The organism is Neptuniibacter pectenicola, from assembly GCF_001597735.1.
Classification (GTDB): Bacteria; Pseudomonadota; Gammaproteobacteria; order Pseudomonadales; family Balneatricaceae; genus Neptuniibacter; species Neptuniibacter pectenicola.
Window position 1 is genome coordinate 173,015 of the sequence record NZ_LUTS01000005.1, and the last position, 57,671, is coordinate 230,685.

The window sequence follows — 57,671 nt, forward strand, 5'->3', positions numbered from 1 at the left end:
AAATGCGCTATTAGAGGGGAACCCAGCGGGTAAAGGGCTGACGGTTGCGACCTTCCATAACCTAGGTCTGACAATTATTAAGCGTGAGCATAAACATCTAGGCTTTAAGCCGGGTTTTTCTATTTTTGATGATCAGGATACAAAAGCCCTTCTAAAAGATCTGATGCTGCAAAATAATGAAGAAAGCGATCAGGTCGATGTTGTGCGCAATCAGATCTCAAGTTGGAAAAATGAGATGCTGACCCCCGCGCAAGCGTTAGCGTCAGCGCAGTTACCACAAGATATTCTATGTGCGCGGGCCTATGACGAGTATGAACAACATTTACGTGCTTATAACGCAGTGGACTTCGATGACCTGATACTTGTACCTGTCCGTTTGTTTGAAGAGCAACCGCAAGTACTTGAACGCTGGCAGAATCGATTACGTTATTTGCTGGTGGATGAGTATCAAGACACTAACTTATCCCAGTACCGCTTAGTTAAGCTGCTTGTTGGCCATCGAGGCGCACTCACCGTTGTAGGTGATGACGATCAGTCTATCTATGCGTGGCGTGGTGCGCGCCCTGAAAACTTAGTGCAGCTAGAGAAAGACTACCCTAGTTTAAAAGTTGTTAAGTTAGAGCAGAACTACCGTTCGACCAGCCGTATTCTTAAAGCAGCGAATACGCTGATTGCCAATAATCCCCATGTGTATGAAAAAACACTCTGGAGCGATATGGGGCTGGGTGATCCGATCCGTGTGATCCATACACGTAACGAAGATGCGGAATGTGAGCGTATTGCGACTGAAACCTTAGACCTGCATCTGCGCAACAATATCCAGTTTAAAGATATGGCGGTGCTCTACCGGGGTAACTTCCAAGCCCGCTTGTTGGAGATGAAGCTACAGCACTACCAAGTGCCATACAAGCTAAACGGGGGCACCTCCTTTTTTGCACGGGCAGAGATCAAAGACTTAATGAGCTACCTAAAGGTGCTGGTTAATCCTGATGATGACAACGCGTTCTTGCGTATTATCAACCTCCCACGTCGCGAGATAGGCCCGAGCACACTGCAAAAGCTAGGGCAGTACTCCGTTGAACGCCAGATCAGTATGTTCAATGCCTGTGAAGAGTTAGGCTTAGAACAAGTGATGCCCGCAAACGCCTTAGAGCGGCTGCGCCGTTTTTGTAGTTGGATGCAGCATATCTATCGTCAATGTCACCAAGGTGATCCGATTGATGCGATTTATGAAATGATGCGAGATATCGATTACGAAGGCTGGATCGCACAAAACAGCTCCAGTGATGCCATGGCTGAAAAGCGGATGCAAAATGTGCATTTTTTGATGGATTCGCTCAAATCAACGATGGAACGCTTGCAGGAAGATGAGCCGGATGCGGGGATTCAAGAAGCGATAAACCGCTTAATCCTAATCGATATGCTGGATCGACAAGAGGAAGAGGACGATTCCAATCGTGTCCAACTGATGACCTTACATGCCTCTAAAGGACTTGAGTTTCCCCATGTGTTCCTGATGGGTATGGAAGAGGAACTGCTTCCCCACCGGAACAGTATAGAAACAGATAATATTGAAGAGGAGCGTCGTTTAGCTTACGTGGGTATTACCCGAGCAAAGCGTTGTTTAACGATTACCTTAGCGAAGCAGCGTAAACAGTATGGCGAAGTGTTGGATTGCCTACCAAGCCGCTTTTTGGATGAACTTCCCCCTGAAGACCTTGAGATCGAAGGAGCAGGGGAAAAATGTCCCGTGCAAAACCAGAAGCGGGGGCAAGCTACGCTTAATAGTTTGAAAAATATGTTCGACTAGGTCGCTGTAACACACAGATAAAAAAAGCCGCTAATAGCGGCTTTTTTTATATCAGAACGGCGCGTATTACTGAGCGCTGTCCATCATATGCTGAATCGCATCTTTTAGCTCATCATCAGAACAATCAGTACACAAACCACGTGGTGGCATCGCGTTTAAACCGTTGATTGCTGATGCAAGTAGGGCGTCAATACCTTTAGCGCCACGGTCAGCCCACTCAGATGTACCAAATTTTGGTGCACCCGCCGCGCCTGTCGCGTGACATGCTGCACATTTAGTGGAGTAAACTTGCTCGCCTGTACGAGCAGCAGCCGGAGCCGCTACAGCAGCTGCGCCACCACAGCTATCATCGCCTTCAATACAAACAGAACCTACTGCTTTAATGCGCTCTGCAACAGCTTCATCGTTAGATGTCGCCTGTACTGACGCACTTAATGCAATACCTAGACCTAGAGCAACCAATGCTGAAGTGATTTTTTTCACAGTCACGACCTCTCAATAAACCACAAATTAATATGCGCAGCGCGATCTGTCAGGATGCCTAGTTGCAACAAACGTTGCCCTGGGGCGGAAATTCAGACTCGACTGCTCAAAGTTTCACCGGCTGCGGATTATAACGGTAAATAATCACAACTGAAATGGGGCTTTGGCAGGAGAAAGGTTCAATCAGCTGATTTAGCGCAATTTTTTATAGTTAAAGTGCTATAAACCATAAATTTAAAAGTGGATTGATAAAAAAATAGATTTTATTAAACTAAAGGAGTACAAATACTTTAATACTAAGGTCTAGAAACAAATAGCGGTGTAATGAATGACCAGCAACGGAATGTATGAAAATTGTGTTTGCCGAACCTTGAAAGGTGAACCAATTCAAACAGCCAAGCTAACACTTTTAAGCTCTATCCCAAACCAACAAATCTACAGATGCTGTAACTGCCATGCTTTTTTAGCGTATATCGAAGACAAAAACCAGTGGGAGGTCATCATGCAAGGCGACCTCGAAGAAGAGCTAAAAAGTCTATATTGCCCCTCCTCTAATCAAACACAAGCAAATTGAACTTAAAAAGCCTTGGCGAATAAGCAGCGCATCGGTAGAATACGCCACGCAAACACTTCTTGAGTGCGCCTGTAGCTCAGCTGGATAGAGTAGCAGGTTCCGATCCTGTTGGTCGGGGGTTCGAATCCCTCCAGGCGCGCCACTTTTTTATATGTCTCCACATCTTTCAGTTTCCTCCTCACCGAAATTCAGTGCACCAAACTGGAGGGTGAGAATCCCCGATGGGTTCGAGCCGAGCGAAGCGAGACAACGGAGCTTGCGACGGCCCGCAGGGTGAGCGCAGCGAATAATCCCTACAGCGATGTGCCAAAAATAGCCATTTTGATCAATAATTGTACAGATTTAGGGGTGTTTTAAGGTGTCATATGGGAGGGGGTATTGTGATTTCTACAGGTGGAAATTAGACCCCCTATGGGGGAACTTTGGGAAAGGTAAAGGGGGATAAGGGCTCACAAATTTATAACCTAATAATTTCCGACTAACTCTAAAAGCGGTAACATATTGAATAGCCTCAACAAATCTAATGAAATAATATTCTTAACACAATAAACTCATTATGACTCAAATGGATTTAATGGTTATTCAACATGGCTCTAATGGAACGCTACGATCTGTATAGGTTTTTATCCATCTTTCTAAGATCGGATAAGGAAAGGCATATATTGATAGAACTTTATGCAGCAATTCAAATAGAGAACGGGGAGTTCAGGCCTAAATCCGAACAGCATTTAACTGAGCATCTTCGCGGCCTACTTGAGCACTTCTCAGATCATACAATTACTGAACTAATGCAGCTTTTTGCACAACAATTGCAAACCTTAAGCCATGATGAGTTTGTCGATTTAGTTCTTTTTAACAAGCTAACACAAATAGTAGATAAGCATAAAAGCATTGAAAACTGGAACAATCCGAAAAAGAGAAAACCCTCTAGATCGAGTCACCAATCGACGACTAATCCACGCACTGAAGCCTCAATATTAAAGCTCCTTTCTTCAGCTACCGAAGAACAACAATATGTTGCTTCACAATGTAATAGTAGTGACTTAATTGTGCTTCAAGGCTATGCAGGCTGCGGTAAAACCTCAGTATTAGAAATGATTTTCTACGGTGAACCAAACAAGAAACGGGAAACTTTATTCACCGCATTCAATAGGGATATTACTAACAACGTTAACTATAACAACCCTGAACTAGAAAGCCTGACATTCGATCAGCTGGGCTACAAGCTGGGTTTAAAGAAATCCCCTTGGACACGTGAATTCATTACAACGACAAGTATAAATTACCCTGAGTTGTCGGGAATACTAGGCGTTAAAGCGAATAGTGTATTATCTGGATATGAGAATATCTCAGGGCATAAGATCACCCGCCTTGTTTATTCAATCATTGACCAATTTAGTAACAGCTACTCAAACAGCTTTTCTGATAGTTTAATTCCTTCTGAAATAACGATTCCAGAAGCCAGGAAGCAGCTACTAGAGTATGCAACACACTTATGGTCAACAATGATTGCAACACCTGATTTCTTTCAGCATCCCATGATCAAACCGTCCTTCATCACTAAGCACTGGTCAATGGACGGAGGAAAAATACCTCACAGATATTCACGTTTATTTCTTGATGAAGCCCAAGATGTAAATGGTGCATTTACCCGCATAATTGAAAACACTAAAAACTTACAAATTATTACTGCTGGAGATCGGTATCAACAACTATATGGCTGGAGAGGTGCAGTTAATGCTATGGATAAGTTATCCGGTGATCGCCTTGCCGTGACTCACTCATTTAGGTACGGCCCATCCCTATCAGAGCTTTCAAATAATATTCTCAGTCTTATGAGCTCGTCTCCTAGCGAGCTAATCACATCTTATAATCCAAACGCAGATACAAAAATAATTCCATATACTGAGAATCATCCCGAATGCGATGTCGTCTTAGCGAGATCAAGGGCATCAATCTTCGAAATTGCTAGAACTTTAGCTAATGAAAATACAGCCTTTCACCTTAATTTAGATATCCCTGAATGGGCATGGTTACTAGAAAGCGCACTAGCATTATTTAATGACCAATTTTCTACAAACAAACATCGTTTAATATTGCCCCATGACAGCTGGTATCAACTAGAGAGCTGGGCTGAAACAGCAATGGACACCGATCTCCTTACATGCATCAAGATAGTGAAGAAATATGCCTCAACATTAAGTGAAGACCTGCACAAAATTCAGTCTAAAAATGTAGGTCCTAATTATGAAGGCTGCGTGATACTTTCAACAACTCATAAAATTAAAGGCAGAGATTGGGACAATGTAGCTTTAGCTGATGACTTTCTAAACATCATTGACAAAGAAGGGGCAACAACCAAACAAATTGACGATGAGCTATGCATCGTTTACGTTGCTTTAACCCGTGCTAAAAAAGCACTATACATTCCCCATAGACTACATGACTGGATATCTGACCAAGCATCAACAAAGCGGCCTGTATAATCACCAATAAAGATTAGACATGAGGCTTAAATGGCCAAAAAATCCCTACCTAAAGTTGAGGTCGCAACACACCTATATGGGCTAGGAGAGGTTGCTACCCAATCGACAAAAAAACAGCCCTAACGATAATTATCAAATGGTATAAAAAGAAAAAGGGCTAATATAAACCATTGATGAAGGTAGTGCAGATAACTGCCCCTTGTTTGATTAACGCTGCCCTCCATTATGTGTATGCCTAGCATCGCCTAGTTTGGTATGTAAATTTGAAACAAATTTAAAATTATTACGAATAACCTGAAACACACATCGAGACTGTATCCAACACAAATATATAAGGAGAGCTACAACTCCCCCTTTTATAAATGCGTAATACGTTTTGTAGAACGTCGTATCATGGATTAATGCCTTAATTAAAAAGACAAATAACGTAGTAATCATGACTATTGCCGACAATATAATTATATAAACCAAACCTTCGACTCGTTCAGCATCTTTTGTATTCGCAATATAACTTGCATCATCATTGACTATAGATGTAATTGCATTTGGATAAATAAAACCTAACCAAAGTCCAACTATAGTAAAAACAGCAGCCGAAACAGTTTGCAGCATACCAAGAACATCGCTAGCCGATGAAAAAGTTACAGTCTCGTAACACAAAGCTCCAATAGCAATACAAACACTTAGAGATATCAACTCTATAAAAAAACGAGGCAATAAAGCTGCAAAGGCTTCCCGAATGTCAGGGCTCATTTTTTAACATTCTCCAAAATCAATCATGCCGATTTAGTTTTATCATAATCGTCAGAGTCATCTACATGTTTGACTATTTGTGACAACAGCCTCTGGCGAACTGATTTTATCTTATTCAACACAAGTTCAGGGGAGTAATGGTCCTCACCCGATGAGTCATGAATAACCAGCTCCGTCTTAACTGTATATTCAGATAACCATGTTGTTCCACTGCCAGGGCCATCAATCTTAAACCCTATATTATTCCAAGAAGAATCCTCATCCCTAATTTCAAATAATCGATGTAATTCATCAATAGAAGGTGAGCCATCAACTATGACTTCAATCTTTTTCGGCAATTGGCTCGTATGAGAGTCACCAAAGAATGAAGGTAAATATGCACTACCAATTTTCAATAACGGAGTCCGAGTATCCTCAATAAATGATCTAGTAGTGTCTCGAATAACCGTATGGGTTATCTGGCCATGAATACCATCAAGATCCTCTTTAAGTGTATTAAATTTAAGTTCACGGGCTTTGAATTTGAATAAGCAATTGCATGACTCATCCCCTTCTTCAAAGGGAAAGGTAGTAACAGTACTTCTTATTGGGCGAGTAGAGTCTTTTGGGTTCTCTCTCAATATTTCACGCTGTTTCCGACGACCAAAAAGACTATTATTGTTCACGTGATCGCGAACATAAGAAGCTAAACGACCAGTATCCGCAGAAGAATGAGGGAAGCGAATAGAGGCAAATTTATTATGTTCAGGGATGAACCAGTAATAACATGGCTGCCCCCATATAATCTTATCACCATCATGTTCTGCCCCAGCTACTATAGTTTCATTTGCATCTGGCCCAACCTTTGTGCCTTCTTTGATCCCATGAATGCTGCCCGCATGGTCCCCAACAGCGCGATACACTACTATTACAGAATCTTTTGTTAAAGGATCAACAGCCATCCCACGACAATACGTTTTTGCCCTCAAGGGAGCCTTAACAGGGTCCCATGGAAGAGTCTGTTCAATCTTCTTACCGTTCAACCATGAACAAAGATCCTCAAGAACTTCAGTTAGGGTTCCAAACTTATGCTCAGGGTCCTTAGAATTTCTTTTTAAACGATAAAAACCACATTCTTCAATATCAAAAAATGTGACAAGGCCTCTGTCTTGATCCATAAACATTTATTATTCCGCCTAATTTTGGAAGATGCTGACTAGAGTCAGTAGATAGAGTATCGACAAAGAGGATAAGGCAACATCTTCCAATGATGTGGGGGTTGGTCGTTCCATCAATTCAAGTATTAATATAACAAGATGAGACTTAACCTCCAAGCGAACTAAGGGAAAAGTTTATCTGGCTAGTTATGGGCCCTGAGACATTCATGATGTTTTTTCAATTCTAATCAAGTTGAGCTAGAACCAAGCGATATGCCCTTTCCATGTTGGAAAAATGGTTTTTATCGCTATCTTTCCACACGTAAAAACTTCCTTCCCTTACCTCTTCTATTTTAAAAGAGTCGTGCCAAGGAGATTCTTGCTCAACAAATACTTTAGGCAAAGAGTAACCACAATCATTGAATTGATCTGCGGTGATATCAACAATAAAATCATCTAAGGCAAGCCATGCATGTGTCATTAGCTCTTCATCATCGCCTCCATCTCGCCCTCCCACGTACTCGAAGTCAAACCCATTTTCTTTTAGAAACTCAGCAAGTAGCTCAGAACTGTCGCCACAACATCCCGCAGGAAAACCGGATGTTTGATAGTCTGGATGCTTGTAGAGAGATATCTCATTTGGAAAGCTATTTTGAGGGACTCTTTCTAATGCTCGGCGAAATTGCCCTGCCAAATCATGCAATTTTAATAAATCCATATATTAAACCTACTGTAGTAAATTTTAAGATTCAGATATTAAAAGCAAGCGTGCTTACTTTATAAATACAAGAGGCAGCTAAACAAATTCATGCCCTATTTACTACTAAGTTTGCTACTAAGATATACTCAATCGATAGGATCTTCAGAGGTAAGCCCTTGATTTCATTAGTCACGGGTTAGATGGCTAGAACCCCGCCATCTCCACTATCGAAGTCTTCAGTTAATCCTACTATGCCTCTGGTGTAGTTGTTACGAACTCCTTAGGCAAATTAGCATATTCACAGTCATTACAGATTAAATCTCCCGTTTGTGCTCCCTTTATTTTTTCTTTCGATATGCTGGTAGAGTGACACTTAGGGCATGTGCGTTTTGAGTCAGTCATTCTTGCGTAACCTTTTAAATTAAATAGCGACACTGGATACCATGCCTCATAGTCGCATATTGTGAAAGGTTAGGGTTGTTTTGGTACACAAACGGTATCACAATTTAAGAAATGAGCTTGATTTTGATTTTGAAGTATCTTATATTTCAATGACTTAGATCCTGTTGGTCGGGGGTTCGAATCCCTCCAGGCGCGCCATTTTTTATATGTCTCCACATCTTTCAGTTTCCTCCTCACCAAAATTCAGTACACCAAACTGGAGGGTGAGAACCCCCGATGGGTTCGAGCCGAGCGAAGCGAGACAACGGAGCTTGCGACGGCCCGAAGGGTGAGCGCAGCGAATAATCCCTCCAGGCGCGCCACTTTTTTATATGTCTCCACATCTTTCAGTTTCCTCCTCACCAAAATTCAGTACACCAAACTGGAGGGTGAGAACCCCCGATGGGTTCGAGCCGAGCGAAGCGAGGCAACGGAGCTTGCGACGGCCCGCAGGGTGAGCACAGCGAATAATCCCTCTTTTTTCTTTATGTGTGTTCTTGTTGAGTTGTTGTTGGCTATCTATCCGAGCGCAACAGCGCCTACAAAATCCGTTTGCATGGCGTATTTGTCTGTTGGTCACAATGCAACATCCTATATTTGTCGAGCGGGGTATCACGTATTGGTGTCACAGAGGTCTGTAACAATGTAGATGTCTGTTCTATCTGCTATATTTTACTCAGTAGTGGAGGTTTATTAATTCAAGGAGCAGCTCATGCTGATAACATTTTCAACCGATGCATATAGCAGTATTACGATGTTTGGTGATGTAGGTCTTTCCATGCTAAAAATGATGGGACATAGCGCTACCGTACCTGGCGCAATTCTGGCCGAAGATGTGCCTGAAGCACTGAGCAAGTTATCCGCTGCAATTGATGCGGATAAAAACCAGTCACCCGTGATGGACGAGGATACTGAGGAGGCAGAAGTGAGCATTACCAATCGTGCGCTTCCGCTAATTGAGCTTCTTACTGCTGCTGCGAAGGAAAAATCAGACGTTATGTGGAAATAGTTACAGCACTGGATTACTTTAAGCCTTTAGTGAGGCTTAAGGGTGGAGGTGAAAACATCAACTAAGTATCGGCCTTTTTGCTCTCAGTGTTCGAGAAATAGATACCGCCCTCATTCTCACCTATATCCAAAACGACAAGGGGAAGTGGTAACCATACAGTTCCCCTTTGTTTTATCTGCTTTTCGATAATCTCTTATGCTTTGGCCACAACTTCAAATACCAAGCAATTAATATGACTGCACCCCATGCTTCAATAGCATACGAGGTAGAACATCATCTAAGTTCTGAACGTCCTTATCTTCAAGTTCGATTAACTTAAAGCCGTATTGTTTATAAATTTCCTGCTTCTGTGCTTTTCTGTGTAGATATTTTGAATCGTTTTCGTAGCCCCAGTACTCGATGTAGACCTTGCCTGTTGGGATGTAGAAGTCGCAGTAGACCTCCTCTTCAATAGGTAGTTTTCGCTCATAGGCATGAACTATTTCAGCCATATATAACCAATTATCTATTAGCATTTCTGCTTTGGAGCGAACGTAATGTCCATCGGTGGTACGAAGTTTTGCTTCAAATTTGTCACGGAAGTTTGAGTCATCACTCGTTTCTTGTTTTGCTTCTTCGGATGCCGCTTCACCTTGGACTTCGCTAATGGTGGTTTTTAGGGCTTTGTTTTTAGTGATGGATTGGGGCCAAACAACATAAGGGATACCTGAGCGGAAATTCTTCTTAATATTGCTCATTACTTAAAATTGTCTTGAATATTATGCTGACAATTTTCTTTGTGCGGTGCAGTTGTTATTTTTATCTGCCTTTGCCTCTATTTACATAGAGGCCCTTGAATTTACATGAATCGGTCATATTTAGTATTTTGCTGCACTGCACAAAAATGTAATGACTTTTTGTTGTTAATTGGTTATTTTATAAACAGGTCTAAAGGTCTTAGAGCGTGCTAGTAAGAAAACGCAACGAAGTTGACGTCCGATCAGCTACCGCTAAGCCCTTATAATAAGAACCAGAATGTAAGATTTAATTGAGATAGCAACATAGCAGAGTAGTTTGTTGTTTGTGTCTACAGCCCTAAGGCGTAGCCCCGTTTTAAGTACGGCGCGTGAGGGAGGCAGAGATAAGACAGCAGCCAAGGTTTTACTTAATACGTTTCACAGTTCGGCTGTGAGGAGGTTAAAACATGTGCATACCTGCTTCAATGAGTTTAGATGAGCTGATAGAGAAAACCCATTCGCTTACGGATACTCACCATGAAATTCTATCAAGCTGCGAGTCTCTAGAAGAGATCGTATCCCTTAATAACTGGTACTGGAATGCGATGCATTCCCTATGGCAGCAGGCGAACGCACCTGAGTGCGCGGCCTGATCTCAGCCCCTCGCCCAGCGAGGGTGGGGTGCTAGTGTCTATTATATGTTTGTGATTATTTGTCGCTTCAATTTCATTTAGTCGCGATAATGGGCGTTTATCATGTGACCTATGGATATGTATGGCCATTGCCAGATCCCCTTCTAAATTAACCTTGCCGCAGACTAATCCGGGTGTGACGACAGTTGTCGACTACTTGATAGGCAAGTTTCCGCAGATCGGTGCGCAGGTATGGCGGCAGCGCGCGATAGAGGGAAAGCTGCACTGGCATGATGGTACCTTAATTACACCCGCATCGGCTTACCGGCCAAAGCAGCGTGTCTATTACTATCGTGAGGTTGAGCAGGAGCCGGTGGTTCCGTTTAGCGAAACGGTTTTATTTGCAGATGCTGATATTTTATTGGCTTATAAACCTGCTTTTCTTCCGGTGACGCCCGGTGGGCGTTATGTGAATGAATGCCTACAGAACCGTTTGCGGTTAAAAACAGGGGTGGAAAACCTACAGGCGATCCATCGTATTGATCGGGCTACCTCAGGCTTGGTTCTGTTTTCCCTTAACCCTGAAACCTGTCATTTATATCATCAGTTATTCGCGTCTCGGCAGGTTCATAAAACCTATCAAGCGATTGTGAAAATTGATGGGGACTGTGATAAACCTATAGAAGGTCAGACGTGGGAGGTAACTAATCGGTTAGTGCCAGGGGATCCGCGGTTTTTGATGCAGGTTTGTGATGGGGAGGCTAATAGCCATTCGCGTGTGCGCTGTATCGAGCGCTTGGGGGAACGTGCACTGTTCGAATTAACGCCGATTACAGGTAAAACTCATCAGTTACGCGTGCATATGCAGGCGTTGGGTTGGCCTATTTTACACGATCGCTACTACCCTCAGTTACAGCCCAAATCGGCTGATAATTATGCGCAGCCGTTGCAGTTGTTAGCGCAGCAGCTTAGCTTTATTGATCCGGTCACCTCAGCGTCTCGTGTCTTTCACTGCGGTTATAGACTCAATTTAGCCAGTGAGCAGTTTGAGATGGTGTAAATGACGGTTTAGGTTGGTGTTACTGGGTGAGAAACGCCTCAAGCGTCTCTTTATCGAGCGGTTTGCTATATAAAAAGCCTTGGGCCTCATTACATCCCGCTTGGGTTAAAAAGTCTGCTTGCTCAGTGGTTTCTACCCCTTCGGCAATGACCGTGAGTCCTAAGCTGGAGGCTAAAGCTATGATGGCTTTGGAGATGGCCATATCACCGGTATCCGTTGGGATGTCGCGGATGAAACTACGATCAATTTTTAGTTTATGAATAGGTAGTTTTTTGAGGTAACTCAGGGATGAATAGCCGGTACCGAAATCATCAATCGATAAAGTGACACCGAGGTTTTTTATCTCATTAAGTTGTTCTACTGCTCTATCTGTTTCCTGCATGATGTAGCTTTCTGTGACTTCGAGTTCGAGGCGGCATGAGGGTAAGCCTGTTTCAGCTAGAGCTTCTTTGACAATATCGACCAGCTTGCCGCGTTTAATCTGTGGACCTGCGATATTGACCGCAATACGGCCAAAATCTAAGCCTTGATCCAGCCATGCTTTTGCTTGGGCGCAGGCGGTGCGTAAAACCCAGTCGCCAATTTTAATGATCAAATTGGACTCTTCAGCAAAGGGAATAAATTTTCCGGGTGGAATGTTGCCTGCTGTAGGGTGCTCCCAGCGGAGTAATACCTCCATGCCGATGATGGCATTGTCATCTAAGCGTATTTGCGGCTGATAGTTGAGGTGAAATTCACCTTTTTCCAGTGCTTGTTGCAGGTTGGTTTTGAAAAATACCTGCTCCAGTGCGCTGTTGGTCATATCCTCTTGGTAAAACTGATAGGTATTGCGGCCATTATGTTTTGCGCGATACATGGCCGCATCCGCATTACGTAAAAGCTCGGTTGAGTTATCACCGTCTTGAGGATAAAGGCTGACACCAATACTGGCGGTTACTGACGCGGTGTGGTCCGGCAGGCAAAAGTCTTGCTGGAATGCGTGTAAGAGCTTTTGTATAACAGTAAGCAGGTCATCGGTGTGATTAATGTCTTCTAGAAGCAAAATAAACTCATCACCACTAATGCGTGAGACAGAATCCTCTTTTCGTATACAGCTCTGCAAGCGTTTTGCTGATTCTTGTAATAGCTGATCGCCAATCGTATGGCCGAAGCTATCGTTAATGATTTTAAAATTATCAAGGTCAAAAAATAGAACGGCCACCAGCGATTTTCTACGTTTAGCCCGTTTAATGGCGTGGTCGATATACTCGTTTAACAGTAATCGGTTGGGTAGGCCGGTGAGGAGATCGTGATGGGCTAAATGGTAGAGATCTTTTTCCGTTTTTTTCATTTCGGTGACGTCGCGTACAACACAGACCAGCTCATCTTCTATCGACATTTGATTTAAGCGGGCATCAAAGTGCCGTAGTTCGCCTGCTATCTCCAATGTATAGGTGAAAATCTGCATGGTTTGAGTACGTTCGAGCTGCAAGAGCTTGTCTTGGAAGAGCGCGCCTAGCTCTGGCGGTAAAATATCTTGCATCTTCTTGCCCAAAAATGATTTAGGCTCCATATACAGTTGACGCTGATTATAGGCTTGAACCGATAAAATCGTACCATCAGATTTAAGCTGAAAATAGATGTCAGGGAGGGCCTGAAATAGGCTTTTTAATTCCGCCGCATAGTGCAGTTTATCCGCCTCAAACTGCTTGCGTTTAGTAATGTCTTGTACAATGCCTACCATGCTACTGATTTCGCCAAAGCTATCGAGTTGGTGGCTGCCAGATCCCCATATCCAGCGTATCTCACCATCTTTGCGCTTAATGCGGCACTCAAAATCCCAGTCAGTTTTGCTTTTTATGGAATATTTGAATTTTTGATCTACCTCCTGTCGGTCTTCAGGCAGAACATGTTCCAGAAAAACCTCATAGTTCCAGTGAGACAGTGGCTTATCGTAGCCAAATATTTGGTCATGTTGGGGTGAACGATACGCGCTATTTTCTAAAAGGTTGAGCTCCCAGCTGCCGGTGTGGCTCTGTTCCAGCACAAAATTAAGGCGCTTTTGGGTTATCTCTTTTTGTTTTTCGGCAAGGCGGCGCTCAGTGACATCAGTGGCTTGTATAATATAGCCAACTAAAGGGCCGTTATCCGATTGGTAGAGTGCGGTGGTGGCTGCTTCGGCATAGCGCAAACTACCGTTTACATGATAAGTATCTTCTGTTTTGACCGGTGTCCGTTGAGATGCCGCTTGTAGTAAGCGTTGCTTCCAAATTTTTTTCCACTCTGGCAAGTTGCGCCATGCGGGAGACTCCCAGAATAACTTCCCTACATAGTCTTCGCGTTTAGCGCCTTGCTGAGTAAGGGCTAACTGGTTGATTTTAAGTACACGTCCATCTGGCGACAAAATAGCCATAAATTGAAACTGTTGATTAAACACCATCTCGAACAGGCGTTCAGGGGCGTCATCCATGTGGAGACTATTAGATGTCGGATTTTTTAGTATCATTTAGGAAGTATTGTAGAAGAGTGTGAATTAATACAGTTTATATATGAAATATATCTACATTAGTTTTTTTGTATATCTTTCCATATGTAGGTGACCAAGCGGTGTTGCTTGCTAGGTATAAATGATGCGGGTTGTATGTTGTTAGGTCAGATGGACCGTCTGGATCCGGCTGAATGGAAGCAGATGAGAACGTGTTAGGACTGTTGAATGGTGTTCATCTAGTGCTAGGGGTATGAAAGAAAGGCAGTGCGGAACGATCATTAATGTGAGTTTTGTTGCTGGACGAAAAACCTTTCCTAATCATGCGGCGTATTGCGGTACTCAATTTGCGGTGGATGCGATCAGTGAGCATTTACGTGAAGAGCTTGCTGATACCGGTGTGCGTGTTATTACGCTTGCGCCTAGAGCAGTAGAGACAGAATTGCTGTCGCACACAACGTCGCAGGACGTTATTGATGCTTATCAAGATTGGAAAGGGGCAATAGGTGGCGCGATAAGGCCGGAAGATGTATCTGCATCGGCACTCTTTGCTTATCAGCAACCGCAGAATGTATGTATTAGGGAGATTGTTATCGCCCCGACAAGACAGGAGTCTTAAGTGCGTTCGCCCCTGATCCTATTAAATGGGTCGGGGGGCTATTGACGCATGACGCTTTGTCGCAATGTGGTGGCGTGCTGTTGTAATACCAAGGTTCGATCAACTAACAGGGTCAGGATCGCTATCGAGGGTGTAGTCGAGGTAAAAGAGCCGGCGGCCAGTCGTATGGACTACTGTGGCCGGGTTGAGATTGACGCATATTTATCGGTAATGGTGCTGCAGTGATAATTTCTTTCTAGATAGCTATGCATCTCAGAGATCGATAGCAATCCCGTTAAACGTTTCCACGTTTGACGTTTCGTGTTTTCTTGTGTTTTTAGTGGCTCATAACATGCCCAAAGGTCATGCTCTTTACCAGCGAAGCGGGATACACATAGATCCCCATTTAGATTTTCTAACATAGTTGTAACTCAGTATGCTTCGGAAGCCCCGTATCATGTAAACGTAGGTTTAGCGCGCTATTTATCAAGGCTGATTCATCGGGCGTATTAATAACAGCCTAAGAGGAACGGATAGCCGGGTCGGAAAAATAGAGGATGGATAGGGTGTAGCGAAGTGAAATTTAGAAAGAGCACGGATTAGTCCATGCTCTTGACTGTCAAAATTGATTTAACTCAATAGTGACTTATAACGGACGGATGTTTTCAGCTTGAGGGCCTTTCTGACCTTGAGTTACAGTGAACTCAACTTGTTGGCCTTCTTGCAAGCTTTTGAAACCGTCACCAGCAATCGCGCTGAAATGAGCAAAAACATCAGCACCTGATTTTTGTTCGATAAAGCCAAAGCCTTTCTCGTCATTAAACCATTTTACTGTGCCAGTTGTTGTAGTAGACATAATGTTTTGTATCCTATTTTCGGAAATATAAAGTCCGCCAGAAATTAGGCAGATGAATGCAGGAGTTTTTACTTTGTAAATATGAAAACAGGACGAGGGACTTAGAAAGGTATCGAAATGAGGTGCATAAATATAGAATAAAGCGTCTTACGAAAGATCACTCTACAGTGCTTCAGTATCTAGGTCAATTTATATTTACAGTTACTTTGCCGAGGGAGGCTTTGTAGCGCTGTGTTTATGTTGCCGAGATCCCCTTTGTTTATCGTGGTGGGGTGTTAACTAACGCACCTTAAAGCCTCGCCCTATAGATAGGCTATAATCCTTGCGTGTAAGTCATACCATTTACACGGAAGTCTGCTAGGCTTATAAAACGTGGAATGCTTGCTATGGGAGTTTGGACGTTAGTGTCTTGATGTACGCCTAATTAAAGCGAAACAGTAATACATCACGCGCGAACAATATTATAACGTCCGGAAACAGCGTAAACTTCTCCCCCCTCCATTCCATCTATACAGCTCTCTATTGGAACTGGAAAAACAGATACCATGCCCAAACATAATAGATGAATGTCATCATAGAAAAAGGACCAAGTGTCATTAAGGTTTTTATCACTGCACTTATCGTTGTTGGTTTAGCGGCCGGTATAAGAGTATGGTTTTTACAAGCGCTTGGATCCGAACTTATTTGGCTTACATTCTACCCTGCGGTCATTGCTGCAGCGCTCTATGCTGGCGTTTATGCGGGTGTGTTGGCCACGGCTCTGGCCTGTCTTATGGTTGTCGGTTGGTGGCCTCAGTTCGCTGACGTCCCTGCGCTTGAGACTAATGTTGAAACTCAATTCGACCTGCTTGAAATGGCTCTGTTTGTCATTCTGGGCGGCGTCCTCTCATACGTTATTGGCGCTTTGCGCTCTACCCGTGAAACGCTTAAACAGGTTCAACTTGACGGGGCATCAAGCGTCGAACGGGAGCTGTTTGTTCGCTCTATTATTGATGCTTCACCGAGCATGATCGGTTACTGGGGGAAGGATTTACGCTGCCTTTACGCTAACCCTGCGTATCAAGAGTGGTTCGATAAGGAGCCCAACGACATTGTAGGTATCGCCTTCCAGGATTTGGTGGATGAGGAGCTGTTCTCTATGAATGAGCCGTATATCCGCCAAGTACTGTCGGGAGAACCGCAACGATTTGAACGAACCTTGAGCAAAATAGATGGCAGTGAAGGGCATATCATTGGCCATTACATTCCCGATTTTGATTCGGATGGCTCAGTCAAAGGCTTTTCGATTTTAGCGAATGAAGTGACAGTGCTGAAGGAAACGCAAGAGCGGCTTAAATTAGCGGCCTGCGTTTTCGAAAACACCCTAGATGGCGTGCTGATTACCGATACCGACGGCATTATTTTATCGGTTAATCCCGCGTTTACTGAGATAACCGGTTATAGCGCCGAAGATGCGGTGGGGCAGACCCCGCGTATACTCCAGTCCAATCGACATGATCAAGATTTTTATGTGGCGATGTGGGATGAGATTACGACGAACAACCGCTGGAGTGGTGAAATATGGAACCGGCGTAAAGATGGCGATCTTTACCTTGAGCGTATGACCATTAGCATGGTGCGTGACCTTGAGGGTGAGCCTGTCCGTTATGTGTCGGTCTTTAATGACATTACGGCACTGAGGCGTAAAGATGAGCATTTAAAGCACTTGGCTTTTCATGATGCCTTAACGGACCTACCAAACCGTACCCTATTAATGGACCGTGTTAACCAAAAGCTCATCGACTCTGATCGTAAGCCCTGTAATTTAGCACTTATGTTTCTTGATCTTGATGGATTCAAAGCGGTTAACGACCGGTTTGGTCATAACGTCGGCGATGAGTTACTCAAAGAGGTGGCTAAGCGGCTGTTAGCATTGGTGCGGGAATCCGATACCGTTGCGCGGGTAGGGGGGGACGAATTTATGTTTATTCTTAATAACCCGCAAGGTAAAGCGGAGATTGAGTATGTTGCTAACCGAATTATTAATTCGATTAATGAGCCTATAGACGTGTATGGCGAATCGCTTCATATTGGCGCGTCTATCGGTATTGCTATGTTCCCAACCGATGGCGATAACGCTGTTGATCTTATCAATAATGCGGATATCGCCATGTATGGCGCTAAGCACTTAGGTAAAAACAATATTAGTTTCTTCGCCCCTAGCTACGGTGTCATCAAACCCCCCGGTAAAAACTGAAAAATTCGTATTAATTCCATTTATCATCCGCATGTGCGGGGGAGTCTGTATTATAGTAAACCCCTTAGGGTTAGCGTCTAGCGATGGGTCCGTATAAACCGTTGCTGGTCGGTTAATTTGCGTGGCTAGTGAAAGCCAATGCTCTTTAGAATACGCCAAATATGAAGGACGTCCGATGCAGTTGATTACCCTGACTCCAATTCGAAGCCACCTTAATTTAAAGGTCGGTGTGAATGAGCAAAGTATGGGTTATAAAGCGTTTCTTGATAACCTGTCTCAAGCCGCTCCATTGATTAGAGTACAACAGTTTCGTAACGACAAAGCCTACGAAAAAATCAATGAAGATGACCGAAATACCCTCTGTTTATTTCGACTATCACAGGATTATCCTGACCTGCAGGCCCAACTGGATGTGCAGGTTTACAGTAACTGTATGAGTATTGTCTCGATCTGTTTTGAACTAGACGAGGCGGATTACGATACACAGTTAGATGCATACCTTCATGCGACAACGACGGAGCTAATCGATAGTTTTTATCGGGACACCCTCTACCCTCTGCTTAATCGTCTTCCCGGTACTGTCGCCCCTGCTTATTTAGAGCCTGTGGGTAAGTTCACAGGGTTTACCGATATGAACATCCCCTTTGCTGGTAAAGCGGAGGTGGAGCAGCTGTGGAGTTCAAGTTTTCTCCGGCTTGATCGGCATGAGGTTGGGACTTATCAAGCTAAAATTACCGAATGGCTCAGCGATACCCCTCGCCCTGAGGATGCGGCTGAGATCATCCGCGGTGAAAAAAACCATGCATTATCTTGGTTGCACTATGTGTTAGTGGAAGAGCACGCACATGAGTTAGAGCATATGTTAGAAGCGATGTGTTTAGCGCAGTATGTCTATGCGGTGCAGGATGTATGCAATACACACCTCTACCGTGCTATTTCTGATGCGTATCTTGAAAACAATACACATAACGCAGAGCAAACATTAGATGGTATTCGTGCTATCACGCGTATGCATAGCTGCTCTTATCAAGAGAGTTTGAAGTACCTTAAACGGGATAAAAAACAGTTGCTTGAACAGATCCTGTCCGGTTGGGATTTTGATAAGTTAACGGAAAACTCCCAGCGTCTATTAGAGACGTGTGGAGGTCGCCTTAAAGATATTCATACCTCACGTTCAGAAAAGAGTACGTTTTATACGGACCTGATTTTGGTGGGGATCGGGTTCATTAGTTTATTTGACCTTGCCGTGTCCCTTTCCCAATATAGCCGTGCCTATACCTCGAATGCCACCTTGGGCTACCGTGATGTAGAGCCTTCTAGCTTTCTGATCGAAATCGCGAGCTGGGAAACCGATAATTTACTGCTGCTCAGTTGTGTGACGATTCTCTCGTTATTAGGAGGTTACTGGTATGCCAAAAGCCGCTAGTTTTTGGTGCGCGTGCGCGGTTAGCCTTCTGGTTTTAATGTCACCTGTTCAGGCAAAACCGTTTACCGATGCTGAGGTGTATACCGCATATTGGCCACCTTATGTGAATGCACCAGATGCCGAGCTAGGCACCGCATCACGGATTGTGCAGATGGTTTACAACCAGATGGAGCTGTCACCCGTGTGGCAGGAACTTGATTATTATTTTAGTTATCAACAGGTGGTAAAAAGCGGCATCAATGCCAATTTTCCCTACTTCTGGACCGCTGCGCGGGCAAAAGAGGTCTTATATTCTGATCCATTAATGAAGGTAGAAAATGGGGTTTTTTATTCAACACAGAGTCAGCAAATCGCCCCGGATTTAACCAATTTAAGTCAGCTAAAGGTCGGCCGAGTAGCCGGATATAGTTACGGTGAAAAACTCGCTTTTCTCCTAGATGATGCCACCGTTTTTAGTAGTGAAGTCATGGCGCTGACGGCTTTGGTCAATGGTGAGATTGATCTACTGCCGATTAGTGTTGAGGTCGCGCGTCACTTGATACAAGAATATTACCCCCATCGTATCCATGAATTTAAAGTGTTGCCCCGTTATCGATCTAACGATGGGATTCACCTGATCGCGCCTAAAACCCCAGAGGGTGAGGCGTTTATCGCTAAATTTAATGCCGCCTTAGCTCTCCTCAAAGAGAAGGGTATGATCGAACAGGTATTGAGTACCCCTAAGTTAGGTGGCGGTAGTGGCTATGTCAGACTTGTTCTTACTGAAGGGTTTCCTGTTGTCACCGGGTTTGAGTTAACCGAGGCGGGAGAAAAACGGTTTTATATGATTCCGCAAGGGAGTCGCGCCATCGTACTGGGTTGGGATGATGTGGTTTTAAAACCGCATAAAACAGAGAAGATCTTTGATGGCATGATGAACTACTCGAAGGTGCGGATTGTTAATGGTCCCCATGCAGGACGAGAGTTGCATGTACGTAATATGCATTTAGAGGTCGATTAGTGCTTGAGCAGGTTTTAGGTTGGGCTGGGGTGGTGTTATATATAGTGGCCCATGGTTGGATCTCTATATTAAAACGCAGCCCTAAACAGGGGTACTATATTGTAAACCTGAGTGCGGCCCTGCTCATTGTGGCGTCCTCGATCATGCTCGCCTCATGGCAGCCGGTATTTATTAATGGGTTTTGGGCGCTGATTAGTATTGCAGCGTTAGCGCGCTTCCAATTACCGAGTTTGTTACTGACCAACCGCTATCTTGCGTTATTGGTGGCGGCTGTGTTTTGTGCGGGTATCGCTGGGCTTTTAGTGTGGGGAAATGTAGGGCTGTATATTCTAGCGTGGAGCTCGGTTATTGCGTTTTGTCTATCGTATTGGCGTTTTTCAGCCCAGAAGCTCTCACAACAAGGTTATTTCTTATTTACAGCCTACGCTGCGTTTATTCTTCTGCCACAACTCTATTTAGATGAGAATTGGCCGGTGTTTCTGATGGAGGTGCTGTGGGGGAGCTTGTCTGTCGCAGGCTATCTAAGACATCGGTCTGTGAAACAAGCCTAGCTGCTATGCTTTAGGGCGATGGGCAGTAAAACAAAGCAACACTAATCTATAAGCGTTGCTTTGTTTTACTGTTGATACCGATTGCTCACGATAGAGGGGGCCGCCTTAATAAGACTGTACGCCGTGTTTTAATAGTAAGCGTGGTAGAACATCGTCCAAATTCTGGACATCTGCGTCCTCAAGCTCAATGAGCTTAAAACCATAACGTGCATATATCGCTTGTTTTTGGGCTTTCCTGTGAAGGTATTTCGAATCATTTTCGTAACCCCAATACTCAATGTACACTTTTCCGGTGGGGATATAAAAATCGCAATAAACTTCCTCTTCTATGGGTAACTTACGCTCATATGCATGAACAATTTCAGCCATATATAGCCAGTTATCAATTAACATTTCGGCCTTAGAACGTACGTAATGACCATCGGTCGTACGTAGCTTTGCTTCAAACTTATCTCTGAAGTTTGAGCAGTCATTTGTCTCTGGTTTTGCTTCTTCAGATGCGCTTTCGCCCTGCACTTCACTAATGGTGGTTTTTAATGCTTTGTTTTCGGTGATCGCGTTAGGCCAAACCACATAAGGTATACCTGAGCGGAAATCTTCTTTCTGCTCGCCACCGGCTGATGCCCCAGAAGGCGTAATGGTCCAGCCTTTTAGTGCTTTATTGATCCAACCCAGCTCCGATAAAATGGAGTTCATGCGGTTTGCTGATAGATTGAATGCTTTACCTATAATTGTGGCAGTAACCAATTTTTGAGCGCTAGGGCTGCCGGGTGTTTTGTCGGCACATTGGAGTGAGAGATCGTCGGGCCACGTGATATATTTCCCGTACTTTGTATGGTCCACATATTGGCCACCCGCTTTTTCACCTGCGGGAAGTAATACCCATTCATTACCTTTACGTTGGATAAATCCACAGGCCTCCAATTGCGAAAATAACTCCTTTCCCGGTATTCCCCTGAGTTTGGCAAGTGCGGATGTAGATAATGGTTTACTCATTACTTAGCTCTTCCTTAAGTCTTTTTTATCAATATTCTTTCATCATATCTTAATTTCAATAGGGTTAAACCTGAGTGTAAACAGTCAGGTTTATAAACACGGGCGCTCTATTGAGAGGCATAACTTTATCATCGAAGTTCGTAGCACGAGAGGGTGTGCAGTGATTACGCATTCGAAAATGCAAAATGAGTTGTTGTGCTTAGGCTCTGCCATGAGACATAGCTAGATCAGTGCTCGGGCGAATCTATTACGCTTATTCGCAGTGGAGTGAGTTGATCTCTCTCGATGCGAGGTTGAACGTTTGCATAAGCTGAGTAAAGTCCCCATCCGCGAGCACGGTTTTTCTATAGGTTTGCTGGAATGTGTCTGTAGCGTCGGGTGTTGGTTGCGAAATTTTTTCCCTGTACTGATTGGATAGATCGCGAAAGCGGGGGCTAATGTCACTGAGTTGCTTTTCGAGCGCGGGTGTTAGGTCTAACCACTGATTAAGGCTTCCCCAAGTACTTAGCTTTTCAGGGAAATGTTCCATGACTAAAGTGACGGCTAATCGGCGTCGTTCAATCGCGATGAGTTGTGTGTCGCGGTAAAAGGTGATGCGTTTTTCATGTTTGGGCAGTAATTGGGTGGCAATCGTTGCGCTGTCATTTTGCCAACGGATTTGGGCGTCAGTGAAACGTGCGTATTTCTCAATGCATGAGATCGAATCAGCGAATGCGATAGGCGTGGTGGTGATCGCTAGCATGAAGGCGAAAATACGGTGCTTTAAATACGGCGTGCTGAGTATCATGGTGAGTTCCCATTTCGCGTTGCTGGTTGTCTTGGCCGTTGTGTCGGCGGTCCAGCGAGCTGAATAAATCATTAGACAGTAAACGATGCCTTGTCTGTTTTATTCTACCGTCTCTCTTAGGGTATATAAGATAGGTCAAAGGTCGGAAGTGTGCCCTTATTAAGCATAAAACGGATACGAGCAGAAGGACTATATGGGCGGCGTATAGGTTGCTAAAGGGAGGAGCCGTCATTGAGGGGCGGGAACGTTAATCGGTGCCGGCGGTCTATTGTAAACCCTAGAGGGTTTACCTGTGTTGTGTGGAGGGGCGGACGTTTTGCTTCTTTATTATGGATTAAGGCTTGGCGCTTTTTTTGCCAAACTCTTTTTGTAGCGCTTCTGCTTTGTGGAGTAACTCTTCAGAACGCTCAAGCGCGTCTTTAAGGTTTTGTGAGCAACGGAAATTTGCTCGGTTCTGCGGTCTTGAAGTAAGTGTGCTTTCGGGCGGTGTAGCGTCTTTATCACTTACTTTGTGACTATAGCTAATCATATACAATCAACTCTTAAGTAGCATTTCGTAATACCATAGTCCTTATTTAATTTTGTGCAAGCTTATATCTAGTATATTACTACTTATGTAGCATGTGATTCCTGATAGTGAGGGGTGTTTAGTTCACAGAGTGCGCCATATCCTTTTGATGGTCTTTTTAGGTGTAAAGGGTGGGCCGCTGCAATGATGGACCTGTGTTTTGTTTGTGGGCATTATTCCCATAAGGTTTATATAAGCGCAGTAAAACCTAGCTTGGTGGATAGACCTAGAATTTTTAAGCTTCTAGAATGAAACCCAATAATTAGTCGCGTGTTTATTAGGTATGTTTTGATGTTGCGTAACCCTTTATTACTGATAAGTGCTGTTTTCTTTTGCATCATGTTAAGTGCTTGTTCTGAACCTGAAGCGAATCAGACAAAGAAAAAGCCAGAGCATCTTGTACAGACGGTTTCGGCGCTCAATGCAAGCACGTCGATTGAACGTGAGCGAACGGGCACGCTGCGTGCGCATCAAGATATTCATATTTATAGTCAGGAGGAGGGGCGTATTACCTTTTTACCTTTCTATGAAGGGGATCAGGTTAAGGCGGGCGATGTGGTTGCGCGCCTTGATGATCGCTTGCTTCATGCCCAGTTCAAGCGCGCCCAAGCATTGCGGAGCAAAGCGGAAAAAGATTTAAAACGTATTCGTGGGTTAGCCAAGCGGAAATTGGCGGCCGAGGTCGAATTAACGCGGGTTGAAACTGAGTTAGCCGTCGCGCAAGCGGATGAACAACTCTTGGCTACTCGGTTGGATTACACCCAAATAAAAGCACCGATTGATGGGGTGATTAGCGAGCGTTTAACTGAACAGGGCAATATTGTTGAGCGTTATAACCATCTATTAACGATCTCGGATCAGAGTTCGTTGATTACCGAGTTGAATGTGTCGGCTTTGCTGATTAATAAGCTGCACCTAGGGGATGATGTGTCTATGACGATTGATGCTTTAGCGGGTATTCAAGACCCTGAAGCATCGACAGTTAAAGGGAAAATTACCCGTATCTATCCCACGTTAGATCCGGTTACGCGCACAGGTATTGTTGAGATTGCGTTGTCGCCAGTACCTCAAGGGGCCATGCCGGGGCAGTTAGCGCGGGTTAAGCTAAAAACTCAAGAAGCAATTCGTTTACTTATCCCTTTTTCTGCCTTGAGGCGCTCCTCTAAAGGTGAATATGTTTACATTATTGGTGAGGACAATCGTGCCGATATTCGCTTTGTCGTAAGCGGATTGAAAATTGGTGAACAGATTGAAATCCTGGGCGGGATTGAAGAGGGCGAACGGGTGGTAACCCGAGGCTATACCAATCTACATAATGACACTCAGGTGCGGGTGATTGATGGGGATTCGGCGCCTGTAGAATTCAATGATCATGCTAATTCAGTGGCACCCCATGAAGGTTAATCGCAAAAGTATTGCCAGTTGGTCTATTCGCCATCCGGTTGGCGTAAGTATGATCGCCGCCGCTGTTATCGTGTTAGGCCTGTTTACCTTAAGCCGGTTAGCGATTGATCTGCTGCCCAATATTATTTATCCCGAAGTGCGGGTGCGTATTATTGATAGCGGTGTGCCAGTGTCAGTGATGGAAGATAAAGTGACGCGGCAGTTGGAAGAGCAATTGGCGATCACAGAAGATGCGATCAGTGTGCAATCTAATACGACGCGAGGGCTTTCCACTGTAGATCTGGCGTTCGATTACGGTAAAGATATTGATATCGCATTACGTGATGCCAGTACACGATTAGACCGCGCAAAGCGTTTCCTTCCTGACAGTATCGATCCTCCGGTTATTTTTAAACTCGATCCTGCGCAAATTCCTGTGATGGAGTTCGTTATTAGCTCCCAATACCGTGATGGGGTAGAGCTGCGCCGTTGGGTTGATGATGTGTTTGCTAAATGGTTTCTTAACTTACCGGGCGTGGCGGCCGCAGAAGTGGGTGGGGGGCTAGAAAGAGAGATCCAGATTATCCCTGATCAAAGTCGTTTGGCAGGGTTAGGCCTGAGTTATAACGATGTTATTGATACCTTACAAAGCTCCAATAGTGATGAGCCGATTGGGCGATTACAGATGCCCGCCCATGAGATTACAGGCCGTATTAGTGGCCGTCTGCAAAGCATCGAAGATATAAGGCAGCTCCCCGTGACGCAGCATGCGGGTAACACAGTGTATCTCAGCGATATAGCCGAGGTGCTAGATACCCATGAAGATGAGCGTATCAAAGTACGGGCGGACGGTATTGGCGGTATTAAATTGTCGATCCAGAAGCAGCCGACGGCCAACACAACCTCGGTGGTTGAGGTTGTTCAAACGCGATTGAATTGGCTTAAAGAGCAGAAAATTCTACCGGAAGATGTCAGTGTAACTACGGTGTCTGACCAGTCTGTTTATATTCTTCAATCCTTAAAAAATGCCAGTTTAGCGGCGATTAGCGGTGCGTTACTGGCGATGGCGGTGGTGTATATATTCCTGGGGAACCTGCGTCGTACTTTAATTATTGGTAGTGCGATCCCGATCGCAATTATGTTTACCTGCGTATTGATGGGGTTGGGTGGTTTAACGTTAAACGTGATGACGTTGGGCGGCTTAGCCTTAGGGGTTGGGATGCTGGTTGATAATACTATTGTGATGTTGGAAAACATCTACCGACACCAGTGTGATCATGAGACGCCGGAAGACGCGGCGTCTGATGCTGCCACTGAGGTTAATGGTGCCATTATTGCGTCTACCTCCACCAATTTATCAGCCATATTGCCCTTCCTCTTTGTGGGTGGGTTAACCGGACTGTTATTCCGAGAGCTGATTTTCACTATATCGGCGGCTATTTTTGCCTCCATGATTATTGCGCTGACGCTCGTCCCTGCTTATGCGGCAAAAGTAACCAGTTTGAACACCAACTGGTTGCGCAAAATAGTTGACCAAGGGGTGGAGCGGCTACAGGAATATTATTCGGTGCTTATCTCAAAAGTACTTCACCTACGCTGGCTGACTGTTGTGTTGTTTATTATCAGTTTAGGGGCCAGTGTGCCGGTATTTATGAGTGGTAAGCAGATCTTTTTGCCGCAGCTGGATGATGGCCGTATTCGGGTGATCGTGTCAGCAGATATTGGTATTTCGTTGGATGAGATGGATGAGAAAACACAACAGATTGAAAACCTGTTTGCGCAACAGCCTGAAATAGATACCGTCTTTACGCTTGTGGGCGGCTCTGTATTTGGGCGAACCCAACGGGAAACGCCTAGTCGCAGTACCATCATTGCCCAGCTTAAACCCCTGTCCGAACGCTCGGCGAGTAGCGATGAGTGGATGGCACGAATGAACAAGCAGATTAGCGATCTTAAATTGGCCGGCTTCAAGGTGAATATGTCTCAGCGAGGTATTCGAGGCATTAGGACCAACCGCGGCGATGATGACCTGAGCTTACGTATTCAGGGAGAGGATAATGAGCAGTTAAAGCTGGTCGCTGATGATATTAGTCAGAAAATGAGCCGTATTAAGGGCTTGAGTAATATTACCCATTCCGCAGAAGATGAGCAGTTTGAAATCGCTATTACTTTAGACCGTAAACGGGCCGCGCAACTTGGGTTAAATCTACAAGATTTAACCCAAGCCGCACAGATCGCTTTGCAGGGGACCGTGGTAAGTGATTTTCTTGATGGCGATCGGACCTATGATATTCGCCTGCGCCTCGCTCAAACGGAGATCATCTCGCCGCAAGACTTAGAATCTATCATTCTGTTTCCTGCGTCAGAGGAGTCGCCCCCGGTTTATTTAGGCACCGTTGCGGATATTGAACTGCTAGAAACCCCCGCAACCATTAAGCGTGATAACCAGATGCGTATTGTTGAAGTCACGGCATCGTTGACGGGCAACGCGACCTTAGGAGAGGCGGTCCAAGCGTTGGATGCATTACGAGAGGAGATTAATCTCCCGCCAGGTTATACGCTGTATGATGGCGGCTCGAAACAGGCGTTAGAAGCGCAGAAAGCACTGACCGATATCTTATTGTTGCTCGCGCTCTTTTTGGTCTTTGTGGTGATGGCGATTCAGTATGAGTCATTACTCAATCCGCTTATTATTATCTTAAGTGTGCCTTTTGCCTCGGTGGGGGTCGCTTTAGGTATCTATACCTTATCTCTGCCGCTCTCTATGCCGGTTTGGCTCGGTATGATCATGTTAGTCGGGATTGTAGTGAACAATGCCATTTTAATGGTGGAATACATTGAGCTAGAGCGTGGTCGAGGCGCGGGGCTATCTGAGGCGATTATTACGGCTGCGCGTTTGCGCTTACGGCCCATTTTAATGACGACCTTAAGTACGGTTGTTGGTATGTTGCCGTTGGCCTTAGGTTGGGGCGATGGGGCTGAGATGCTGCAACCGCTGGCGGTTACGGTGGTATGGGGATTAAGTTTTTCTATGCTGGTTAGTTTGCTGCTGGTGCCTATTGTTTATCACTTGTTCCATTCGTACCTATTAAAGCGTTCGTCGGTCAAAGGTTAAGCGTAATAAGATGGGGGATCTCATCTATTTGAGTTCCCCCATAGCGAACTCATTAATCTTCGCTTTCAATGACAACTTTGCCGAAATGTTTAGCTTGCGCCATCCATTGGTAAGCGTCTATTGATTGTGAGTAAGGGAATGACTTATCAATTTGAGGGTGAATTTGATGAGCTTCCATCGTAGCGATAAGCTGTTTAAGCATCTCGGTACTACCTACATAAATACCTTGAATGCGTATTAGGTTAAAAATGGTCATTAAGCTTATAGAAGGACTTTCTAAACCAGAAAGAATACCGATTAGCGAGACGGTTCCATTAGGTTTAACACAGGCTGAAGATTTTTCAAACGTGCCTGCACCCCCAACTTCCAATACATTATCCACCCCGTTGCCGTTCGTTATTTTTAGTACTTCTTCTTCCCAATCAGGGTGAGTTTTGTAGTTGACCGTGTGGTCTGCACCTAATTCACGCGCGCGGGCTAATTTCTCATCACTTGATGAGGTAATAATAACCGTGGCGCCAAGGGCTTTAGCAATCTGTAAACCAAAGATAGACACACCGCCTGTACCAAGGAGCAGAATGGTATCACCGGCCTTTAGTTCCCCAACGGAAACGAGGGCGTGCCATGCGGTCGTTGCGGCACAAGGTAACGTGGCCGCTTCGGCATAAGAGAGGTAATCAGGTATTTTTACGGTGCAGTCGGCTTTTAGAATAAAGTAATCCGCTAAGACGCCATCGATGCTGCCACCCATCGCAGAGTTAAGCCCTGCATCATCAATTTTGCCCTCTTTCCATGCTTGGAAAAAGTTACCGATAACGCGATCCCCTGGTTTAAAGTCGGTGACTGAGGCGCCAACGCTAACCACTTCGCCTGCGCCATCTGATAAGGGAGTGATGGGGCGTATATCATTTCTTACATAGCCTCCCATCGTGATCAGCATGTCACGGTAGTTAAGTGAGCAGGCTTTCATTTTGACAAGGATTTCATCAGCAGCGGGTGTAGGTGTGTCTATTTCTACTTGTTTGACTGCATCAATACCATCAGCCGTTGTTACTTGATAAGCACGCATTATTATTGTTCTCCAAACAAAGTGAGCTCTTTGGTTTACAAGGTAGAGCGATACAAGAAACTTGTGACCAAGAATCTATGTTAAGTTCATCGTCATCATAACGGTTTCCAATATGAATTTCCTCAATAAATTAACGATCGTTCAATTTGATTTTATCCCCCGTTTTGTTCAGCGGTTTTTAAGGGGGAATCGCATTATTTGGGGGGCTTGGTTCAGTGATTTAGAAGAAAAATGAATTTTTTAAAAAAAGGGGGTTGATTCGTCGATCAAAAATCCCTAAGATTCGCGTCCTCAGTGCCGGTATAGCTCAGTTGGTAGAGCAACTGACTTGTAATCAGTAGGTCCGGGGTTCGACTCCTCGTGCCGGCACCATTTTCTCCCTCCGCTTAATCCTTTTCCTTTTACGACCGTTAATAAACACGCTTCTATCTGTTTGCGTATTGACTCTGCATGGTTGGTTTTTTTATTAGTGCGCCTCCGTTGCACTTAGGCAAACGGTTCGATTACGTCCCTCATCTTTGGCAGTATATAGCGCAATATCCGCCCGTTTTACGGCGTCTTTTATGTCATCGTCTGGTGTTAGTTGGGTCACGCCAAAGGATGCGGTGATGGTGAGCGCTTGCCCTTTATGTATATAAGGGGTGCTAGCGAGCTCTTCCCGTACCCGTTCGATCACTTTTTCTGTGCCTGTTAAATCCAAACCGGGCATGATGAAAAGGAACTCCTCCCCGCCAAAGCGCGCGACAGAATCATGCTTTCTGATGGTTGCCTTAAAGATGCAGGCGACATGTTCTAACACGAGATCGCCGAGATCGTGTCCATGAGTGTCATTGACGGCTTTGAACTTGTCTATATCACCTAAGGCGATGCAGCAGGATGCATGGTTCGCCCGCTGTTGCAGACGTACCTTCTCATGGGCCAGTAGCATGTTTGCGCTTCGTCGGTTAAGCAACTTAGTGGTGGGGTCAAATTGGTATTTACTAATAACTGAAAACTCCAACATAGACAGTACACAATTAAAGAAGGTGTGCTGGATCTTCAGAAACGTATCGTATTTCGCTTCATCAAACTGCTGCGTTTGCTCAAGTGATAAAAGCAGTACTCGCGCGGTATCGTGCAGCTCTTTATGTAACTGATCTATTTTTTCAAAAGCGCGGGTTTGAAAGCGTTCATCAGCTAATAGCGTGCGTAGCCACTGACCAAAGTAGCAATATTGATGCGCATCGGTTGCGATGAATGAGCGATCTTTCATCGGTCTACGTGCCGCAACGGCTAAGCTGACTTTATGCATCCAACGATGGTGGTCAGCCAGGGCGCTTTTTATTTCATCTGAGAGCTGCTCCACGTCGGCTTGATCGCGGCGCTCTAGTAGTGATGTGAACATAAGGTGTTTACTCTATTCGCATAATTAGGGACTCCCCTAATTTAATGCTAGTGGGTATTCGCTTAACCGCAAATGCATCAAGGGAATAGAGTGACTAAGATCAGTATCCGTACAGGGTTAAATCATCTCCTGTAGCTTGCTCCATACAATCTCGGGTGTGAGAGGAGCAAAAATTGCTGGCTCAACAAGGTGAGTGCTGTCTGAATAATCTTTCGCCTCTAAGCATTGTTGGTTTTTACCGTAACCACCGACTAAGCCGGGGTCTGTCGGGCCAAAGAGTATCAAGTTGGGCGTATCTAGTGCGGCAGCAAGGTGGGATAAGCCCGTATCGACCGAGACACACGCGGTGGCGTTTACAAGGACATGGGCGACCTCAGAGAGGCTGAGCTTAGGCAAAACGTCTACCTGGGGGTGAGTCTGCGCTAAACGTTCGGCACGCTCCTTTTCGGTAGGGCTACCCCAAGGGAGCTTGATGCTCCAACCTGCCGTTGCGGCTTTCTCAATAAGCGAAATCCAATAGGTTTCAGGCCAATGTTTATCAAAACGGGTGGTACTGTGTTGGAAGACTAAATAGGGCGCTACCGCTGGCGCTGCGGATATAAAATGCTGCCGTATAGCAAAGTCACCAAGCTGTTCGGGATAGGGATAATTAAGTGCGGCGGCAAAAAGTTGGCGAATACGCTCTACCGCATGTAGATTTTTACGGACATGAATGGGGTGGTCATAAAAACGGGCGGCAAGGGGTTCTTTGGCTGAGTGCTTATCTAAACCATAACGGGGGCCTCGGGCTAGCCTTGAGACTAAAAGTGCACTTTTTAATAACCCTTGGGCATCGATGACACAATCATAGCTGTGCGCTTGTAGCTGCGATTTATAAGCAGACCACTCATCGTTTTTTAAGGTTCGAATAATGTTTTTACGCCACCGCCTAATTGCAACGGGAATAACCTTGTCAACATGGGGGTGCCAGTGAGGGATCTCTTGAAACCCCTCCTCAACAACCCAGTCAAAGCGAATATCAGGGTATGCCGCTGCCGCATCAGTTAAGGCGGGCAGGGTATGAATAACATCGCCCATGGATGAGGTTTTAACGATCAGTACTTTCATGCTGCGAGCCACTTTTGTAATGCGGTGTAGGTCATCTCTGGGCTGATGTCGATCATGCTCTGGTGATACCCCTGATCGGCATCGCCTTTTCTTATCTTATGAAAACCGTCGATCAAACGGATCACCTCCGCGTGCTGTGATAAAGGCGGTGTAAAGCCTGGGCTCGTGGGCCCGTAAAGTGCCACGAGAGGCGTGCCAACCGCTGCGGCAATATGCATTAAGCCTGAGTCGTTACTGACCGCGGCTTGGCACTGAGCAATCAGGTCAATTGCTTGGGGTAGGCTTGTGCTCCCCGCTAAGTTATGACAACGGCCCTGTTCCTGCTCGGTGAGCTGGTTTTTGATATGTTGGCAGGTTTCTTTATCTTTTTCTGATCCGAACAGCCAAACCTGTAACCCGTCGGCAATCAGCTTTTTAGCTAAGGCCGCATAGTGATAATCAGGCCAGCGTTTAGCTGGACCAAACTCTGCACCGGGGCAAAATGCGATAGCGTTATCTGTTGTTAACGTGAACTGGGCCAATGCGTTGGCTAGCTGTGTGCTGTCAGTGGTGAGGCTGGGGTAGAGTATGTCATCGAGCGTTAATGCGGGCGCTTGAGCTGGCTGTGATAATGCGACGTAACGCTGAACCATTAACGGAAATGCGTCTTTATTTAAGACCCGCAGGTCATTTAATAAACCGTACCGCATTTCCCCCCGCCAGCCGGTGCGTGTTGGAATATCAGCAAACCATGGAATCAGGGCGGATTTTAACGAATTAGGTAGTACAAACGCTTGCTCGTAGCCCGCGTGAGCCAACTGTTTGCCAATCTGCTTTCTTAGTCCCCATTGTAAGCTGCCATGGCCTACTGGCATCTCGATAGCTTGGTTTATTTCAGGCATTCGGGCTAATACTGGGCGGCACCAGTTGGGGGCGAGTACGTCAATCTCACGGGCAGGGTTTTGCTGTTTTAGGTGCCGGTATAGCGACTGACTCATCAGCATATCGCCAACCCATGAAGGCCCTATAATCAGTGTTTTCATTTTAGGCACCCTAGGGTTGGATAAGTAAATGCAGCGTGAACAAACATAATCTATAACTCACCGTGCTGAGTTGGTGTGAGACGACGATCGAAAATAGCCCGGTATTCAGGCATGAGCTCTTGATAGGGCTGTATGGTTTTGCCGTCGGGCAAGGTGGCGCTCTGTCGGTCAAAATCAATATGTATATAGCGGAGGTCGGGTAGTACAAGTACCGCATTGGGCTCGTTGTGAAGCGTTTTCATATATGCGGAAACCACACGTAACCTTGCTGGATCGATTTTACTCATCAGGTTGATGCCGTTGATCTCCGTGACCGGCTGGATTTGCATTAATTTCAAGATAGTGGCGAAAATATCAGCTTGGCTAACGGGAGCTGTTTCGTTTGCTTTAAGGGTGTCGATTGCGTCAGCAGGCGGGAAAACCATGAGCGCATTGTGTATTACACCGGAGCCGTAACCCGCGTTAAAGGATGTCTTGTTATGTGAGACATCTTGACCGTGATCTGACGAGAAAAAGACCCAGGCATTAGGGTCTTTTTGTCTCACCGCTTTGACCAAGGAGGTAAGGTACAAGTCAGTGTAGAGCACGGTATTATCATAAGCGTTCATGCCGTTAGGATTATTTTCCGGTAGAAACTGCTTGATATAGTCGGGGGAATGGCTGCTGTAAGGGTAGTGGCTACCATTCATTTGCGCGACTAATAGCATTGGGGCTTCAGACTTTCTATCGAGAGCCGTTTGTAGATAAGGCAGTATCCCCTCTTCGAGTACTTTCATATCGTCGGCACCTTCTGACACAGAAACCGATGCGCTGAAATCGGTGCCAGAACGGTAGAAGTCTAAGTCCTGATCAACAAAGATTTGGTCTACGTTACGCCATTGGAAATCTTGGGCGCTGATTAATGCTGTTTTATACCCAGCCGCCTTGGCGTAATTGAAAATAGTGGGGCTGCTATAGACTAAACCGTGGGGGTCGATGCCTTGTAGTCCGGTTAACATATAAGGAACAGAGCTTAATGTACGGGTGCCGATACTGACGGCATTGCGATACAGGATCAGCTCGTTAGCTGCCATCATCTGCTGCAGTTTAGGGGTCGTCTGCCGCTCATATCCGGCGATGCCGGTATGGTCTAAAGTGAGTGATTCGCCAACGATAAAGACGATATTGGGCAGGCCTTCGACCGGTTTCTGTGGTGTTAAGACCGGCTTGTCAGCCAGTTTGCCTTCAAACGCGTTTCGTTCAATCAGGCTGGGAAAGACGCCGGCATAAGCGACAGTACTGAATTGAAATTTACTGATACCGTACCAGCTAAACGATACCAGTAAAAAAAAGAGAGAGGCAACCACTACACTGCATGCTCTCAGCCATAGTTTGGGTTTGAGCTCTAGGCGGAAGAGCAACAGTAACAGCGGTAGCTCAATGAGAAGCAGTAATAGCGGTTTGAGAATAATGGCGTTATCTAGCCACAGCTCTAGGGTTAATAAAGGGTCAGCGGCAACAAAGCGTAGGTCAAAGACGGTGACAAAATTACGATAGATCGCAAAATAAGATTGTTGGGCGATCTGCGTGCCGAGTATAAAAAACATAAAGAGTGAACGAACACTGCCGTTTTTGCTCGGGGCAAGGATGACCATGAGCAGTAACAACGAGATGAGGCTGAAGCTGTAGTTGACCCAAAACCGTTTTCCCGTCCAGTTTTCCATGAGCCACGTAAGATCACGCACTAAAAATAGATCACATAAGGCGAGGCATAGAAAGATGATAAGGAAGGCGCGTTTAGGCGCTGATTTTCCTAAGTTAACGAGTCTAGTTAATAATTGTTCCATTCTTTCTCATTAGGCCGCGACAGTGTATCCAAAAGCAAAAAAACGATAGTTACGGGTACTGCAACCGGTGCTGTTGGAACGTCATGTTTGATAGGTTGTTTGAAACGACATTTTTTTCTAGCTGAGAATCATACAATAATTAGTAAAAACACCCAATTTGTATTTAGAAATAGGGTAAGACAATTTTTTTACAGGAAGAGGCTATGTTATCGGTAGAGGTAATTCCAATTTGCGCTTTTGAGGATTAGAATGTCAGCCCTATTTATACTCATCATTTTTCATCTCTGTCGCTTTTCCCTATGTGTGGGATCTATCGGCACAGCAGGTAATTAATTAAAGGAAGGTATCATGGCTACTGCATTTGGCTCCGTTTTTATGCCGGAAATGTCAATCACTTGGTTTGACGGTTCAAGCTGGAGTGCGGTCGAAATGGTCCCGAGTAATAGCATTCAGTTACATCCGGGTGCGCATGTTTTACATTATGCGAGCACCTGTTTTGAAGGCCTTAAGGCATTTAGGCATGCGGATGGTTCAGTTAAAGTGTTCCGTATTGACCGTAACGTGGCCCGTTTAGCACAAAGTGCACGTTTATTGGCGCTGCCTGAACTCGATGAAGGCTTTGTCACTCAGATGATTTTAGATACGGTAAAACGTTTTGAGTCTGATGTGCCACAACCTCCGGGTTCCATGTACATCCGTCCTACATTGTTCGGTACTGAGCCTGCTGTTGGTAAAGCTGCTGCACCGTCTGAAACAGCGTGTTTCTATGTATTGCTTTCGCCGGTTGGTGACTACTTTGCCGGTGGTGATCGTGCTTTACGTATTTTGGTAGAAGACCAAGGTCTGCGTTGTGCACCGCATAACGGTATGATCAAAAGTGGTGGCAACTACGCGAGTGCGCTGTTACCTACCATGAAAGCTAAAGCTGAACATAAAGTTGATCAGGTTTTATTCTGTCCAAACGGAGATGTTCAGGAAACGGGTGCGGCAAACTTCCTATTAATTGATGGTGATGAAGTGATCACCCGCTCCCTAGATGATAGTTTCTTGCACGGTGTTACCCGTGATAGCGTTTTAACGATTGCCCGCGATTTAGGTATGAAAGTAACCGAGCGTACAATTACCGTTGATGAAATGCTGGAACGTATCAAAAAACCGGGCTGTGAAGCGGCGCTATCTGGTACGGCTGCGGTTCTTGCGCCAGTTGGAACGATGGTTTATCAAGATAAAGAATACAAAGTAGGTAATGGTGGTATTGGTGAAACTACCGTTAAACTACGTACTGCGCTGAATGATATTCAGTGGGGTAAAGCAGAAGATAAGCACGGTTGGTTAACGGACGTTTAATCTAAACGTTTTGCTTTTGACGAGGGCGGACTTTGTAAAAAGTCCGCCCTTTTTGTTATGGCGTCATCACTGTCTGCCAAATTGTGGCGACCGCTTCCCTCAGATCCTTCATCTCTGAGGCTGAGATCGTATTTGATAAATCTTGCATCGATTGTTTATGGCCGACTGCACGATAGGCTTTATAGGCTTCCCGCAGGATCTCCGTTTCTTTTTCTTCCAGTAGACCTACGTTTTCAACGGCATCCAAAATGCGGATGTTATCGGTAAACTGGTACAGTTCCGGATATTGGCTTGCGTAATTGAGTACCAAGAACTGAACTAAAAACTCAATATCAACAATGCCGCCTCGGTCGTGTTTAAGGTGGAATACCTGATCGCTTTCACTACTTTTGCTGCCTAAGTGCTGACGCATCTTCTCCCGCATTTCGGTGACATCAGTTAATAACTTTTTGCTTTCACGTTTTTGTCCAAGAATGTCAGCTCGCACAGCTTCAAAGCGGCTCTTGAGCGCAAGATCACCGGCCACAACGCGGGCGCGGACTAAGGCTTGATGCTCCCATGTCCAAGCCTCTTTCTGTTGGTATTCAGCAAAAGCCTTGAGTGAACTCACTAATAAGCCGGAGTTGCCTGAAGGGCGAAGGCGCATATCTACTTCATAGAGCTGGCCGGAGGTGGTGAAGGTGTTGAGTATATGAATAATTTTTTGACCTAAACGGGTGAAGAACACCGCATTAGGGATCTGTTTGTTGCCATCGGTAAAGAGGTTAGGGTCGGCATCATGGATGAAAACCAGATCTAAATCTGATCCGTAGGAGAGCTCAATCCCTCCCATTTTTCCGTACCCTAAAACGATAAAGTCGGGATCACAGGGCACGCCGGCGGTTTTTTGCGGTAAGCCATGTTTTTCGGTCATGAGCTTCCATGCGATATCGACTACCGCTTCTAAGATCACTTCCGCTGTCCATGTTAAGTAATCACTCACTTTCATGAGAGGCAGGGCATCGGTAATCTCTGATGCCGCCACTTTGAGTACATGGGCATTTTTGAAATAACGCAATGCATCCATAAGTTGCTCGGTATCCTCTTCGGGGATACGCAAAAGCTGTTGCCGGAGCTCGCTGTTAAGCTGTTCCTTATTGGGGGGGGCATATAAGGTATTTTGATCGATCAGTTCATCAAGTAAGATCGGGTGGGTTCGTAGTTTTTCGGAGAACCAGTTAGAAGCCGAACAGAGTTTGACCAGCTGTTGTAATGCATCAGGGTTTTCGGCTAACAGAACCAGGTAAGCGGAGCGGCGTAATATGGCTTGGATCAGTTCGAAAACGCGGCTTAATGTTTCAGTCGGGTTATCGGTTTTTATGACCTCTTGAAACAGGATAGGCAGGACCAGCAAAAGCCGATCTTGCGCTATTTTCTGTAGCATCTGTACGGTTTTTGATTGGCGCAGGGTGTCGATCAGGTGCCACGCTTCGTCTGGGGTATCAAACCCTTGTTCTTTTAAAATGGCTTCCGCTTGTTCGTTGTCTAATTCATCCTTCCACAGTGACAGCCATAGCTGTTGATCCGTTGAGGTTTGCTCTGGATCTTCCTCCTCACTGGGGGCAATTAAATCGGTAAAGTGGTGACGAACCTTTTCCCGTTGCGCGTCTAAATGCTGTGTAAAAGAGGCCCATGTATCAAAGCCCATGTTAAATGCGAGACGGAGTTGTTCCTGCTCGGTTGTTGGTAGCTCTTGTGTTTGCTTGTCGGCGACCGCTTGGATAGCGTGTTCTGTATTGCGTAAAAAAAGATACGCTTGCATGAGTTCATCTGCGGCGATTTGCGGCATGCCGACCGCCTCTGGTAGTAAGGGAAGGATGTTACAAAGCTCTCTCTGTTGCAGCCTTGTGTCGCGTCCCCCACGTAAAAGCTGGAAGACCTGTGCAATAAACTCCACCTCTCGAATGCCGCCGGCGCCTAACTTAACATTGTTGTTAAGTCCTTTTCGCCGTACTTCACGGCTGATCATATCTTTCATCTCGCGGAGTGAGTCAAAAGCGCTGAAGTCTATATATTTACGGTAAACAAAAGGACGCAGAATGCCCATAAGTTCCTGTCCCGCCTCTTTGTCACCCGCCATTACGCGTGCTTTGATCATGGCATAGCGCTCCCATTCGCGGCCATGATCTTGGTAGTAACCTTCCATCGCATCAAAACTGATGGCGAGAGGGCCTGCTGACCCGAAAGGGCGTAAGCGCATATCAACGCGAAAGACAAAACCGTCAATGGTTGTATTATCGAGCGCCTGAATCAGTTTTTTGCCTAAGCGGATAAAGAAGTCTTGGTTATCTAGGCATTTTTTACTGCCTTCAGTCTCGCCATTTTCAGGGTAAACAAAGATAAGGTCTATATCTGACGATAGGTTGAGCTCGTTAGCGCCGAGTTTGCCCATCCCCAGTACCACCATGCGTTGGGGGTTTTTGCTGTCTCTTCCTATCGGCGTGCCCCAACGTTCGCAGGCGTGTAGGTATAACCAATTCATGGTTTGCTCTACACAGGCATCGGCTAACCAAGAGAGTTCGCGGGTTGTGGTGCGCATATCGCTCAAGCGGTTTAAATCCCGCCAAATTAAACGCACCTGCTCCCGCTGCCTAAAGCAGCGAACGGCTGTGTGCAGTTGCTCTTCTGTTTCTAAGGAGGCAAAACGTGTTTTTAAGCACTGCTGGTAATGATCTTCATCATAGTCAGAATAGAGGTCGCCACTGTCTAATAAGTTAGACAGCATCTCAGTGTTGCGCCCCAGTTGCTCGGCCACAAACGTGCTACCTGTTAAAACCCGGGAGAGATCATCTGCAAATGAGGCCGGTGATGATGTGACGTGATCCAAGGCCGCTGATATTTGATCCCAGTTTTGTTGTAAAACAGGGCGTAGTGCTTCGGGTAGTTGTTCCATCTGGGGTTTCAGCATGGGTCGTGTGGCTCCTGAGAAGAATCCTTTAATCGTATCAGTGCTGATTAGATTGTGTCCTGATCGCTGTCAGGTATCTAATACATCCGTTATCTATCTGCTTAGTTATCGAATAACGCGTGCCCAGCCAGCTGCTTGTGTGTGTTGTTCCAACGCTTGCGCCAAGCGCGTTCGATCAGTTGTTCTGAAATGAGCAGGGCTAGCACGCCGGGTTCTGCGGTTTGCAGTAGGACATTAATTCTAGCAGCCGCTTGTTCCGCCTGTTGTTGAAACCAGCGGCACTCTTTATTTCCTGAGAGGAGTGCAGTCCTGCGCCAAGCATCGATATCTCTTAACTGACGTATGAGTTTGGTTAGCAGTTGGTTGATCGCCCCGTCAGGATCGGCAGGGATAATACTGCTAAAGCTTTCATAGAATGCGCCTACATTGCGGAGTGATTCCAGTGCCAGTGGGATAAATTTCCAGTTCTGGGTGAAGTGCCATGCTTCAAAATAGCGTGGCCATAAACTGAGTTCATTTTTAAGCAGCTCAATAAAGGCCTGTTCGAGGGTGGTGCAGTCATCAAACGAGGGTATAGAGCGGTGGACTTCATAGGCGTCGGTGTTGAGTAAACGGTAGCCCCGTTCAGCTTTACTGACGTCGCTAATATAAAGGGGGACATGTTTGGCTAATTTGAGGGCAAACTTGACGAGCTCTGGGGCATCGCCCTCAAGTAACTCAAGTTCTAGCTCGCACAGGGTGTCTTCCTTATTGGCGGCGGTGACGCTGCCTTGGTCTAGTGCTATTTCGGCTTTTAGCACGTTACCTTGGCTATCTAGGGTGTCTAGTATCCACGTTGTGCGCTGAAAGTTTGTTGTAAACGCTGGCGCTATACTGCTTTGTAAGGCCTGAGTATTGAGTGCATTTGGCCATTCAGCGGAGGCGAGGCGTTGAAAGTCGAGTTCGGGAGAATCGAGTAACCATTCCCACTCATTTCTGCTGTGCATGCCTGCTTCAGAGGTGCCACTACTCTTTAGCGTTTGTATGAGTTGCTCACCTTTTTTACGAATACGCAGTGCGACCTTGTGTTGGGTCAGCAGTTGGTCAGGGGTATCGTAATAGGTGTTACCTAAGTTTTCGGTTTTTAGCTCCCTTACCTGCTCTGAGCGAAACAGCGGTTGGCGCTTTAGGGATTCAACATGGTGTGGACTTAGGGTTAGTTTAAGCTCGACTTCAAGTGCCATCGTTTTATTCTCAATACTCTGGGTTCGGCGTGTTATCTTAATTATTATGTTAAGCGCTGCATTAATGCAGATGATCTAATGGGATTCAGTTTACCTCAGCTATCGCTGGAAAACTCTATCTAAACGTGAGTGCTCAGCTTAAAATGTTGTACAGAGCCACCCGCCATAAAAAATTATACAAAGACGATTAACCCGTCTTTTTAGGAGATGCTGATGTCAAAAAGTTGCCCTGATTTGGTCACTATGTTGTCACAATTGATTGCCAGCCCATCGGTCAGTTGTACTCAGCCTGATTGGGATCAAAGCAATCTCCCTGTGATTGAATTGCTTGAAGGTTGGCTGTCCCATTTGGGCTTTGACACTGAGGTGATGCCGATTGCTGGGCGGCCAGGTAAAGCCAATCTAATTGCAACCTTAGGGAAAGGCCCCGGCGGGTTGGTGTTGTCTGGGCATACGGACACCGTGCCTTTTAATGCACAGCGTTGGCAGAGTGACCCTTTTAAGTTGACGGAAAAAGAGAACCGCTTTTATGGTTTAGGCACCTGTGACATGAAAGGCTTTTTTCCTATTGCGATTGAAGCAGCGAAGAAATTCCTTGATCAGTCATTAAAGCAGCCGCTCATTATTTTGGCGACCGCCGATGAAGAGAGTTCGATGAGTGGTGCGCGCGCATTAGCGACCTCGGGTAAGCCAAAGGCGCGTTATGCCATTATCGGCGAGCCTACAGGGATGAAACCGATCTATATGCATAAAGGCATGATGATGGAGTCGGTTCGAATCGAAGGTAAGGCGGGTCACTCTTCTGACCCATCCCTTGGGGCGAATGCATTGGATGCTATGCACTCTGTGTTGTCAGAACTTATCGCGTTCCGTAATGAGATGAAGCAGAACCATCGAAATAGTGCGTTTAAGATTGCAGAACCTACGCTTAACTTAGGTTGTATTCATGGGGGGGATAACCCAAATCGTATCTGTGGCAATTGTGAACTGGAGTACGACCTGCGTCCGCTGCCGGGTATGAGTTTGGATAATTTACGTGAAGATGTGAGTAAACGCTTAGCGCCGTTAGCCCATCAGTTTGGGGTTAATATTACAACCGAAGCACTGTTCCCAGGGATCCCTGCGTTTGCTAATCAGCGGGATTCAGATTTAGTGCGGATGGCTGAGAAATTAACGGGCTTTCAAGCGGAATCGGTTGCGTTTGGTACGGAAGCGCCGTTTATGCAAGATTTAGGTATGGATACGATTGTGATGGGGCCGGGCTCTATTGATCAAGCTCATCAACCGGATGAGTATTTGGCTTTTGATCAGATTAAGCCTACAGTAGCCATATTAGAGAAAATGATCACTCAATACTGTTTGTAGACTGCTGTGAATAACGATACTAAACAATACGTTAATTGGTTCCGTCACTCCTCGCCTTACATCAACGCGCATCGTGGTAACACCTTTGTACTGATGCTAAGTGGTGAGTCTGTTGCCGATCCTAATTTTGCCAACATAGTGCATGATATTGCACTACTGAACAGCCTCGGTGTGAGGTTGATTTTGGTGCATGGCTCCCGTCCACAAATCAGTGAACGCTTACAGCAAAAATCGATTCAGTCGCAACTTCATCATCACCTGAGGGTGACGGATCAAGATACGATGACCTGTGTGATTGAGGCATCCGCTATCGTGCGTGCAGAGGTTGAAGCGCGCTTATCACTTGGTTTACCAAATACACCGATGGCTGGGTCACGGATAAAGGTGATTTCTGGTAATTTTGTGACGGCTAAGCCGGTTGGTGTTTTAGATGGCATTGATATGGCTCATACCGGCGAAGTTCGTCGTATTGATCATGAAGCGATTGTGCAGCAATTAGATGATGGCAATATCGTTTTGTTATCCCATTTAGGTTATTCACCGACAGGTGAGTTGTTTAACCTTTCTGTTGAAGATGTAGCGACCTGTGCAGCAGCGGCTCTTGAGGCGGATAAATTAATTATTTTTGGTGCGGATAACGGTGTGTCCGATAGTTCGGGGCAGCTGCGTAGTGAGCTGCTAACACGTAAAGCTGAACGCTTAGTTAGCCAGTACCTTGCCTCACTAGAGGATACTGATCAGCCGCATACTGAACTCTCTCGTCATTTAGAAGCGGCCGTTAATGCGTGCCGTAAAGGCGTAAAACGTTGTCATCTTATTAGTTTTAAAGAAGATGGCGCCTTATTGGCTGAACTTTTTACCCGTGATGGTTCCGGCACCATGATTCTGTCCGAGTCATATGAGCAGCTTAAACCTGCGTGTATAGAAGACGTAGGCGCTGTCTTGGAGTTGATCCGGCCGCTAGAGGCGAACGGTACTTTAGTCCGCCGTTCACGGGAGGTGTTGGAAAATGAAATTGAACGCTTCACCTTGATCGAACGTGATGGCTTTGTTATCGGTTGTGCGGCGTTATACCCCTTTATAGAAGAGAAAGTCGGTGAGTTGGCCTGTGTGGTCGTGGCGGCCGAATATAAAGGAGGAGCGCGCGGAGATGAGCTGCTTCGAGCGGTGGAGAAACAGGCTCGGCAACAAGGCCTTGAAAAGTTATTTGTGCTGACAACCAAAACCGCCCATTGGTTTCTTGAGCGCGGATTTGTCGAAAGTAATGTGAATCAATTGCCGAATGAGAAAAAGGCCCTGTTTAACCTACAGCGTAATTCTAAAGTGTTTATTCGCGATTTAGGTTAGGCCGTTGTTCTTAGTCAGGGAAGCGGATCACAAAACAGGTTCCACCAAGTGGTGAGTCTTTAACCTCTATGGCTCCTTGGTAGCAACTGATGATATCGGTTGCCACTGAGAGGCCGATCCCTTGTCCTTGAATTGACGTGTCTAAGCGTTCACCCCGTTGCAAGATTACCTGTCGCATATCCGGCGTGACCCCAGGGCCATCATCACAGATTGATAGTTTAAGCTCGCCATTGATATGGGTACCTGAGACTTTCACTCGACTGTTGCCGTATTTAAACGCGTTTTCCATAATGTTGCCGAGCACTTCCATTAGGTCGCGCTCATCACCATGAAATAGCAGATCATCGGCAAGATCGACGTCGGTCAGCACCGCTTTGTTGCGGTAGACCTTCCCTAGTGCGCTCAGCATGCGGTTAATAATCGGCGTTACGTTGACTGATTTTCCAAGAGGCTTGTGGTGGCTTTTAACGGCCCGTGTCAGTTGGTATTGGACGATTTGATCCATCCGTTCCACTTGCTCAGCGACCAATGTTTGGTAGGTGTGTAGCTCGTGTTCTTCTAGTTCTGCGCCGCGCATTACCGCTAATGGGGTTTTTAAACTGTGGGCGAGATCGCCCAAGGTATTTCGATACCGTTCCCGCTGTTTGCGTTCGCTTTCAATCAGTTCGTTTAGGTTTTCTGTAACCGGTTGGACTTCGTCAGGGTAGTGGCCGCCGAGTTTGTCCGCTTCACCTGATTCTATCGCTTTTAAGTCTCGGGCAAGTCGTCTTAACGGCGTGAGGCCCCAGCTTAAGATAAAGGTTTGTGCGAGTAGGGCGACAAGGAAAATAATGCCGAGCCAGATACTTAATTGTTGTTCATAGGCGGTTATATCACGCGTAACAAGCTCATCTGATTCCATTACGGTGAAAAGGAATGAGTGCTCCTCCCCCTTATTTTCCCAAATGATCCGCAGCTGGAAGCTAAAAATACCGGCGTCGGGTTTATGCTCAAAAAGCGGCTCTCCGGTTGTGATGCCGCCTAAACTGATAACTTCTGATAGTTTAGGGTCATCCAACAAAATGGAGGAGAGTGAGCGCCAGAGGAGTTTGCCATTTTTGTCGTGGATCGCAGCGTAAAGTCCTGAATTCACTTGTTCATAGCGAGGTTCTTGGAGTCGTTCAGGGAAGATAATATGATCTTCTTTTAGCTCAACAGCGCCAAGCAGTAAGTACACTTGTAATTGCAGTCGATCTTTTACCGCATTTTCAACACTGTAGTTGTAAGCGTTGCTGAGTGCGAGTCCGGCAATGAGCAGTACAATCGGTAAGATTAATACCGAGGCGATCAGTAAGCGCCCCTGCAGTGAGTGCAGGGGGGATCTTACATTCACTCGCTATCCTTCGATGCGCTGAGAGCAAAGCGGTATCCAAGGCCGCGAACCGTCGTAATAGGGTCGAGGTCTTGATTGGGATCTAATTTTTGACGTAAGCGTCGTACAAAAACCTCTAAGACATTGCTGTCACGGTCAAAGTCTTGATGATAAAGGTGTTCTGTTAACTCGCTTTTAGAGATGGTTTTACCCGCATTTAAGACTAAATACTCAAACGTCCGATATTCGTAGCTGGTCAACTTAACCGCCTCATCATGGCGATAGACAACGCGCCCGGTGGTATCGATTTTAATGGGACCAAATTCAAGGACGGGTTTTGAATGTCCAGCGGCGCGCCGTAGCAATGCATTGAGGCGTGCGGTTAACTCTTCCATATGGAAGGGTTTAACAAGATAGTCGTCTGCCCCAGCTTCTAAGCCTTCGACCTTATCTTGCCAATCGCCGCGTGCCGTTAGAATGATAATAGGGAACTCTTTACCTGCTGCGCGCCAGCCTTTTATGACATCAATCCCTGATACTTTAGGGAGTCCAAGGTCGACAATAGCTAAGTCGTACGGATATTCTTCACCCATATAGAGGGCTTCTTCACCGTCTGCGCTTTCTTCTACTGTGTAGTTATTGCTTCCTAGTGCCGTTACTAATTGGCGGCGTAGATCTGGATCATCTTCAACAACAAGTAATTTCATGTCGGAACTGCTCCCTTTAGTCTTTATCAGGCGTAACGATTTTGCCGTTGAGGCTATCAACTAAGATATCTCTAACACGACCCTCGTTGACAATACGAATAACGTACACGGCTCTGCCATTATGCTCTGATGCTTCTGTTTTGATTACATTGCCTGCTTCATGCTTGGTGGCAATTTCCATCGCTTGTTTTGGCGATAGAACTCCCTGCTGATCATTTGCTAATGCGTTATGACTAAAGCTTACAAGGAGGGATGTAAATAACACAGCAACACGTAAATGCTGGGTAAGCATTGGTAAAACCTCATACTTTATTGATGGGGAATAGTATCCCGTATCCGCTATCAAGTAGTAAATAGAAATGTTTATTTAACTTAATTAGAGGGCTGGAAGCATAGGGCGCAGTCTACGGTGGGAAAACTGTATAGGGCGTGAATAGGTGTTGATGGCGCTTGCGATAATCCGAAAGGATCCATGGGATGGGCCCTTCAGCTCACCCCGTGGTGGGATTCTATCTTTTACGGTGACGGTTATTTGCTACATTTACCACAGGTACTAACACCCAGCAATTTATAGAGAGGGCACCAGCCAAATACTGCGATTAAAATAACCGGTACACCTACCCAACCCCAAAGGGTTTGCGGCCCAACAAAAACCAAAGCAATTAATACCAACCCGGCGATGATGCGGATTACTTTATCGACATTACCAATATTTTTATCCATGATTTCTATACTCTTTATATTAGAAAGTACTGATAATAATATAGTCGATCTGGATCTTAAGTTGAACGTTTGGTTAGGTTTATTTCTCTTTCGCTTGTTGCGCTTTGACTTGGCGCACGGAGAGGATGACAAAACGCACGTTATAGATCATACCGAGTGTGAGTGCTGCCGCTGCGGTGACAATAAATAGGTTGCCGAGTTCTGGAATTTTGAAATACCAGCCTACCCATAATGAAATAATACTGATCAGAGCGATAGGAAGCCCAATTTTTATTAGTAGACTCATCCATTTATCTGAACGGATCTCTTTTTTATCGATAATTGACATGCTTAACCTCAAACTTTTATATGTTTTACAGGGTAGAGTGCAGCCATCAACTGATCAAGAGGTTATGCATAATTTATCGTTCTACTACCGTTCGGTAATCGTATGTAGCGGAAGATCAAATGCGGCTGCTACGCCTTCACATAGAAGTTTTCCCTGCGCAATGTTGAGTCCCTTTGCAAAATTATCATCCTGTTTTACGGTACTTTCCCAGCCATTGTTTGCCAGTTTAATAATATAGGGTAGGGTTGCATTGGTCAGTGCCATGGTTGATGTATGTGCTACTGCGCCCGGCATATTCGCTACGCAGTAGTGGACAACGCCGGCCTGAGTAAACGTGGGGTCTGCATGGGTTGTAGCGTGACTGCTTTCAAAACACCCTCCTTGGTCAATGGCAACATCCACTAAAACAGAACCCTTCTGCATATGGTTTAAGTGATCACGTTTGACTAATTTAGGCGCTGCGGCGCCGGGGATTAATACCGCCCCAATAACCAAGTCGCTGTGGATAACGGCCTCATAGATGCTATCTGGGGTGGAATAGAGGGTTCTTAAGCGGCCATGGAACAGTGTATCCAGTTCACGCAGTCGGTCGGGTGAATTGTCAAAAATGGTGGTGTCCGCGCCTAAGCCCAACGCCATCATTGCGGCGTTCGTACCTACAACCCCACCGCCTAAAATAGCAACCTTGCCCGGTGCTACGCCGGGAACGCCACCGAGTAAAATCCCTCGGCCCTGCTGGGCTATCTCTAAACAGTGGGCCCCCGTTTGAACGGACATGCGTCCAGCCACTTCGCTCATAGGAGCGAGCAAGGGTAAGCGGTGATGGTGATCTGTGATGGTTTCATAAGCGATGGCGATACAGCCTGAGGTTAACAGCGCATCGGTAAGGGGTTTATTAGCCGCTAAATGGAGATAGGCAAATAAGATATGGTCGGCGCGTAAGTAGGGCGTTTCGGAAGCTTGGGGCTCTTTTACCTTAATAATCATCTCCGCTTGGTTCCATACCTCGACGGCGCTGTCACAGAGGGTGGCACCCGCTTGTTGGTAGTGTTGATCACTAAAGCCTATTTTGGCACCGGCGTTTGTTTCTACAAAGAGGACGTGGCCTTGCTGGCTGAGTAGCTTTACCCCCGCGGGGGTGAGTCCAACACGGTACTCATGGACCTTAATCTCTTTAGGAATACCAATACGCATAACGTTTTCTCCCACTATCGGTCTTATATACAGTCTAGACAATGAATGGATAAATCACTTAGTGGCATGCTCTGTTGCATAGAAAACAATGTATAAGCAGGTTGCTTAATGGTGCATTCTGCTATAATCCGCAATTAGCTAAATAAAACTTTATTATTTCAAGGGTCAATCTAATGCCTCAATATCGCTCTAAGACATCGACTGCGGGTCGTAATATGGCGGGTGCGCGTGCGCTATGGCGTGCGACCGGTATGAAGGATGCGGATTTCCACAAGCCTATTATTGCTGTGGCTAACTCGTTTACTCAATTTGTTCCAGGTCACGTACATCTTAAAGACATGGGACAGCTTGTTGCGCGCGAAATTGAAAAGGCGGGGGGCGTAGCAAAAGAATTTAATACGATTGCTGTCGATGATGGCATCGCAATGGGTCATGATGGCATGCTCTATTCGCTGCCTTCTCGCGATATTATCGCTGATTCTGTTGAGTATATGGTTAATGCCCATTGTGCTGATGCGTTAGTTTGTATCTCTAACTGCGATAAAATCACACCGGGGATGTTGATGGCGGCAATGCGCCTTAATATTCCTGTTATCTTTGTTTCCGGTGGTCCAATGGAAGCCGGTAAGACAAAACTATCCGAGCATAAACTGGATCTAGTGGATGCCATGGTGTTGGCGGTTGATCCGGATGCTACGGATGAGATGGTCGACGAAGTTGAGCGTTCTGCATGCCCAACCTGTGGTTCTTGCTCAGGTATGTTTACGGCAAACTCCATGAACTGCTTGGCTGAAGCCTTAGGTTTGGCGCTTCCGGGTAATGGTACGGTGGTGGCTACCCATGCGGATCGTGAACAGCTGTTTTTAGGCGCGGGTCGTACGATTGTTGAGATGGCTAAAAAATATTATGAGCAGGATAATGAAGGTGTACTTCCTCGCTCTGTTGGTTTTAAAGCGTTCGAAAATGCGATCACACTTGATATAGCGATGGGAGGCTCGACCAATACGATTCTTCATCTTTTAGCGATTGCTCAGGAAGCTGAGATCGACTTTACGATGAAAGATATTGATCGTCTTTCTCGCGTTGTGCCTCAGCTTTGTAAAGTCGCGCCGAATACCCCTAAATATCATGTTGAAGATGTACACCGTGCTGGTGGCATTATGGGTATTTTGGGTGAGTTGGATCGTGCGGGCCGATTGCACACTGATGTACCTACGGTACATGAAGCAACGATGAAAGATGCGTTGGATAAATGGGATATTATGCGTAACCCAACGCCTGAAATTATGGAGTTCTATAAGGCGGGCCCTGCAGGCATTCCGACCCAGACAGCGTTTAGCCAAGCAACACGTTGGCCTACACTGGATGGTGACCGTGAGAATGGCTGTATCCGTTCTGTTGAACATGCATACTCATTAGAGGGCGGTTTAGCGGTCTTACACGGTAATATTGCTGTTGATGGCTGTGTTGTGAAATCCGCAGGTGTGGATGAGTCTATTCTTGTATTTGAAGGTCCAGCCCATATTACTGAATCTCAGGATGAGGCGGTTGCCAATATTCTGGATGATAAAGTTAAAGCGGGCGATGTTGTTATCGTGCGTTATGAAGGCCCTAAAGGTGGCCCGGGTATGCAGGAGATGCTTTACCCGACCTCGTATATTAAATCGAAAGGTTTAGGTAAAGCCTGCGCGTTATTAACCGATGGTCGTTTCTCCGGTGGTACTTCTGGGCTGTCAATCGGTCACGTCTCACCTGAGGCGGCTGCGGGTGGCGCAATTGGCTTAGTACGCAATGGTGATCGCATCCGTATTGATATCCCAAACCGTACGATTGACGTTTTGTTGTCGGATGAGGAGCTTGCTGCTCGTCGTGTTGAGCAAGACAAGTTGGGATGGAAACCGGTCGAGGCGCGTCCTCGTAAAGTGTCTGCTGCGCTGAAAGCGTATGCTTTGTTGGCTACCTCAGCTGATAAAGGTGCAGTACGTGATTTGAGCATGCTTGACTAGTCTGTAGCGGGCATACAAAAAAGGCTAATGATTTTCATTGGCCTTTTTTATTGGCTGTGACGATATGGCTGTAGTTGTCAGTGCTAGTGGGTTTAAACCGGATTAACCAGTAATGTCTCCGCTACTTGCCAGAGTAAGCGTGCTGCAAGCAGTGTGATGACAATTTTGAAAAGCGTGGCGAACTGTTTTGCGGGTATTTTATGCAGCATTTTCAAACCGAGCCAGGTGCCAAAAATGCCACCTAAAATCATCAATAGGGCTAAAGGTAGCCACGCCCAAAAGGCAAAGCCAACAAATGTAAATACAACGATCTTTAGGAGATGTTGCAAGCTCATGCAGGTTGCAAAGGTGCTGGTTGTAGTGAATTTGTCGTAGCTTTGGCGGTGAACAAAGCCTGCCACCATAGGGCCGGTTGCGCCAACAAACATTGAGATAAGTGTTGTGCCGAGCCCTGCTAATAGATGGCCTTTGTTACTGGTTTGCTGCTGTTTGGGTTTTGGACCCCAGATGAGATATAGGATAAAGAGTGCGACACAGAGTTGAATCAGAACAAGCGGAAGCTGAATCACAATAAATGAAGCACAAAGGGCACCCAGTAGGGCGCCAATAGAGAAGTACTTCACCATGGTCCAGTCGGTATGCTGTTTGGTCATCCAAGCCCTGTTGCCATTTGAACCTAGTTGAACGAGGCCGTGTACCGGTATTAGCGCGGCTGGGGGGAGAACAGAGGCGAGTATCGCTAAGAGTAAAACGCCCCCGCCTATGCCCATAGCTGCAGTGATAAAGGAGGTCACTGCAGAGGATAGAATTAAGAAAAGGACGAGTTCACTATTTTCTAAGAGCGGCATCAGTCTGTGATCGTGTGTTTATTTATCACTGAGTGAGGCCATCACTTGTTGAGACCAGTTAAGGCTGTGCCTATACGCCGTTTCATAAAATGCTTTATCAAGCAGGAACGTCATATCATCAAATTCACCACTTTCGTATTGGCAAACTTGTTCTAATATTTGCCCCAATTGGCCTTCATGATTGAGTAGTGCGGCTTTAACGTCGTTCTGCAGTGATACTTGTGTCAGCAGGTCTGGCATTTCCATATCCAGTAGTGCATCAAGTTTGGAGAATAGTCCCGCAATAAAGTTATTGATCGGTTGCTCTCGACCCAGCATTTCGGCGAGTAACTCACACATACGCCCTCTAACCAGCATCGACCGAGTCAGTTCTTCCGGTTTTTCTTGGGTGTCGGTGACTAAGAAGAGGCTGACCCATTTACGAATTTGATCAAATCCTAATAAGCTAATCGCGTGTGATAGTGATTCTATCTCTCTTGGTAAATTGAATGCTGCGGAGTTAACTACGCGCAAGATTCGGTACGTTAGCAGTGGATCATTAATAACGATCTGTTCAACTGATTGAGCGGTGGCTTGAGGGTTTTGTAGCTCGACCATCATCTGTAATAGTAAAACTTTACTGCTGCCGAGCTTTTTGCCTTTAACGGGTTCAGGTTTACTTAAAAAGTAGCCTTGAAACAGAGCAAAGCCGAGTTCGTAGCATTTACGAAACTCTTCTTTTGTTTCAACTTTATCTGCCAACAGCTCTAAATTATACGGGCGAAGGTGCTTAACCATCGCCGGTAATGTATCTAAACCAATGGATTGTAGATCCAGTTTTAGAATATGAACGAGGTTAAGTAAGGGCTCAAACTTTGGTTCCGGTTTATATTCGGATAGTGCGAGTCGATAACCTTGTTCACCTAGCTCTTTAACGCGCTCAATTAGAGCGGGGGTTATGTCTGAATGACCTAAGATCTCGAGAATGAAATTTTCTTTGGGTAATTCCGGAAAGTTTTCTGCCATTAACGTTGTATCTGTTAATTTTAGGTAACAGGGCAGTGAACGAACTTGACCGTGTTGGCAGATGCTCGCATAGGTATTAAGGATCACTGAAGAGGTGGCGAGATGATCATTAATCGTTAGAGCATTGTCGTCATTACGATACAGTAACAAATACGCAACAACGTCCTGACTTTTATTAAATACAGGCTGACGGGCTAATAGAAGATCCATAGGTTCGTCTGTATCAGTACTGTCTGTCATTCTCGGTTCCTTAGCTATGTACGTATTTTAATAATTATATCGCTGTTTAGGTCTATTTCTGTAAAAAACCACGTTTTTTAAGAAACGATAGCATATGTGGTCGGGCTTCTTTTTGTAACATGCCAGAGATTTGTTCGCTCCATGTCATCTCTTTCTGACCGTTAGTTCGGCTAATGTAATACTCTTTGACTTGACGGTCATAGTCGCGGATGTGCTGTTCGTCTTCCGTTGCCGTGTAACTGTCTTGCTTTAATACCACTTCTAATGGCAAACGAGGTTTTACTTCAGGGTCTTGGTCTGGGTAACCTAAGCACATACCAAAAACAGGATAAACCAGCTCGGGTAGATCTAAGGCGTCAGAGACTAAATCGATTTTGTTTCGGATCCCACCAATGTATACGATTCCGAGTCCTTCTGATTCAGCCGCGATCGCAACATTTTGTGCGAAGAGGGCACAATCAACGGTTGCGGTAATAAACTGTTCTGTGAAACCCGATAGCATCTCTGCTTGGTTCATATCGCAGCTGAGTTTATGTCGATTCATATCCGCACAGAACACCAGAAATGTGGGGGCTTCATTAACGTAAGTTTGGTTGCCTGCCCATTCTGCAAGCTGTGCCCTTTTAGTTTCATCATTAATCTGAATAACGGTGCACGCTTGGATGAAACTGGATGTGGCTGCAGCTTGTCCTGCTTGGACTAACCTATGGATTAATGATTGCTCTATTGGTTGGTTGGTAAATTTCCGGATAGAACGGTGAGAATTAAGTAACTCGATAACAGTGTTCATAATAGCCCATAGGGTCTTAAAGAGGTTGGGAACAAAACGTTGTTCTTTAAACCCTATTTGTAACATAGGGTTTGGATGAGCTGAAGCCTTATTATTGAGGGATGTGAATTGTGTATTTCTTTGTTTCAATAGGAACTATATGTTTATACCCCGGTCTATTGATCAACTATTTTGAGTGGAAATACTAAGTGAAGCATACATCTCCACATGATACGGCAACCTTACTTGTCTTTTGTAAACAGCCAAAATTAGGTCAGGGGAAACAGCGTTTAGCCGCAACCCTTGGTAAGGATGTAGCGTTTGAGATTGCATCGGCCCTGTTGGCCTGTGCTTTGGAAGATGCAGCAAAGTGGCCCGGTCCCGTTGTACTATCGCCTGCAGATTCAACAGAAGAAGAGTGGGCGCGTAATTTATTATGTCATGCGGAGGTGGTAGCCCAACCACAAGGGAATCTAGGGCATAGAATCATGTCGGTCGACCAGCAGTTACGTGATAAGGGTCACCAGACGATTATGATTATTGGTACTGATGCGCCGATGCTCAACGAGGCTGTTTTTTCTCAAGCGCTAGATGGGTTAACACACAGTGATGTTACCTTGAGTGCGGCGGAAGATGGCGGTGTCACCCTGATGGGGAGCCGTATACATTGGCCAAATATAGTGGATATTCCTTGGAGTACTGACCGTTTAGGCGAATCGCTTCACTATAAATGTGTTCAGGCCGGTCGCTCTATCGCTTACACCCAGCCAAGTTATGATATTGATCATGAGAAAGATCTGCATAAGCTCATCGTAGACTTAGAACATGATCTACGGCCTGCACGACAGGCGTTGTTTACGCTTGTTAAATCTGTTGTATATAACAGCACAATTAAAGTAACCAGTTAACCACAGCTAGGCGATTAAACATGCAACGTATTCACACGGATAACTGGTTTGTTACCCCCGACGGCAAACCACGCGGTTATATTGAGCCCCATGCGCTTAAGGAGCTTTGGTTCCATACGGGCACCGCTTGTAACCTACAATGTTCTTTCTGTTTAGAAGGTTCAGGCCCCGGGGATACCCGATTAGAGTTAGTAAAATTTGCTGATGTAAAACCGCTGATTGATGAGTCTCTAACCTTAGATGTAGAGCAGTTTTCGTTTACGGGGGGGGAGCCTTTTCTTGCGAAACAGTTGGTGCAAATTTTAGCCTATGCGGCCACGTTTAAACCCTGTTTAGTGCTGACGAATGGTACAGATGCGCTCCAGCAACGAATGGATGAAGTACGCACCTTGTTAGCGTCTAAACACCCTGTCAGCTTTCGTATCAGTATTGATTATCCCACCGCTCAGCAACATGATGCCGGGCGGGGTGAAGGAACATTTTCAAAAGCCTTACAAGGTCTTAAAGCATTATATGATTTAGGCTTTTCTGTATCCGTTGCGCGTCATATGGATAAAGATGAGGAAAGGGCAGAGATGGAAGCCGCTTACCGTGAGCTTTTTGTGGCGCATGGTTTGCCGGGGGATCTACACATCGTGGCGTTTCCTGATTTCGCCACGCCGGGCAGCTTGCCCCATGTGCCTCAAGTGACAACACATTGCATGACGACATATCAGACTGAAAAAAGCCGCAAGGACTTTATGTGTGCTTTTAGTAAGATGGTGGTGAAGAAGCAGGGTCAGATGAAAGTGTATGCCTGTACTCTAGTGGATGATGATGAAGAGTATGATCAAGGTTCCAGTTTAACGGAAAGCCTTAGTGAGCGAATTAGTATGAAACACCATCGTTGCTATAGTTGTTTTGCTTATGGCTCATCCTGTAGTGAGGCGTAGCGGTGTGTCAGGTTAACAATGATCTATTTGAATAAGGGGACATAAGTGTTAGGTATTATTGGTGGTACAGGTATCTATCAGTTGGACGGGTTAGAAGTGACCGGAGAACATGATGTAGAGACCCCTTTTGGTAAACCCTCCACTCCAATTGTCGAAGGTAAAATAGGTGTCAGAACACTTTTCTTTTTACCTCGACATGGGCGTCAGCATGAGTTACTTCCGTCTGAAGTAAATTACCGCGCTAATATTTGGGCCTTAAAGTCACTGGGTGTTACCCAAGTTATCGGGTTGTCTGCGGTTGGCAGCTTGAAAAAAGAGATTGCGCCGGGAGATCTATCATTGCCCGATCAGTACTTCGATTTTGTAAAAGGTCACCGTGAGAAAACTTTTTTTGGCAAGGGGTTAGCCGCCCATGTATCAACTGCCGAACCGACCTGCCAGCGTTTGTCTATGGGTCTCGCTGCTGCGGGAGAGCGGGTAGGTATTAGGCTGCATACGGGTAAAACCTATGGCTGTGTGGATGGGCCTCGTTTAGGCACAAGAGCTGAAAGCTTCTTTTTACGCGGTGCGGCGGGTTGTGATCTTGTCGGCATGACGAATGTGCCCGAGGTGTTTTTAGCCCGTGAAGCGCAACTGTGTTACTGCACTATTGCGATTGCGACTGATTATGATTGTTGGTTGGATGATCCCGATCAGCATGTGTCTGTTGAGCAAGTGATTGCTCGTTATGGCGCCAGTTTAGAGAAAGCAAAGACTGTCGTGAGTGCTTTCATTGACGATTATGCTGAGGACGGGGACTGCGCTTGTCGATGCAGTTTAGCGTCGGCGGTGTTAACGCCGAAAGAGGCGCTAAATAAAGAGCAGTCTGCTTTGCTTGAGCTCTTAAGTTCCTAGTTATGGAACCGTCACTATCGCTTTCTGTTGTTATTCCCATTGGGCCGGAAGAATCGGCTGTGCCTTCAGGATTGATCGATGACCTTCGGTCCATTCCCCCCTCCAGTGAAATTCTGTTTATTACCTGTAACCAGCGCTTTGGTGCGGAACAGAAACAGGCTGTGGTGACTGCGTTAAAGCCTTTGCAGGTCCGTTGGTTGGCATCAGGGCAAGGGCGCGCCGTACAGATGAATCATGGAGCTCAGGCTGCGGTTGGACAGTTTATTTGGTTTTTGCATGTGGATAGCCGTTTCTCTGCGGCGCTCGTTGAACAGCTCTTCACCCATCTATCTAACGAACCGGGCAAGCTACATTATTGTTTATTGCAGTTTTTAGCTGATGGTGCTCAGGGGATGGCGATCAATGGCTGGGGCGCTAATCTTCGTTCTAGGGTATTGGGGATTCCGTTTGGAGACCAAGGGTTTGCGGTTACTCGCGCTGTTTTTGATCAGGTAGGGGGTTACCCAGAAAACGTTGCTTACGGTGAAGACCATCTGTTTGTGTGGTATGCGCGACAGCAAGGTATAAAGTTAAAATGCTGTGATCAATACCTGCAAACCAGTGCGCGAAAATACAGAGATAAAGGGTGGTGGTATCTTACCTGCCGTTATCAATACTTATGGATAAGGCAGGCAATTCCTGAGTTACTTAAGCTGCTTAAAACGCGCTACTTGTCAGCGCGCTGCCAGCGATGAAATTTTTCTAACCACTGTAATACCTTCTCGGGTGAATGGGCCCGTTTCCACTCGCCAGCCACATATTTATTAGCCTCGCTGAGCGTTGGGTAAATATGGATAGTGCCGAGTACTTTATTAAGCCCTAGGCCGTTTTTCATGGCCGTTACAAATTCGGTTATTAGCTCACCTGAGTGAGGACCAACAATCGTCGCGCCTAATATTTTGTCCTTGCCGGGTACGGTTAGAATTTTAACCATGCCGTGGGCATCATTATCTGCAATCGCTCGATCGAGTTCGGCTAAATCAAAGCGGGTGACTTCATAGGCGATGTTTTGTGCTTTCGCTTCCTGCTCATTTAAGCCAACCCGTGCGACCTCGGGGTCGGTAAACGTTGCTGCAGGAATAATGGAGTAATCGACCTTGAACTTTTTAAATCGCCCAAAGAGAGCATTTACGGCTGCGTACCACGCTTGATGTGCTGCCGCGTGGGTAAACTGGAAGGGGCCTGCCACATCGCCACATGCATAAATATTAGGGTAACGCGTTTGTAAGTACTCATTTACATCGATGGTGCCGTTTTCTCTTATATCTACATTTATATTTTCTAGGCCGAAACCTTCAATGTTTGCCTGTCGTCCGATCGCCACAAGCAGTTGATCAAAAGCAATCTCTTCGACTTGTCCATTGTGTTCGCTGATGAGGATCTTCTCTCCATCGCGTTCAATAAACTCACGCATTTTTCTGTTATCTAAGATACGTACACCTTCGGCTTGAAACCGTTCAGTGACTAAGCTGGATACATCTTCATCTTCTCTCGACATGATACGATCATCGGGGAGTAAGATGCTGACCTCAGAACCGAAGCGAGCAAAGCACTGACTGAGTTCGCAGCCAATCGGACCGCCCCCAATCACTAATAATCGTTTAGGCAGCTCACGAATGTTCCAAAGGTTGTCAGACGTTAGAGGGTTCATCGCTTCTATATTTTTAACGGCGGGCATACGAGGGCGTGCACCCGTTGCAATAACAATATTACGGGTCGTAATAATTTCACCATTAACGACCACTTCGTACGGATTTAAAATGGTGGCCGCACCTTGAATGCAATCAACACCGAGTCCGGTGTAACGCTCAATTGAATCGTGGGGTTCTACCGTTTTGATAACGTCTTGCACGCGATTCATCACATCAGCAAAGTTGAAGCTGACTTCGCTCTTTTCTATACCGTATTCCTTGCAGCGTTTATTATCTGATACAAACCGCGCTGAACGAATGAGTGCTTTTGACGGTACACAACCCGTATTCAAACAGTCGCCTCCCATCAGGTTTTTCTCGACTAAGCTGACTTTTGCTTTTACCGCCGCTGCAATATACGACGTTACTAAGCCTGCTGAGCCCGCGCCAATGACAACAATATTAGTGTCGAATTTAGCGGGCTTTTTGATGCCCGCGTAGACTTTTCTGCTTTGTAATAACTCGATTATTTTCTTTGCAACCAGCGGGAAAACGCCAAGAAGGGTGAAGGATGCCAGCATGCTAGGCGATAAGACACCGGATAGACTTTCGAGCTGACCTAGCTGAGTGCCGGCATTCACAAAGACAATAGTTCCCGCCAACATACCTAATTGGCTCACCCAATAAAATGTCCAGGTCTTGATCGGGGTTACACCCATCGCTAAGTTGATGACAAAAAATGGAAAGATGGGCACTAGACGCAGGGTAAATAGATAAAATGCCCCCTCTTTTTCGATGCCTTTATTAATGGCCGATAGTTGACTAGAAAAGCGGCTTTGGATGCTGTCGCGTAAGATTAAACGGGAGAATAGAAAGGCCAGTGTTGCGCCAATTGAGCTGGCAAAGGAGACAAGGAGCAGCCCTGTCGTGAGGCCAAATAAAGCACCTGCCGCCAGTGTCATTATCGCAGCACCAGGAAGAGATAGGCCTGTAACGAGTATATAAAGCCCGAAGAAGATAGCCGCCGTGACTAGAGGGCTTTCCGTATATTGCTGATCAAATTTGGCTTGATTGGCTTTGAGAAAATCTAGATTTAGATAGTGGCCTAAGTCAAAAAAGAAAAAGGCAGCAACCGCTAACGCAATCGTTAATATAAGAGGCAGTTTTTTCATCAATAGTATTCTCAAAGAAAGTTATTGATCAATTAGTCACTTATATTGGGCGGTAAGTTCAATAATTAGACTAAATTTAACGTCATTATTGGGCTTTCTCTGACATGAGTGCGAGCTTGGCATATTTGTAATAGGTCGCTTCCGCATTAGAGATCGCCAGCATTACCCCCTGTTTTCCATCAAGAAAGCCTCGACGAAGTAGGTAGGTTCGTATAAACGCCCAGAAGGATTTGTAAAGCGCGGTGCCCAGTCCGCACCGCTTGCCTCGCGCATAGAGTTGTTCTGCCCCTAAGGTAGAGTATTGGTCCACTTTACGTAAAACCTGCTCTAAATTTTCGTATGAATAGTGGAGCATAGGGTTTAATAGTCGACCCGTTTTTCCATTTAAGATGATGCGCTCATGAACTTTGTCGTTGGAAAAAACAGCTTTTTCTCGTTTGAATAAGCGCAGGACATAATCGGGTGTCCAGCCGGAATGATCAATAAAGCGTCCGCAGTATTGAGAGC

50 protein-coding genes, 2 tRNA genes and 3 other RNA genes (2 of these 55 running past the window's edge) are annotated in these 57,671 nt (G+C 45.7%); 26 read left to right on the forward strand and 29 right to left on the reverse strand.

Translation table 11 applies throughout. The annotated features are described in order from the left end of the window. On the forward strand, positions 1-1,810 hold the 3' portion of the coding sequence (gene rep, locus A3773_RS08600) for a DNA helicase Rep (protein WP_067985042.1). The gene continues 203 nt to the left of window position 1, outside the view; only the last 1,810 of its 2,013 coding nucleotides appear in the window; the start codon falls outside the window, past its left edge; it ends in the stop codon at positions 1,808-1,810. Positions 1,811-1,876: 66 nt separating this feature from the next. Here the strand turns inward: rep and A3773_RS08605 are convergent, their stop codons facing one another. Continuing rightward, a complete protein-coding gene (locus tag A3773_RS08605) occupies positions 1,877-2,293 on the reverse strand; it encodes a c-type cytochrome (protein WP_067985045.1) in 417 nt (138 codons plus the stop codon). A 639-nt stretch (positions 2,294-2,932) separates the two neighbouring features. Here A3773_RS08605 and A3773_RS08615 point away from each other — a divergent pair. From A3773_RS08615 to A3773_RS08625, 3 genes are all read left to right on the forward strand, one after another. Next, positions 2,933-3,009 (forward strand) — tRNA-Arg (locus A3773_RS08615). Positions 3,010-3,055: 46 nt separating this feature from the next. Next, positions 3,056-3,174, forward strand: a non-coding RNA gene (locus A3773_RS08620) — RtT sRNA. 355 nt (positions 3,175-3,529) lie between these two features. After that, positions 3,530-5,353, forward strand: coding sequence for a 3'-5' exonuclease (locus tag A3773_RS08625; RefSeq protein WP_197462748.1), 1,824 nt, complete (start codon positions 3,530-3,532; stop codon positions 5,351-5,353). 207 nt (positions 5,354-5,560) lie between these two features. Here A3773_RS08625 and A3773_RS08630 read toward each other — a convergent pair whose 3' ends face one another. The 3 genes from A3773_RS08630 to A3773_RS08640 form a co-directional block, all read right to left on the reverse strand. Then, positions 5,561-6,106: a hypothetical protein gene (locus A3773_RS08630; protein WP_067985052.1), complete on the reverse strand. Its 546-nt coding sequence runs from the start codon at positions 6,104-6,106 to the stop codon at positions 5,561-5,563. Between the two features lie 23 nt (positions 6,107-6,129). Next, a complete protein-coding gene (locus A3773_RS08635; RefSeq protein WP_067985054.1) occupies positions 6,130-7,269 on the reverse strand; it encodes a hypothetical protein in 1,140 nt (379 codons plus the stop codon). Positions 7,270-7,486: 217 nt separating this feature from the next. Then, positions 7,487-7,960: a hypothetical protein gene (locus A3773_RS08640; protein ID WP_067985056.1), complete on the reverse strand. Its 474-nt coding sequence runs from the start codon at positions 7,958-7,960 to the stop codon at positions 7,487-7,489. A gap of 627 nt (positions 7,961-8,587) precedes the next feature. Between A3773_RS08640 and A3773_RS08645 the strand changes: the two genes are divergently transcribed. The 3 genes from A3773_RS08645 to A3773_RS08655 all read left to right on the forward strand — a co-directional run bounded on the left by A3773_RS08645 (position 8,588) and on the right by A3773_RS08655 (position 9,392). Continuing rightward, positions 8,588-8,706, forward strand: a non-coding RNA gene (locus A3773_RS08645) — RtT sRNA. A 46-nt stretch (positions 8,707-8,752) separates the two neighbouring features. After that, positions 8,753-8,871, forward strand: a non-coding RNA gene (locus A3773_RS08650) — RtT sRNA. Positions 8,872-9,095: 224 nt separating this feature from the next. Continuing rightward, entirely contained in the window at positions 9,096-9,392 is a 297-nt protein-coding gene (locus A3773_RS08655) for a DUF1840 domain-containing protein (protein ID WP_067985058.1), read from the forward strand. Positions 9,393-9,619: 227 nt separating this feature from the next. Here A3773_RS08655 and A3773_RS08660 read toward each other — a convergent pair whose 3' ends face one another. Then, positions 9,620-10,129, reverse strand: a complete 510-nt coding sequence (locus A3773_RS08660; RefSeq protein ID WP_197462749.1) for a hypothetical protein — start codon at positions 10,127-10,129, stop codon at positions 9,620-9,622. A 446-nt stretch (positions 10,130-10,575) separates the two neighbouring features. Here A3773_RS08660 and A3773_RS17810 point away from each other — a divergent pair, with 446 nt between their 5' ends. Together A3773_RS17810 and A3773_RS08665 are read left to right on the forward strand one after the other, a co-directional pair. Beyond that, the gene (locus tag A3773_RS17810; protein WP_156473478.1) at positions 10,576-10,761 is read left to right on the forward strand and encodes a hypothetical protein; all 186 of its coding nucleotides are present in this window, start codon (positions 10,576-10,578) and stop codon (positions 10,759-10,761) included. Between the two features lie 121 nt (positions 10,762-10,882). Further along, entirely contained in the window at positions 10,883-11,800 is a 918-nt protein-coding gene (locus tag A3773_RS08665; RefSeq protein WP_067985060.1) for a pseudouridine synthase, read from the forward strand. Between the two features lie 19 nt (positions 11,801-11,819). Here A3773_RS08665 and A3773_RS08670 read toward each other — a convergent pair whose 3' ends face one another. Then, the gene (locus A3773_RS08670; protein ID WP_067985062.1) at positions 11,820-14,249 is read right to left on the reverse strand and encodes a sensor domain-containing protein; all 2,430 of its coding nucleotides are present in this window, start codon (positions 14,247-14,249) and stop codon (positions 11,820-11,822) included. 268 nt (positions 14,250-14,517) lie between these two features. On the opposite strand from A3773_RS08670, the gene A3773_RS08675 reads away from it, so the two are divergent. Beyond that, positions 14,518-14,883, forward strand: coding sequence for an SDR family oxidoreductase (locus A3773_RS08675; RefSeq protein ID WP_067985065.1), 366 nt, complete (start codon positions 14,518-14,520; stop codon positions 14,881-14,883). 170 nt (positions 14,884-15,053) lie between these two features. On the opposite strand, the gene A3773_RS08680 is transcribed toward A3773_RS08675, so the two are convergent. Both A3773_RS08680 and A3773_RS08685 read right to left on the reverse strand, forming a co-directional pair. Then, positions 15,054-15,284, reverse strand: coding sequence for a hypothetical protein (locus A3773_RS08680; RefSeq protein WP_067985067.1), 231 nt, complete (start codon positions 15,282-15,284; stop codon positions 15,054-15,056). A 224-nt stretch (positions 15,285-15,508) separates the two neighbouring features. Then, positions 15,509-15,718: a cold-shock protein gene (locus tag A3773_RS08685; protein ID WP_067985069.1), complete on the reverse strand. Its 210-nt coding sequence runs from the start codon at positions 15,716-15,718 to the stop codon at positions 15,509-15,511. 562 nt (positions 15,719-16,280) lie between these two features. Between A3773_RS08685 and A3773_RS08690 the strand changes: the two genes are divergently transcribed. From A3773_RS08690 to A3773_RS08705, 4 genes are all read left to right on the forward strand, one after another. Beyond that, positions 16,281-17,954 (forward strand): diguanylate cyclase domain-containing protein, encoded by a 1,674-nt coding sequence (locus A3773_RS08690; RefSeq protein WP_197462750.1) that lies wholly within the window; start codon positions 16,281-16,283, stop codon positions 17,952-17,954. A gap of 175 nt (positions 17,955-18,129) precedes the next feature. Then, the gene (locus A3773_RS08695) at positions 18,130-19,380 is read left to right on the forward strand and encodes a hypothetical protein (protein WP_067985071.1); all 1,251 of its coding nucleotides are present in this window, start codon (positions 18,130-18,132) and stop codon (positions 19,378-19,380) included. After that, a complete protein-coding gene (locus A3773_RS08700) occupies positions 19,364-20,380 on the forward strand; it encodes a substrate-binding periplasmic protein (protein WP_067985072.1) in 1,017 nt (338 codons plus the stop codon). Before A3773_RS08695 ends, A3773_RS08700 begins: the two co-directional genes overlap by 17 nt. Further along, positions 20,380-20,931, forward strand: a complete 552-nt coding sequence (locus tag A3773_RS08705; RefSeq protein ID WP_067985074.1) for a CBU_0592 family membrane protein — start codon at positions 20,380-20,382, stop codon at positions 20,929-20,931. Before A3773_RS08700 ends, A3773_RS08705 begins: the two co-directional genes overlap by 1 nt. A gap of 105 nt (positions 20,932-21,036) precedes the next feature. Here A3773_RS08705 and A3773_RS08710 read toward each other — a convergent pair whose 3' ends face one another. The 3 genes from A3773_RS08710 to A3773_RS08720 all read right to left on the reverse strand — a co-directional run bounded on the left by A3773_RS08710 (position 21,037) and on the right by A3773_RS08720 (position 23,243). Further along, positions 21,037-21,927, reverse strand: coding sequence for a glycerol kinase (locus tag A3773_RS08710; protein ID WP_067985077.1), 891 nt, complete (start codon positions 21,925-21,927; stop codon positions 21,037-21,039). Between the two features lie 253 nt (positions 21,928-22,180). After that, on the reverse strand, positions 22,181-22,786 hold the full coding sequence (locus A3773_RS08715; protein ID WP_156473479.1) for a hypothetical protein: 606 nt from the start codon (positions 22,784-22,786) through the stop codon (positions 22,181-22,183). 262 nt (positions 22,787-23,048) lie between these two features. Next, the gene (locus tag A3773_RS08720) at positions 23,049-23,243 is read right to left on the reverse strand and encodes a hypothetical protein (RefSeq protein ID WP_067985081.1); all 195 of its coding nucleotides are present in this window, start codon (positions 23,241-23,243) and stop codon (positions 23,049-23,051) included. Between the two features lie 330 nt (positions 23,244-23,573). Here A3773_RS08720 and A3773_RS08725 point away from each other — a divergent pair, with 330 nt between their 5' ends. Further along, positions 23,574-24,686 (forward strand): efflux RND transporter periplasmic adaptor subunit, encoded by a 1,113-nt coding sequence (locus A3773_RS08725; protein ID WP_067985083.1) that lies wholly within the window; start codon positions 23,574-23,576, stop codon positions 24,684-24,686. Then, positions 24,676-27,780: an efflux RND transporter permease subunit gene (locus tag A3773_RS08730; RefSeq protein ID WP_082800584.1), complete on the forward strand. Its 3,105-nt coding sequence runs from the start codon at positions 24,676-24,678 to the stop codon at positions 27,778-27,780. The genes A3773_RS08725 and A3773_RS08730 overlap by 11 nt, the downstream gene beginning before the upstream one ends. A gap of 52 nt (positions 27,781-27,832) precedes the next feature. On the opposite strand, the gene A3773_RS08735 is transcribed toward A3773_RS08730, so the two are convergent. After that, on the reverse strand, positions 27,833-28,849 hold the full coding sequence (locus A3773_RS08735; protein ID WP_067985087.1) for a zinc-dependent alcohol dehydrogenase family protein: 1,017 nt from the start codon (positions 28,847-28,849) through the stop codon (positions 27,833-27,835). Positions 28,850-28,961: 112 nt separating this feature from the next. Here A3773_RS08735 and A3773_RS18545 point away from each other — a divergent pair, with 112 nt between their 5' ends. Together A3773_RS18545 and A3773_RS08740 are read left to right on the forward strand one after the other, a co-directional pair. Beyond that, a complete protein-coding gene (locus tag A3773_RS18545) occupies positions 28,962-29,084 on the forward strand; it encodes a hypothetical protein (RefSeq protein ID WP_269454494.1) in 123 nt (40 codons plus the stop codon). Positions 29,085-29,145: 61 nt separating this feature from the next. Beyond that, positions 29,146-29,221: transfer RNA gene (locus A3773_RS08740), tRNA-Thr, on the forward strand. A 94-nt stretch (positions 29,222-29,315) separates the two neighbouring features. Here the strand turns inward: A3773_RS08740 and A3773_RS08745 are convergent. From A3773_RS08745 to A3773_RS08760, 4 genes are all read right to left on the reverse strand, one after another. Continuing rightward, complete coding sequence (locus tag A3773_RS08745) at positions 29,316-30,233, reverse strand: diguanylate cyclase (RefSeq protein WP_067985089.1); 918 nt, start codon at positions 30,231-30,233, stop codon at positions 29,316-29,318. A gap of 117 nt (positions 30,234-30,350) precedes the next feature. After that, positions 30,351-31,340, reverse strand: coding sequence for a lipopolysaccharide heptosyltransferase RfaC (rfaC, locus tag A3773_RS08750; protein ID WP_067985091.1), 990 nt, complete (start codon positions 31,338-31,340; stop codon positions 30,351-30,353). Beyond that, on the reverse strand, positions 31,337-32,362 hold the full coding sequence (gene waaF, locus A3773_RS08755; RefSeq protein WP_067985093.1) for a lipopolysaccharide heptosyltransferase II: 1,026 nt from the start codon (positions 32,360-32,362) through the stop codon (positions 31,337-31,339). The genes rfaC and waaF overlap by 4 nt, the downstream gene beginning before the upstream one ends. Before the next feature lie 50 nt (positions 32,363-32,412). After that, positions 32,413-34,188, reverse strand: coding sequence for a phosphoethanolamine transferase (locus A3773_RS08760; protein WP_067985095.1), 1,776 nt, complete (start codon positions 34,186-34,188; stop codon positions 32,413-32,415). Between the two features lie 348 nt (positions 34,189-34,536). Between A3773_RS08760 and A3773_RS08765 the strand changes: the two genes are divergently transcribed. Continuing rightward, positions 34,537-35,535 carry a branched-chain amino acid aminotransferase gene (locus tag A3773_RS08765; RefSeq protein ID WP_067985098.1) on the forward strand — a complete coding sequence of 333 codons (999 nt, stop codon included), beginning with the start codon at positions 34,537-34,539 and terminating at the stop codon, positions 35,533-35,535. Positions 35,536-35,590: 55 nt separating this feature from the next. Here A3773_RS08765 and glnE read toward each other — a convergent pair whose 3' ends face one another. Together glnE and A3773_RS08775 are read right to left on the reverse strand one after the other, a co-directional pair. Further along, complete coding sequence (glnE, locus tag A3773_RS08770; protein WP_067985100.1) at positions 35,591-38,482, reverse strand: bifunctional [glutamate--ammonia ligase]-adenylyl-L-tyrosine phosphorylase/[glutamate--ammonia-ligase] adenylyltransferase; 2,892 nt, start codon at positions 38,480-38,482, stop codon at positions 35,591-35,593. A 101-nt stretch (positions 38,483-38,583) separates the two neighbouring features. After that, positions 38,584-39,705 (reverse strand): CYTH domain-containing protein, encoded by a 1,122-nt coding sequence (locus tag A3773_RS08775; protein ID WP_067985103.1) that lies wholly within the window; start codon positions 39,703-39,705, stop codon positions 38,584-38,586. Positions 39,706-39,918: 213 nt separating this feature from the next. Between A3773_RS08775 and argE the strand changes: the two genes are divergently transcribed. Both argE and argA read left to right on the forward strand, forming a co-directional pair. Then, positions 39,919-41,070, forward strand: coding sequence for an acetylornithine deacetylase (gene argE / locus A3773_RS08780; RefSeq protein WP_156473480.1), 1,152 nt, complete (start codon positions 39,919-39,921; stop codon positions 41,068-41,070). A gap of 6 nt (positions 41,071-41,076) precedes the next feature. Continuing rightward, entirely contained in the window at positions 41,077-42,417 is a 1,341-nt protein-coding gene (gene argA / locus A3773_RS08785) for an amino-acid N-acetyltransferase (protein ID WP_067985107.1), read from the forward strand. A gap of 10 nt (positions 42,418-42,427) precedes the next feature. Here argA and A3773_RS08790 read toward each other — a convergent pair whose 3' ends face one another. From A3773_RS08790 to ald, 6 genes are all read right to left on the reverse strand, one after another. Then, positions 42,428-43,789, reverse strand: coding sequence for an ATP-binding protein (locus A3773_RS08790; protein ID WP_067985109.1), 1,362 nt, complete (start codon positions 43,787-43,789; stop codon positions 42,428-42,430). Continuing rightward, positions 43,786-44,475 (reverse strand): response regulator transcription factor, encoded by a 690-nt coding sequence (locus tag A3773_RS08795; protein ID WP_067985111.1) that lies wholly within the window; start codon positions 44,473-44,475, stop codon positions 43,786-43,788. Before A3773_RS08795 ends, A3773_RS08790 begins: the two co-directional genes overlap by 4 nt. A gap of 16 nt (positions 44,476-44,491) precedes the next feature. After that, on the reverse strand, positions 44,492-44,767 hold the full coding sequence (locus A3773_RS08800) for a PepSY domain-containing protein (RefSeq protein ID WP_067985113.1): 276 nt from the start codon (positions 44,765-44,767) through the stop codon (positions 44,492-44,494). Positions 44,768-45,003: 236 nt separating this feature from the next. Continuing rightward, positions 45,004-45,198 carry a YgaP family membrane protein gene (locus tag A3773_RS08805; RefSeq protein WP_067985114.1) on the reverse strand — a complete coding sequence of 65 codons (195 nt, stop codon included), beginning with the start codon at positions 45,196-45,198 and terminating at the stop codon, positions 45,004-45,006. A gap of 79 nt (positions 45,199-45,277) precedes the next feature. Continuing rightward, positions 45,278-45,526 (reverse strand): hypothetical protein, encoded by a 249-nt coding sequence (locus tag A3773_RS08810; RefSeq protein WP_067985116.1) that lies wholly within the window; start codon positions 45,524-45,526, stop codon positions 45,278-45,280. An 84-nt stretch (positions 45,527-45,610) separates the two neighbouring features. Continuing rightward, positions 45,611-46,720 (reverse strand): alanine dehydrogenase, encoded by a 1,110-nt coding sequence (gene ald, locus A3773_RS08815; RefSeq protein ID WP_067985118.1) that lies wholly within the window; start codon positions 46,718-46,720, stop codon positions 45,611-45,613. Positions 46,721-46,893: 173 nt separating this feature from the next. Between ald and ilvD the strand changes: the two genes are divergently transcribed. Beyond that, on the forward strand, positions 46,894-48,726 hold the full coding sequence (gene ilvD, locus A3773_RS08820; RefSeq protein ID WP_067985120.1) for a dihydroxy-acid dehydratase: 1,833 nt from the start codon (positions 46,894-46,896) through the stop codon (positions 48,724-48,726). Positions 48,727-48,818: 92 nt separating this feature from the next. Here ilvD and A3773_RS08825 read toward each other — a convergent pair whose 3' ends face one another. From A3773_RS08825 to nfsA, 3 genes are read right to left on the reverse strand one after another with little or no spacing between them, the layout of a single operon-like run. Further along, entirely contained in the window at positions 48,819-49,574 is a 756-nt protein-coding gene (locus A3773_RS08825; RefSeq protein ID WP_067985121.1) for a sulfite exporter TauE/SafE family protein, read from the reverse strand. A gap of 18 nt (positions 49,575-49,592) precedes the next feature. Further along, complete coding sequence (locus A3773_RS08830; protein ID WP_067985123.1) at positions 49,593-50,819, reverse strand: EAL and HDOD domain-containing protein; 1,227 nt, start codon at positions 50,817-50,819, stop codon at positions 49,593-49,595. 52 nt (positions 50,820-50,871) lie between these two features. Next, positions 50,872-51,609: an oxygen-insensitive NADPH nitroreductase gene (gene nfsA, locus A3773_RS08835; RefSeq protein ID WP_067985253.1), complete on the reverse strand. Its 738-nt coding sequence runs from the start codon at positions 51,607-51,609 to the stop codon at positions 50,872-50,874. Between the two features lie 188 nt (positions 51,610-51,797). On the opposite strand from nfsA, the gene A3773_RS08840 reads away from it, so the two are divergent. The 4 genes from A3773_RS08840 to A3773_RS08855 are packed head-to-tail and all read left to right on the forward strand — an operon-like array spanning position 51,798 to position 55,056. Further along, positions 51,798-52,496 (forward strand): TIGR04282 family arsenosugar biosynthesis glycosyltransferase, encoded by a 699-nt coding sequence (locus A3773_RS08840; RefSeq protein ID WP_067985125.1) that lies wholly within the window; start codon positions 51,798-51,800, stop codon positions 52,494-52,496. Positions 52,497-52,516: 20 nt separating this feature from the next. After that, complete coding sequence (locus A3773_RS08845; RefSeq protein ID WP_067985127.1) at positions 52,517-53,428, forward strand: radical SAM protein; 912 nt, start codon at positions 52,517-52,519, stop codon at positions 53,426-53,428. Positions 53,429-53,473: 45 nt separating this feature from the next. Further along, positions 53,474-54,322 (forward strand): S-methyl-5'-thioadenosine phosphorylase, encoded by an 849-nt coding sequence (mtnP, locus tag A3773_RS08850; protein ID WP_067985129.1) that lies wholly within the window; start codon positions 53,474-53,476, stop codon positions 54,320-54,322. A 2-nt stretch (positions 54,323-54,324) separates the two neighbouring features. After that, positions 54,325-55,056: a glycosyltransferase gene (locus tag A3773_RS08855; RefSeq protein ID WP_067985131.1), complete on the forward strand. Its 732-nt coding sequence runs from the start codon at positions 54,325-54,327 to the stop codon at positions 55,054-55,056. On the opposite strand, the gene lpdA is transcribed toward A3773_RS08855, so the two are convergent. Together lpdA and A3773_RS08865 are read right to left on the reverse strand one after the other, a co-directional pair. Further along, positions 55,029-57,164 (reverse strand): dihydrolipoyl dehydrogenase, encoded by a 2,136-nt coding sequence (lpdA, locus tag A3773_RS08860; protein ID WP_197462751.1) that lies wholly within the window; start codon positions 57,162-57,164, stop codon positions 55,029-55,031. The genes A3773_RS08855 and lpdA overlap by 28 nt on opposite strands. A gap of 85 nt (positions 57,165-57,249) precedes the next feature. Further along, positions 57,250-57,671: the 3' portion of a glycosyltransferase family 2 protein gene (locus tag A3773_RS08865; protein WP_067985136.1), read on the reverse strand. 325 nt of this gene lie beyond the right edge of the window; only the last 422 of its 747 coding nucleotides appear in the window; the start codon falls outside the window, past its right edge — the gene reads right to left on this strand; its stop codon occupies positions 57,250-57,252.

What these genes read in the sequence shown, in the direction of transcription:
- A3773_RS08630 (WP_067985052.1), bottom strand. Translation starts at nt 6,106, where the DNA reads ATGAGCCCTGACATTCGGGAAGCCTTTGCAGCTTTATTGCCTCGTTTT.
- A3773_RS08635 (WP_067985054.1), bottom strand. Translation starts at nt 7,269, where the DNA reads ATGTTTATGGATCAAGACAGAGGCCTTGTCACATTTTTTGATATTGAA.
- A3773_RS08640 (WP_067985056.1), bottom strand. Translation starts at nt 7,960, where the DNA reads ATGGATTTATTAAAATTGCATGATTTGGCAGGGCAATTTCGCCGAGCA.
- A3773_RS08655 (WP_067985058.1), top strand. Translation starts at nt 9,096, where the DNA reads ATGCTGATAACATTTTCAACCGATGCATATAGCAGTATTACGATGTTT.
- A3773_RS08660 (WP_197462749.1), bottom strand. Translation starts at nt 10,129, where the DNA reads ATGAGCAATATTAAGAAGAATTTCCGCTCAGGTATCCCTTATGTTGTT.
- A3773_RS17810 (WP_156473478.1), top strand. Translation starts at nt 10,576, where the DNA reads ATGTGCATACCTGCTTCAATGAGTTTAGATGAGCTGATAGAGAAAACC.
- A3773_RS08665 (WP_067985060.1), top strand. Translation starts at nt 10,883, where the DNA reads ATGGCCATTGCCAGATCCCCTTCTAAATTAACCTTGCCGCAGACTAAT.
- A3773_RS08670 (WP_067985062.1), bottom strand. Translation starts at nt 14,249, where the DNA reads ATGGATGACGCCCCTGAACGCCTGTTCGAGATGGTGTTTAATCAACAG.
- A3773_RS08675 (WP_067985065.1), top strand. Translation starts at nt 14,518, where the DNA reads ATGAAAGAAAGGCAGTGCGGAACGATCATTAATGTGAGTTTTGTTGCT.
- A3773_RS08680 (WP_067985067.1), bottom strand. Translation starts at nt 15,284, where the DNA reads ATGTTAGAAAATCTAAATGGGGATCTATGTGTATCCCGCTTCGCTGGT.
- A3773_RS08685 (WP_067985069.1), bottom strand. Translation starts at nt 15,718, where the DNA reads ATGTCTACTACAACAACTGGCACAGTAAAATGGTTTAATGACGAGAAA.
- A3773_RS08690 (WP_197462750.1), top strand. Translation starts at nt 16,281, where the DNA reads ATGAATGTCATCATAGAAAAAGGACCAAGTGTCATTAAGGTTTTTATC.
- A3773_RS08695 (WP_067985071.1), top strand. Translation starts at nt 18,130, where the DNA reads ATGCAGTTGATTACCCTGACTCCAATTCGAAGCCACCTTAATTTAAAG.
- A3773_RS08700 (WP_067985072.1), top strand. Translation starts at nt 19,364, where the DNA reads ATGCCAAAAGCCGCTAGTTTTTGGTGCGCGTGCGCGGTTAGCCTTCTG.
- A3773_RS08710 (WP_067985077.1), bottom strand. Translation starts at nt 21,927, where the DNA reads ATGAGTAAACCATTATCTACATCCGCACTTGCCAAACTCAGGGGAATA.
- A3773_RS08715 (WP_156473479.1), bottom strand. Translation starts at nt 22,786, where the DNA reads ATGATTTATTCAGCTCGCTGGACCGCCGACACAACGGCCAAGACAACC.
- A3773_RS08720 (WP_067985081.1), bottom strand. Translation starts at nt 23,243, where the DNA reads ATGATTAGCTATAGTCACAAAGTAAGTGATAAAGACGCTACACCGCCC.
- A3773_RS08725 (WP_067985083.1), top strand. Translation starts at nt 23,574, where the DNA reads ATGTTGCGTAACCCTTTATTACTGATAAGTGCTGTTTTCTTTTGCATC.
- A3773_RS08730 (WP_082800584.1), top strand. Translation starts at nt 24,676, where the DNA reads ATGAAGGTTAATCGCAAAAGTATTGCCAGTTGGTCTATTCGCCATCCG.
- A3773_RS08735 (WP_067985087.1), bottom strand. Translation starts at nt 28,849, where the DNA reads ATGCGTGCTTATCAAGTAACAACGGCTGATGGTATTGATGCAGTCAAA.
- A3773_RS18545 (WP_269454494.1), top strand. Translation starts at nt 28,962, where the DNA reads ATGAATTTCCTCAATAAATTAACGATCGTTCAATTTGATTTTATCCCC.
- A3773_RS08745 (WP_067985089.1), bottom strand. Translation starts at nt 30,233, where the DNA reads ATGTTCACATCACTACTAGAGCGCCGCGATCAAGCCGACGTGGAGCAG.
- rfaC (WP_067985091.1), bottom strand. Translation starts at nt 31,340, where the DNA reads ATGAAAGTACTGATCGTTAAAACCTCATCCATGGGCGATGTTATTCAT.
- waaF (WP_067985093.1), bottom strand. Translation starts at nt 32,362, where the DNA reads ATGAAAACACTGATTATAGGGCCTTCATGGGTTGGCGATATGCTGATG.
- A3773_RS08760 (WP_067985095.1), bottom strand. Translation starts at nt 34,188, where the DNA reads ATGGAACAATTATTAACTAGACTCGTTAACTTAGGAAAATCAGCGCCT.
- A3773_RS08765 (WP_067985098.1), top strand. Translation starts at nt 34,537, where the DNA reads ATGGCTACTGCATTTGGCTCCGTTTTTATGCCGGAAATGTCAATCACT.
- glnE (WP_067985100.1), bottom strand. Translation starts at nt 38,482, where the DNA reads ATGCTGAAACCCCAGATGGAACAACTACCCGAAGCACTACGCCCTGTT.
- A3773_RS08775 (WP_067985103.1), bottom strand. Translation starts at nt 39,705, where the DNA reads ATGGCACTTGAAGTCGAGCTTAAACTAACCCTAAGTCCACACCATGTT.
- argE (WP_156473480.1), top strand. Translation starts at nt 39,919, where the DNA reads ATGTCAAAAAGTTGCCCTGATTTGGTCACTATGTTGTCACAATTGATT.
- A3773_RS08795 (WP_067985111.1), bottom strand. Translation starts at nt 44,475, where the DNA reads ATGAAATTACTTGTTGTTGAAGATGATCCAGATCTACGCCGCCAATTA.
- A3773_RS08800 (WP_067985113.1), bottom strand. Translation starts at nt 44,767, where the DNA reads ATGCTTACCCAGCATTTACGTGTTGCTGTGTTATTTACATCCCTCCTT.
- A3773_RS08805 (WP_067985114.1), bottom strand. Translation starts at nt 45,198, where the DNA reads ATGGATAAAAATATTGGTAATGTCGATAAAGTAATCCGCATCATCGCC.
- A3773_RS08810 (WP_067985116.1), bottom strand. Translation starts at nt 45,526, where the DNA reads ATGTCAATTATCGATAAAAAAGAGATCCGTTCAGATAAATGGATGAGT.
- ald (WP_067985118.1), bottom strand. Translation starts at nt 46,720, where the DNA reads ATGCGTATTGGTATTCCTAAAGAGATTAAGGTCCATGAGTACCGTGTT.
- ilvD (WP_067985120.1), top strand. Translation starts at nt 46,894, where the DNA reads ATGCCTCAATATCGCTCTAAGACATCGACTGCGGGTCGTAATATGGCG.
- A3773_RS08825 (WP_067985121.1), bottom strand. Translation starts at nt 49,574, where the DNA reads ATGCCGCTCTTAGAAAATAGTGAACTCGTCCTTTTCTTAATTCTATCC.
- A3773_RS08830 (WP_067985123.1), bottom strand. Translation starts at nt 50,819, where the DNA reads ATGACAGACAGTACTGATACAGACGAACCTATGGATCTTCTATTAGCC.
- nfsA (WP_067985253.1), bottom strand. Translation starts at nt 51,609, where the DNA reads ATGAACACTGTTATCGAGTTACTTAATTCTCACCGTTCTATCCGGAAA.
- A3773_RS08845 (WP_067985127.1), top strand. Translation starts at nt 52,517, where the DNA reads ATGCAACGTATTCACACGGATAACTGGTTTGTTACCCCCGACGGCAAA.
- A3773_RS08855 (WP_067985131.1), top strand. Translation starts at nt 54,325, where the DNA reads ATGGAACCGTCACTATCGCTTTCTGTTGTTATTCCCATTGGGCCGGAA.
- lpdA (WP_197462751.1), bottom strand. Translation starts at nt 57,164, where the DNA reads ATGAAAAAACTGCCTCTTATATTAACGATTGCGTTAGCGGTTGCTGCC.